The sequence below is a fragment of the Mycobacterium sp. 360MFTsu5.1 genome, from assembly GCF_000383495.1.
Lineage (GTDB): Bacteria > Actinomycetota > Actinomycetes > Mycobacteriales > Mycobacteriaceae > Mycobacterium > Mycobacterium mucogenicum_B.
The window spans coordinates 282973-338607 of the sequence record NZ_KB911467.1; the positions used below are offsets into that span (position 1 = coordinate 282973).

Annotated in this window: 62 protein-coding genes (2 of these 62 cut by a window edge); 25 read left to right on the top strand and 37 right to left on the bottom strand. The window is 67.7% G+C overall.

Annotated elements, in window-relative coordinates:
• A protein-coding gene (locus H289_RS0116290; protein WP_020101871.1) for an amino acid ABC transporter permease crosses the window boundary here: on the top strand, positions 1–444 show its 3' portion. It extends 438 nt beyond the left edge of the window; the window shows 444 of its 882 coding nt (coding positions 439–882); its start codon lies beyond the left edge, outside the window; it ends in the stop codon at positions 442–444.
• On the opposite strand, the gene H289_RS0116295 is transcribed toward H289_RS0116290, so the two are convergent.
• A complete protein-coding gene (locus tag H289_RS0116295; RefSeq protein ID WP_036420679.1) occupies positions 411–1031 on the bottom strand; it encodes a TetR/AcrR family transcriptional regulator in 621 nt (206 codons plus the stop codon). The genes H289_RS0116290 and H289_RS0116295 overlap by 34 nt on opposite strands.
• Positions 1032–1152: 121 nt before the next feature.
• Here H289_RS0116295 and H289_RS0116300 point away from each other — a divergent pair, with 121 nt between their 5' ends.
• Both H289_RS0116300 and H289_RS0116305 read left to right on the top strand, forming a co-directional pair.
• On the top strand, positions 1153–1908 hold the full coding sequence (locus H289_RS0116300; protein ID WP_020101873.1) for an SDR family oxidoreductase: 756 nt from the start codon (positions 1153–1155) through the stop codon (positions 1906–1908).
• Positions 1909–2010: 102 nt separating this feature from the next.
• Positions 2011–2946 (top strand): hypothetical protein, encoded by a 936-nt coding sequence (locus tag H289_RS0116305; protein ID WP_155944151.1) that lies wholly within the window; start codon positions 2011–2013, stop codon positions 2944–2946.
• Here the strand turns inward: H289_RS0116305 and recX are convergent.
• The 5 genes from recX to H289_RS0116330 form a co-directional block, all read right to left on the bottom strand.
• A complete protein-coding gene (gene recX, locus H289_RS0116310) occupies positions 2943–3476 on the bottom strand; it encodes a recombination regulator RecX (protein WP_029105327.1) in 534 nt (177 codons plus the stop codon). The two genes, H289_RS0116305 and recX, sit on opposite strands and share 4 nt — an antisense overlap.
• Positions 3445–4497, bottom strand: a complete 1053-nt coding sequence (recA, locus tag H289_RS0116315; protein ID WP_020101876.1) for a recombinase RecA — start codon at positions 4495–4497, stop codon at positions 3445–3447. The genes recX and recA overlap by 32 nt, the downstream gene beginning before the upstream one ends.
• 197 nt (positions 4498–4694) lie before the next feature.
• Positions 4695–5489, bottom strand: coding sequence for an SDR family NAD(P)-dependent oxidoreductase (locus H289_RS0116320; RefSeq protein ID WP_020101877.1), 795 nt, complete (start codon positions 5487–5489; stop codon positions 4695–4697).
• A gap of 125 nt (positions 5490–5614) precedes the next feature.
• Positions 5615–5809 carry a DUF3046 domain-containing protein gene (locus tag H289_RS0116325; protein ID WP_020101878.1) on the bottom strand — a complete coding sequence of 65 codons (195 nt, stop codon included), beginning with the start codon at positions 5807–5809 and terminating at the stop codon, positions 5615–5617.
• A gap of 12 nt (positions 5810–5821) precedes the next feature.
• Positions 5822–6994 carry a glycosyltransferase gene (locus H289_RS0116330; protein ID WP_020101879.1) on the bottom strand — a complete coding sequence of 391 codons (1173 nt, stop codon included), beginning with the start codon at positions 6992–6994 and terminating at the stop codon, positions 5822–5824.
• Positions 6995–7055: 61 nt separating this feature from the next.
• Here H289_RS0116330 and H289_RS0116335 point away from each other — a divergent pair, with 61 nt between their 5' ends.
• Both H289_RS0116335 and H289_RS0116340 read left to right on the top strand, forming a co-directional pair.
• Positions 7056–7493, top strand: a complete 438-nt coding sequence (locus H289_RS0116335) for a limonene-1,2-epoxide hydrolase family protein (protein ID WP_020101880.1) — start codon at positions 7056–7058, stop codon at positions 7491–7493.
• Positions 7494–7514: 21 nt separating this feature from the next.
• On the top strand, positions 7515–7955 hold the full coding sequence (locus H289_RS0116340; RefSeq protein ID WP_020101881.1) for a DUF5313 domain-containing protein: 441 nt from the start codon (positions 7515–7517) through the stop codon (positions 7953–7955).
• Between the two features lie 7 nt (positions 7956–7962).
• Here H289_RS0116340 and pspM read toward each other — a convergent pair whose 3' ends face one another.
• From pspM to pgsA, 4 genes are all read right to left on the bottom strand, one after another.
• On the bottom strand, positions 7963–8787 hold the full coding sequence (pspM, locus tag H289_RS0116345) for a phage shock envelope stress response protein PspM (RefSeq protein ID WP_020101882.1): 825 nt from the start codon (positions 8785–8787) through the stop codon (positions 7963–7965).
• Positions 8788–8811: 24 nt separating this feature from the next.
• Positions 8812–9621: a phage shock protein PspA gene (gene pspA, locus H289_RS0116350; protein ID WP_020101883.1), complete on the bottom strand. Its 810-nt coding sequence runs from the start codon at positions 9619–9621 to the stop codon at positions 8812–8814.
• 181 nt (positions 9622–9802) lie between these two features.
• Entirely contained in the window at positions 9803–10126 is a 324-nt protein-coding gene (gene clgR, locus H289_RS0116355) for a transcriptional regulator ClgR (protein WP_020101884.1), read from the bottom strand.
• Positions 10127–10244: 118 nt separating this feature from the next.
• Entirely contained in the window at positions 10245–10829 is a 585-nt protein-coding gene (gene pgsA, locus H289_RS0116360; protein WP_029105328.1) for a CDP-diacylglycerol--glycerol-3-phosphate 3-phosphatidyltransferase, read from the bottom strand.
• Between the two features lie 55 nt (positions 10830–10884).
• Between pgsA and H289_RS0116365 the strand changes: the two genes are divergently transcribed.
• Complete coding sequence (locus H289_RS0116365) at positions 10885–11406, top strand: amino-acid N-acetyltransferase (RefSeq protein ID WP_020101886.1); 522 nt, start codon at positions 10885–10887, stop codon at positions 11404–11406.
• Here H289_RS0116365 and H289_RS0116370 read toward each other — a convergent pair whose 3' ends face one another.
• A complete protein-coding gene (locus H289_RS0116370) occupies positions 11407–11925 on the bottom strand; it encodes a DUF4282 domain-containing protein (RefSeq protein ID WP_020101887.1) in 519 nt (172 codons plus the stop codon).
• A 109-nt stretch (positions 11926–12034) separates the two neighbouring features.
• Positions 12035–14668 carry a DNA translocase FtsK gene (locus H289_RS0116375; protein ID WP_081633435.1) on the bottom strand — a complete coding sequence of 878 codons (2634 nt, stop codon included), beginning with the start codon at positions 14666–14668 and terminating at the stop codon, positions 12035–12037.
• Positions 14669–14848: 180 nt separating this feature from the next.
• Here H289_RS0116375 and H289_RS0116380 point away from each other — a divergent pair, with 180 nt between their 5' ends.
• Both H289_RS0116380 and H289_RS0116385 read left to right on the top strand, forming a co-directional pair.
• A complete protein-coding gene (locus H289_RS0116380; protein WP_020101889.1) occupies positions 14849–15169 on the top strand; it encodes a putative quinol monooxygenase in 321 nt (106 codons plus the stop codon).
• Positions 15170–15171: 2 nt separating this feature from the next.
• Positions 15172–15990, top strand: coding sequence for a mycofactocin-coupled SDR family oxidoreductase (locus H289_RS0116385; protein WP_020101890.1), 819 nt, complete (start codon positions 15172–15174; stop codon positions 15988–15990).
• A 27-nt stretch (positions 15991–16017) separates the two neighbouring features.
• Here H289_RS0116385 and H289_RS0116390 read toward each other — a convergent pair whose 3' ends face one another.
• Complete coding sequence (locus H289_RS0116390) at positions 16018–16650, bottom strand: hypothetical protein (RefSeq protein ID WP_020101891.1); 633 nt, start codon at positions 16648–16650, stop codon at positions 16018–16020.
• A gap of 570 nt (positions 16651–17220) precedes the next feature.
• Here H289_RS0116390 and H289_RS31885 point away from each other — a divergent pair.
• Both H289_RS31885 and H289_RS0116400 read left to right on the top strand, forming a co-directional pair.
• The gene (locus H289_RS31885; protein ID WP_020101892.1) at positions 17221–17730 is read left to right on the top strand and encodes a hypothetical protein; all 510 of its coding nucleotides are present in this window, start codon (positions 17221–17223) and stop codon (positions 17728–17730) included.
• Positions 17717–19093, top strand: coding sequence for an ABC1 kinase family protein (locus tag H289_RS0116400; protein ID WP_020101893.1), 1377 nt, complete (start codon positions 17717–17719; stop codon positions 19091–19093). The genes H289_RS31885 and H289_RS0116400 overlap by 14 nt, the downstream gene beginning before the upstream one ends.
• Here H289_RS0116400 and H289_RS31890 read toward each other — a convergent pair.
• The 5 genes from H289_RS31890 to H289_RS0116425 form a co-directional block, all read right to left on the bottom strand.
• Positions 19079–19684, bottom strand: coding sequence for a TetR/AcrR family transcriptional regulator (locus H289_RS31890; RefSeq protein WP_020101894.1), 606 nt, complete (start codon positions 19682–19684; stop codon positions 19079–19081). The two genes, H289_RS0116400 and H289_RS31890, sit on opposite strands and share 15 nt — an antisense overlap.
• On the bottom strand, positions 19677–20282 hold the full coding sequence (locus H289_RS0116410; protein WP_020101895.1) for a TetR/AcrR family transcriptional regulator: 606 nt from the start codon (positions 20280–20282) through the stop codon (positions 19677–19679). The genes H289_RS31890 and H289_RS0116410 overlap by 8 nt, the downstream gene beginning before the upstream one ends.
• A 175-nt stretch (positions 20283–20457) precedes the next feature.
• Positions 20458–22137: a ribonuclease J gene (locus H289_RS0116415; RefSeq protein WP_020101896.1), complete on the bottom strand. Its 1680-nt coding sequence runs from the start codon at positions 22135–22137 to the stop codon at positions 20458–20460.
• Positions 22134–23036, bottom strand: coding sequence for a 4-hydroxy-tetrahydrodipicolinate synthase (dapA, locus tag H289_RS0116420; RefSeq protein ID WP_020101897.1), 903 nt, complete (start codon positions 23034–23036; stop codon positions 22134–22136). Before dapA ends, H289_RS0116415 begins: the two co-directional genes overlap by 4 nt.
• A gap of 80 nt (positions 23037–23116) precedes the next feature.
• On the bottom strand, positions 23117–23884 hold the full coding sequence (locus H289_RS0116425) for a FadR/GntR family transcriptional regulator (RefSeq protein WP_020101898.1): 768 nt from the start codon (positions 23882–23884) through the stop codon (positions 23117–23119).
• 101 nt (positions 23885–23985) lie between these two features.
• Between H289_RS0116425 and H289_RS0116430 the strand changes: the two genes are divergently transcribed.
• The 4 genes from H289_RS0116430 (at position 23986) to H289_RS0116445 (ending at position 27369) form a co-directional block, all read left to right on the top strand.
• Entirely contained in the window at positions 23986–24915 is a 930-nt protein-coding gene (locus H289_RS0116430; protein ID WP_231388043.1) for a proline iminopeptidase-family hydrolase, read from the top strand.
• 29 nt (positions 24916–24944) lie between these two features.
• On the top strand, positions 24945–26354 hold the full coding sequence (locus H289_RS0116435) for an APC family permease (RefSeq protein WP_020101900.1): 1410 nt from the start codon (positions 24945–24947) through the stop codon (positions 26352–26354).
• 22 nt (positions 26355–26376) lie between these two features.
• Positions 26377–26775, top strand: a complete 399-nt coding sequence (locus tag H289_RS0116440) for a VOC family protein (RefSeq protein WP_029105331.1) — start codon at positions 26377–26379, stop codon at positions 26773–26775.
• Positions 26776–26976: 201 nt separating this feature from the next.
• Positions 26977–27369: a histone-like nucleoid-structuring protein Lsr2 gene (locus H289_RS0116445; protein ID WP_020101902.1), complete on the top strand. Its 393-nt coding sequence runs from the start codon at positions 26977–26979 to the stop codon at positions 27367–27369.
• A gap of 6 nt (positions 27370–27375) precedes the next feature.
• Here the strand turns inward: H289_RS0116445 and H289_RS0116450 are convergent, their stop codons facing one another.
• A complete protein-coding gene (locus H289_RS0116450) occupies positions 27376–28572 on the bottom strand; it encodes a winged helix-turn-helix domain-containing protein (protein ID WP_029105332.1) in 1197 nt (398 codons plus the stop codon).
• A 140-nt stretch (positions 28573–28712) separates the two neighbouring features.
• Between H289_RS0116450 and H289_RS0116455 the strand changes: the two genes are divergently transcribed.
• Both H289_RS0116455 and H289_RS0116460 read left to right on the top strand, forming a co-directional pair.
• Entirely contained in the window at positions 28713–30746 is a 2034-nt protein-coding gene (locus H289_RS0116455) for a toprim domain-containing protein (RefSeq protein ID WP_020101904.1), read from the top strand.
• 12 nt (positions 30747–30758) lie between these two features.
• Positions 30759–32906 (top strand): DNA gyrase subunit A, encoded by a 2148-nt coding sequence (locus tag H289_RS0116460; RefSeq protein WP_020101905.1) that lies wholly within the window; start codon positions 30759–30761, stop codon positions 32904–32906.
• Positions 32907–32928: 22 nt separating this feature from the next.
• Here H289_RS0116460 and H289_RS0116465 read toward each other — a convergent pair whose 3' ends face one another.
• The 3 genes from H289_RS0116465 to H289_RS0116475 form a co-directional block, all read right to left on the bottom strand.
• Positions 32929–33732 (bottom strand): transglutaminase-like domain-containing protein, encoded by an 804-nt coding sequence (locus H289_RS0116465; RefSeq protein ID WP_020101906.1) that lies wholly within the window; start codon positions 33730–33732, stop codon positions 32929–32931.
• A gap of 37 nt (positions 33733–33769) precedes the next feature.
• On the bottom strand, positions 33770–34234 hold the full coding sequence (locus H289_RS0116470) for a dihydrofolate reductase (RefSeq protein ID WP_020101907.1): 465 nt from the start codon (positions 34232–34234) through the stop codon (positions 33770–33772).
• Between the two features lie 144 nt (positions 34235–34378).
• Complete coding sequence (locus H289_RS0116475) at positions 34379–35179, bottom strand: thymidylate synthase (protein WP_020101908.1); 801 nt, start codon at positions 35177–35179, stop codon at positions 34379–34381.
• Positions 35180–35252: 73 nt separating this feature from the next.
• On the opposite strand from H289_RS0116475, the gene H289_RS0116480 reads away from it, so the two are divergent.
• Together H289_RS0116480 and H289_RS0116485 are read left to right on the top strand one after the other, a co-directional pair.
• Positions 35253–35993 carry a dienelactone hydrolase family protein gene (locus H289_RS0116480; RefSeq protein ID WP_020101909.1) on the top strand — a complete coding sequence of 247 codons (741 nt, stop codon included), beginning with the start codon at positions 35253–35255 and terminating at the stop codon, positions 35991–35993.
• 44 nt (positions 35994–36037) lie between these two features.
• A complete protein-coding gene (locus tag H289_RS0116485) occupies positions 36038–36955 on the top strand; it encodes an HpcH/HpaI aldolase/citrate lyase family protein (RefSeq protein WP_020101910.1) in 918 nt (305 codons plus the stop codon).
• On the opposite strand, the gene H289_RS0116490 is transcribed toward H289_RS0116485, so the two are convergent.
• Positions 36949–37428 carry a hypothetical protein gene (locus H289_RS0116490; protein WP_020101911.1) on the bottom strand — a complete coding sequence of 160 codons (480 nt, stop codon included), beginning with the start codon at positions 37426–37428 and terminating at the stop codon, positions 36949–36951. The genes H289_RS0116485 and H289_RS0116490 overlap by 7 nt on opposite strands.
• Before the next feature lie 202 nt (positions 37429–37630).
• On the opposite strand from H289_RS0116490, the gene H289_RS0116495 reads away from it, so the two are divergent.
• Positions 37631–37822: a DNA-directed RNA polymerase subunit alpha C-terminal domain-containing protein gene (locus tag H289_RS0116495; RefSeq protein ID WP_020101912.1), complete on the top strand. Its 192-nt coding sequence runs from the start codon at positions 37631–37633 to the stop codon at positions 37820–37822.
• 18 nt (positions 37823–37840) lie between these two features.
• Here the strand turns inward: H289_RS0116495 and H289_RS0116500 are convergent, their stop codons facing one another.
• The 3 genes from H289_RS0116500 to dapB are packed head-to-tail and all read right to left on the bottom strand — an operon-like array spanning position 37841 to position 39502.
• A complete protein-coding gene (locus H289_RS0116500) occupies positions 37841–38290 on the bottom strand; it encodes a flavodoxin family protein (protein ID WP_036420682.1) in 450 nt (149 codons plus the stop codon).
• Positions 38287–38757 (bottom strand): tetratricopeptide repeat protein, encoded by a 471-nt coding sequence (locus H289_RS0116505; protein WP_020101914.1) that lies wholly within the window; start codon positions 38755–38757, stop codon positions 38287–38289. The genes H289_RS0116500 and H289_RS0116505 overlap by 4 nt, the downstream gene beginning before the upstream one ends.
• Before the next feature lie 10 nt (positions 38758–38767).
• The gene (dapB, locus tag H289_RS0116510) at positions 38768–39502 is read right to left on the bottom strand and encodes a 4-hydroxy-tetrahydrodipicolinate reductase (protein WP_020101915.1); all 735 of its coding nucleotides are present in this window, start codon (positions 39500–39502) and stop codon (positions 38768–38770) included.
• A 35-nt stretch (positions 39503–39537) separates the two neighbouring features.
• Between dapB and H289_RS0116515 the strand changes: the two genes are divergently transcribed.
• Positions 39538–40440 carry an NAD-dependent epimerase/dehydratase family protein gene (locus tag H289_RS0116515; protein WP_020101916.1) on the top strand — a complete coding sequence of 301 codons (903 nt, stop codon included), beginning with the start codon at positions 39538–39540 and terminating at the stop codon, positions 40438–40440.
• On the opposite strand, the gene H289_RS0116520 is transcribed toward H289_RS0116515, so the two are convergent.
• Positions 40437–41345, bottom strand: a complete 909-nt coding sequence (locus H289_RS0116520) for an SDR family oxidoreductase (RefSeq protein WP_020101917.1) — start codon at positions 41343–41345, stop codon at positions 40437–40439. The genes H289_RS0116515 and H289_RS0116520 overlap by 4 nt on opposite strands.
• A gap of 111 nt (positions 41346–41456) precedes the next feature.
• On the opposite strand from H289_RS0116520, the gene H289_RS0116525 reads away from it, so the two are divergent.
• On the top strand, positions 41457–42017 hold the full coding sequence (locus tag H289_RS0116525) for a TetR family transcriptional regulator (RefSeq protein WP_029105334.1): 561 nt from the start codon (positions 41457–41459) through the stop codon (positions 42015–42017).
• 14 nt (positions 42018–42031) lie between these two features.
• Here the strand turns inward: H289_RS0116525 and aldR are convergent, their stop codons facing one another.
• Positions 42032–42556 (bottom strand): HTH-type transcriptional regulator AldR, encoded by a 525-nt coding sequence (gene aldR / locus H289_RS0116530; RefSeq protein WP_020101919.1) that lies wholly within the window; start codon positions 42554–42556, stop codon positions 42032–42034.
• Positions 42557–42645: 89 nt separating this feature from the next.
• Between aldR and ald the strand changes: the two genes are divergently transcribed.
• Both ald and H289_RS0116540 read left to right on the top strand, forming a co-directional pair.
• Entirely contained in the window at positions 42646–43752 is a 1107-nt protein-coding gene (ald, locus tag H289_RS0116535; RefSeq protein WP_020101920.1) for an alanine dehydrogenase, read from the top strand.
• Positions 43753–43864: 112 nt separating this feature from the next.
• The gene (locus tag H289_RS0116540) at positions 43865–44401 is read left to right on the top strand and encodes a DUF4334 domain-containing protein (RefSeq protein WP_029105336.1); all 537 of its coding nucleotides are present in this window, start codon (positions 43865–43867) and stop codon (positions 44399–44401) included.
• Positions 44402–44449: 48 nt separating this feature from the next.
• On the opposite strand, the gene H289_RS0116545 is transcribed toward H289_RS0116540, so the two are convergent.
• From H289_RS0116545 to H289_RS0116560, 4 genes are all read right to left on the bottom strand, one after another.
• Complete coding sequence (locus tag H289_RS0116545; RefSeq protein ID WP_081633436.1) at positions 44450–45802, bottom strand: M16 family metallopeptidase; 1353 nt, start codon at positions 45800–45802, stop codon at positions 44450–44452.
• Positions 45780–48065: a polyribonucleotide nucleotidyltransferase gene (locus H289_RS0116550; RefSeq protein ID WP_020101923.1), complete on the bottom strand. Its 2286-nt coding sequence runs from the start codon at positions 48063–48065 to the stop codon at positions 45780–45782. Before H289_RS0116550 ends, H289_RS0116545 begins: the two co-directional genes overlap by 23 nt.
• A 331-nt stretch (positions 48066–48396) precedes the next feature.
• Positions 48397–48666, bottom strand: a complete 270-nt coding sequence (gene rpsO, locus H289_RS0116555) for a 30S ribosomal protein S15 (protein WP_020101924.1) — start codon at positions 48664–48666, stop codon at positions 48397–48399.
• A gap of 90 nt (positions 48667–48756) precedes the next feature.
• Positions 48757–49731, bottom strand: a complete 975-nt coding sequence (locus tag H289_RS0116560) for a bifunctional riboflavin kinase/FAD synthetase (protein ID WP_036420683.1) — start codon at positions 49729–49731, stop codon at positions 48757–48759.
• A gap of 80 nt (positions 49732–49811) precedes the next feature.
• Between H289_RS0116560 and mntR the strand changes: the two genes are divergently transcribed.
• On the top strand, positions 49812–50528 hold the full coding sequence (gene mntR / locus H289_RS0116565; protein WP_029105337.1) for a manganese-binding transcriptional regulator MntR: 717 nt from the start codon (positions 49812–49814) through the stop codon (positions 50526–50528).
• A gap of 4 nt (positions 50529–50532) precedes the next feature.
• On the opposite strand, the gene H289_RS0116570 is transcribed toward mntR, so the two are convergent.
• Positions 50533–51084, bottom strand: a complete 552-nt coding sequence (locus tag H289_RS0116570; protein ID WP_020101927.1) for a TetR/AcrR family transcriptional regulator — start codon at positions 51082–51084, stop codon at positions 50533–50535.
• Between the two features lie 92 nt (positions 51085–51176).
• Between H289_RS0116570 and H289_RS0116575 the strand changes: the two genes are divergently transcribed.
• The gene (locus tag H289_RS0116575; protein ID WP_020101928.1) at positions 51177–52121 is read left to right on the top strand and encodes an aldo/keto reductase; all 945 of its coding nucleotides are present in this window, start codon (positions 51177–51179) and stop codon (positions 52119–52121) included.
• A 6-nt stretch (positions 52122–52127) separates the two neighbouring features.
• Here the strand turns inward: H289_RS0116575 and H289_RS0116580 are convergent, their stop codons facing one another.
• The 4 genes in view from H289_RS0116580 to H289_RS0116595 are tightly spaced (at most 8 nt apart) and all read right to left on the bottom strand, a layout consistent with a single transcriptional unit that may run on beyond the window.
• On the bottom strand, positions 52128–52976 hold the full coding sequence (locus tag H289_RS0116580; protein ID WP_020101929.1) for an SDR family oxidoreductase: 849 nt from the start codon (positions 52974–52976) through the stop codon (positions 52128–52130).
• A complete protein-coding gene (locus tag H289_RS0116585) occupies positions 52973–54577 on the bottom strand; it encodes an acyl-CoA synthetase (RefSeq protein WP_020101930.1) in 1605 nt (534 codons plus the stop codon). The genes H289_RS0116580 and H289_RS0116585 overlap by 4 nt, the downstream gene beginning before the upstream one ends.
• 8 nt (positions 54578–54585) lie before the next feature.
• Positions 54586–55551, bottom strand: a complete 966-nt coding sequence (locus H289_RS0116590) for an alpha/beta hydrolase fold domain-containing protein (RefSeq protein WP_020101931.1) — start codon at positions 55549–55551, stop codon at positions 54586–54588.
• On the bottom strand, positions 55548–55635 hold the final stretch of the coding sequence (locus H289_RS0116595) for an acyl-CoA dehydrogenase family protein (protein ID WP_020101932.1). It continues 1181 nt past the right edge of the window; 88 of the gene's 1269 nt are visible here — the last part of the coding sequence; its start codon lies off the right edge, out of view; it ends in the stop codon at positions 55548–55550. The genes H289_RS0116590 and H289_RS0116595 overlap by 4 nt, the downstream gene beginning before the upstream one ends.

Below are 55635 nucleotides of genomic sequence, written 5' to 3' on the forward strand. Positions count from 1 at the left end.
GGCCTGACGCTGTACAACGGCGCGGTGATCGCGGAGATCGTGCGGGCCGGCGTGCACGCGCTGCCCCGCGGCCAACGCGAAGCCGCCGTCGCGCTGGGCCTGCGGCCCGGTCAGACGCTGCGGCTGATCCTGCTCCCCCAGGCCGTGACGTCGATGCTGCCGGTCCTGGTCTCGCAGATGGTGGTTGTGCTCAAGGACACCGCGATCGGCTACCAGATCACCTTTGTCGAGATGGTCCGGCAGGGCACGAACATCGGTTCGGCGTACAGCAATTACATCCCCGCGCTGCTGGTGATCGCGGCGCTGATGATCAGCCTCAACTTCGCGCTGTCATCACTCGCAACCCGGCTCGAAGCCCGGCTGCGGCAGTCTCGGCGCAGCCCCGACCCGCTGCCGGTGAATACCGGCGTTCAGGAGGACGCGCCGGGTACCCCGGCGGCCTGACGCGGTTCGGGCCAGGCACGCAGGGCCTGATCGGCGACTGCGTGCAATTCGTCGCGCTCGGCACCGCTGTTGGCCTGGACCGCCAGGCCTTGGCACACCGCCGAGATCCAGCGCGCCAGCAACTTCGGGTCCGCTCCGGGTAGTTCGCCCGCCAGCTGCGCGGCCGTGAACCGTTCGGCCAGCTCGGCGATCCCGTCTTCGCGGAGCTGCGCCAGTTCGGCGTGCAGTGCCGTCGCCTCATCGCCGGCGGCCAGCGCGCTCTGCACCAGCAGGCAGCCGCGCGGACCCGCTGCCCCGGATGACGCGTCGACGGCGCCGTGCACCATGGCGTACGCGGTATCCCATGCGGTCGGCAGGGCCAGCGCTCGTTCCGCGTACCCACCGGGCCCGGCCTGGTAGCGCCGCACCGCGGCCCGGAAGAGGTCGGCCTTGGAACCGTATTCGGCGTACAGGCTGCGCCGGTTGACACCGGTGGCGGCCGTGAGATCGCTGATGGACACTCCGTCATAGCCGTGCGCCCAGAACAACCGCATCGCGATGTCCAGAACGCACTCCGGATCGAACATGCGAGGTCTGCCGATCGCCATCAGTCCCTCCTGGTGTGATCCGGGCCACAGTGCGGAATGAAGTCCGGCCGTAGCGGCTTGTGCTGAGCGTACTTAGTAACCGATCGGTTCGAAAGAATCATCCCCACGACTTGGAGACGCCATGAGCACCACCTCGGAAGCACCACTTGCCGGCCGACGCGCACTGGTCACCGGCGGTTCGCGCGGCATCGGCGCGGCGACCGTGCGCCGGCTCGCCGCCGACGGCGCCGCCGTCGCGTTCACCTACCAGTCGTCGCCCGACGCCGCGCAGGACCTGGTCGACGAACTCGAGGCGACCGGCGCCAAAGTGGCCGCCATCAAGGCCGACAGCGCCGACGCGCTGGCCGTCGCCGCGGCGGTGGACGAAGCCGCCGAGCGGCTCGGTGGACTGGACATCCTGGTCAACAACGCCGGCGTCGCACAGGGCGCGCCGATCGAGTCGTTCCCGCTGGAAGACTTCGACCGGATGCTGGACATCAACGTGAAGGCAGTGTTCGCCGCGATCCAGCGTGCCGTGACCCACCTGGGCACCGGCGGCCGGATCATCACCATCGGCAGCGTGAACGCCGACCGCGTGCCGACCGTCGGCTTCTCGGTGTACGCCCTGACCAAGGCCGCCGTCGCCGGACTGACCCGCGGCCTGGTGCGCGAGCTCGGCCCGCGCGGCATCACCATCAACACCATCCAGCCGGGGCCGGTCGCCACCGACATGAATCCCGACACCGGCGACTTCGCCGATGAGCTCCGCCCCCTCATCGCGACCGGCCAGTACGGGCAGCCGCGCGACATCGCCAGCGCCGTCGCCTACCTGGCCCATCCCGAGTCGGGGTTCATCACGGGCGTCACCTGGAACATCGATGGCGGCTTCGTGATCTGACGCCGAATCACCTCAGCACTCCGCGGGGTTCGCCTTCCCGGTGAACCTCGCGGACGTGCATGTCGTGTCTCTGATGGAGGTTCACTCGATCCGGGAGGCGTCATGAGTGCCGCGGTACGTGCGTTCACAGCAGTTCCAGCTCCAACCCAAACCGTCGCGGCACTGTGCACCGCGTGCCTGGTTCTCACCGCGGCACCGTCACCAGGACGAGCCGCCGCCCACGCGGTGCCCGTCCTCACCGAGCCGAGCATCTCGCTGACGGCGCAGCCGTTGCCGCTGCCCCTCGATCTGCTCAACCAGCAGGTGGTGTTCAACGTCGGGCTGTTCGTCGACTGGGTCACGACCGGCGCCGCGCTGTTCCAGCGCCAGGCGCAGATACCCGGAAATTTCGTGGCGGCCATCGGTTCTGGCACACCACCTCCCACCGCCGCCGCGCAGGCCCTGAGCGCGTTCGCCGACATCGAGTTCGAAGCCGGACGCGATCTCGTAGGGTTCGCCCAGGACATCGCGGTGTTCCAGCTGCAATTCAGAGCCACCACCCTGTCGGCGTTCCCACCGTTCAATTCGGGACCCGGCCAGCAATTCGTCGTCGACACCACCGCGTTCGGCCTCAACGTCACGCAGCAGATGGCGAACTTCGCACGAGCGGTGATCACGTCAGTGGAGCAGTTCACCCACAACGTGTTGCATACCCCGGTGCCACTCACCACCGCCGCGAAGCCGGCCTCGGCGGTCGACGTCCCGGCTCCGCCGAAGACTCTGGTCTCGCCGAATACACGCACGACGCAGCAGGATTCGATCGCCTCGACGCTCAGCCCGAAGCCGCCCAAGCTCCCAGCTCCGCCAAAGAAGCCCCGGCAACTCCTCGACGCGGCAGCCGGCGACGTCGATCGCCCGCCGGTCGGCAAGTTCGCGCCGCCCAAGCTGTCCGCACCCAAGTTCACGGCGCCGAAATTCTCCGCACCCAAGCTGTCGGTACCGAAGCTGACCCTGCCCAAGGTCAATCATCCGCAACCCAAGGGGCCGGCCAAGGACTAGACCGCGCGGCGCTGCCGCTCCTGCGTGAGCTGGGTGTTGACCACATCGAAGGCCATGCCCTGGCTGTACCCGCGGCGCGCCAACATCGCCACCAGGCGCCGGGTCACCTTCATCTCGTCGTCGAGGTTCTCCCGCCGCAGTTTCGTGGCGACCAGTTCCTCGGCGCGCACCCGCCACTCACCCGCGTCGACACTGTCGAGCGTCTCGGCGATCACGTCGGCGTCGATGCCCTTGGTTCGCAACTCAGAAGCCAAGGCACGCTTGCCTTTTCCCGCATTGGTACGACGTTCGCGCACCCACTGCTCGGCGAAGGCCACGTCGTCGACGAGGCCGACCTCGGTGAGCCGATCCAGCACCCGGGCGCTGACGTCCTCGGGGAAACCGCGCTTGGTCAGCTGAGCTTCGAGTTCGGCCCGGCTGCGCGCCCGGGTGGTGAGCAGACGCAGGCACACGTCCCGCGCCTGCTCCTCACGCCGCGGCGCGTCGGCCGGCTCAGCCTCAGAAGTCGACCGGGGCGGGAAGGACGTCATCAGCCGCACCATCGGTCAGCACCGCACCGATACCGAGCTTCTCTTTGATCTTCTTCTCGATCTCGTTGGCGGCGTCCACGTTCTGCAGCAGGTAATTGCGGGCGTTCTCCTTGCCCTGCCCCAGTTGCTCACCGTCGTAGGTGAACCACGAACCCGACTTACGGATGAAGCCGTGCTCGACACCCATGTCGATGAGCGAGCCCTCACGCGAGATACCGCGGCCGTAGAGGATGTCGAATTCGGCCTGCTTGAACGGCGGCGCAACCTTGTTCTTGACGATCTTGACGCGGGTGCGGTTACCGACCGCGTCGGTGCCGTCCTTGAGCGTCTCGATGCGGCGCACGTCCATACGCACCGAGGCGTAGAACTTCAAAGCCTTGCCACCCGTGGTGGTTTCGGGCGAACCGAACATCACGCCGATCTTCTCGCGCAGCTGGTTGATGAAGATGGCGGTGGTGCCGGAGTTGTTCAGCGCACCGGTCATCTTGCGCAGCGCCTGGCTCATGAGGCGGGCCTGCAGACCGACGTGGCTGTCGCCCATCTCGCCCTCGATCTCGGCGCGCGGCACCAGGGCGGCGACCGAGTCGATGACCAGGATGTCGATGGCGCCGGAGCGCACCAGCATGTCGGCGATCTCCAGGGCCTGCTCACCGGTGTCCGGCTGGGACACCAGCAGCGCGTCGGTGTCGACACCGAGCTTCTTGGCGTACTCGGGGTCCAGCGCGTGCTCGGCGTCGATGAACGCCGCGATGCCGCCGGCCGCCTGGGCGTTGGCCACCGCGTGCAGGGCCACCGTCGTCTTACCCGAGGATTCCGGGCCGTAGATTTCGATGACGCGGCCACGCGGCAGACCGCCGATGCCGAGGGCGACGTCCAGGGCGATGGACCCGGTCGGGATGACCGAAATCGGTTGGCGGGTCTCTTCTCCCAGCCGCATCACCGAGCCCTTGCCGAAGCTCTTGTCGATCTGTGCCAGCGCGAGTTCGAGTGCCTTCTCGCGATCCGGGGCCTGTGCTGCCATGGGTGGTCTCCGTCCTCGTGGATGTCCGTTGATCGGGTTTCCGATCGGTTGGCCGTGACGCTAGATGAGGCCACCGACAAGTTTTTCGAACTGACACCACAGTAGCGAACAGATGTTCGACTTCAAGCAGACACGCCGATCGATGACCGGTCACGCCGTGATCGCCGCGGTCTTCGTGGTCATGCTGCGCGTCGAGGTCACAGCGACCGCTGGCGCCGCAGGCCCAGTGCTCTCATCAGGGACAGGGCGCGCAGACCGACGGCAGGCGCCACATCGGTGCCGCGCGCGATCACGCCCCGCCAGCGCGGTACGACGCGGAAAATCTGGTGGGAGTCCATGAGTTCCAGCGCGGCCCGCGCAATGTCCTCCGCAGCCAGGGGCTTGGGTCCGGAGAACAGCAGGGCCGCACCGGGATCGTGCGCGCGGGTGGTGACCATCTCGGTGTTCACCACATCGGGGCACAGCGCACGCGCCTTGATCGGCAGACCGGCGGCGCGCAGCTCGCCCTGAAGCGACGTGGTGTACGACAGCACGGCGGCCTTGCTCGCGGCGTACACGGCCAGGCCGGGCACCGGCGTCAGCGCCGAGATCGACGCGATGTTGAGGATGACGCCGCCGCGCGCACCCATGGCGTTGACGGCCGCCATGCAGCCCGCCATCATCCCGCGGACGTTGACGTCGAGGGTCTGGACGACGTGCTCGGCGGGCTGCTCCCAGGAGTTACCGGCGTGCAGCACGCCGGCGTTGTTGACCCATACCGCAACTCGGCCCTCCTGCGCGGCCAGTGCCGCAACGGCCTCATGGCCCGCGACGTCACGCACATCCTGGGCCACGCCCCACGCGCCGCGCCCGACGGTCTCGGCGGCGCGCTGCGCGGCGTCCCCGTCAACGTCGGTGATCAGTACGCGGTGTCCCGCCGCGGCAAGGGCTTTCGCGATGGCGAGGCCGATTCCCCGCCCAGCTCCGGTGACTACGGCAATGCTGGCGCTCATCGGCGTGATGTCGTCCTTCCATCGTGGGGGTTCACGAACGACGTTATCGGGACAGGCTCGGCGAACACCATGTCGCCGGCCGACAAACACCGAAGCGCGATCAGTGCGCAGAGACTAAACGGCGGTCACCACTGATCGCGCGGGACGTCGAAGTCCGCGCACAGGGCCCGCCAGACATCACGGGGTTCGACGCCGGCTTCGATCGCTTGAGCCGGGGTACGGCCGCCCAGAACGGCCAGGACGTGGTCCGACACCAACGCAGCGCCGCGCGCCGCACCGAACTGCTCTTCGATCAGCAGGGTGAATTCGGTCAGTCGCACCGCACCAACCTACTAAGCGGCGGCACCGAGCGCCGCTCGGCATACGGCCACCGGGTCGGCGACGTCCGCTCCGCTGGCACCCGCGCGACGCGCCGCCTCCCGGTAGGACGGTGTCGCCAGCACGCGGCCCACGGTCGCCGTCAGCGATTCCGCGGTCAACGGCCGGATCAGCTCGCCACTGCCTTGCCGCACAATCCGATTGGCGATCTCCCACTGGTCGCCACCACCGGGCACCACCACCAGTGGCACCCCGGCCAGCAGCGTCTTGGACACGATCCCGTGACCGCTGCCGCAGATCATGACGTCGGCCTGCTTCAGCAGTTCGTCCTGCCGCCCGAGCCCGACCGCCGCCCACGGCGGCACCGGCGCGTCGGGACCGCGCAGCCGCGACACGACGACGCGCGCGCCGTCGGGCAGCGTCTGCCCCGGGACCAGCGCCTCCAGTGCCAGCTCGTCGAGGCCCTGCATCCCCGTCGTCGCGGTCGACGGCGCCACCACCACGACCGGCCCCGAGCCGGGCGGTACGTCCAACACCGCCGCCGTCGGCTCGAAGTGCAACGGCCCCACGACGACGGCTTCGGCCGGCCAGTCCGGCCGCGGCACCTCCAGCCCGGGCAGGGTCGCGATCAGCCGCCGCGCCGGCCCGGGATCGGTTGCGGGCAATCCGATTCCGATGCGCGCCGTGGACCGCTGCCGCTCCCCCTGGCGCACCGAACGGGCCGTGAGGAACCGCAGCGTCGCGTCCCGCAGCCGGCCGCGCACACCGACGCCGGGTGCCAGGCCACTGCCCAAAGGCGGCAGTCCTTTCGACGGCAGGTACAGCGGGTGCGGGGTCAGCTCGACCCATGGCACGCCCAGCAATTCGGCGGCCATCCCGCCGCACACCGTGATGACGTCGGACACGATCAGGTCAGGCGCGAGTTCCCGCAGCGACGGTTCGTTGAGGACCGTCATCCGCGCGGCGCGCTGATGAATCTTGGCGCCCGAATCGAGGTCGTCGTCGCCATCCTCGGGATCCAGCCCGAGCAGTTCCCGCGCGTCGACGCCCGCCTCCCGGGCGGTGTCGAGCCATTGCCGGCCGGTGAACAGCACCGGATGGTCACCGGCCGCCAGGAACCGGAGGCACAGCGCGATGGCCGGAAAGGCATGGCCGGGGTCCGGCCCGGCAACGACGGCGACGCGCATCGGGTCACCCTGTCACACCGGCCCCTGTGCGCCGGCGTCAAGGGACATTACGGTGGGCTCTATGACACAGAGCACACCGGCATTGACCCAGACCAACGCCGAGATCGTCGAGTCCTTCCTGTACGCCCTGCAGGCCGAGGACATGGACACCGCCGACCGCCTGCTCGACGACAACCTCGTCTACGAGAACGTCGGGCTGCCCACCATTCACGGCCGCTCCCGCGCGATGAAGCTGTTCCGTCCCATGAAGAAGAGCCCCGTCAGTTTCGAGGTCAAGTTCCACCGCATCGTCGGCGAGGGCACCACGGTGCTCAACGAGCGCACCGACGCGCTGGTCATCGGGCCCGTGCGCCTGCAGTTCTGGGTCTGTGGGGTCTTCGAGGTGCACGACGGCAAGATCACGCTGTGGCGCGACTACTTCGACATGTTCGACATGGCCAAGGCCACGCTGCGCGGCCTCGTCGGCGCCGTCATCCCGGCCCTGCGTCCGACCATGTAGTCACCGGTAAAATCGGCCACCATGGCCAATGAGAATCGCCCGAAGCCCAACGCCTGGCAGTACATCAAGTACAGCTACGGCGGCCGGCTGCCCGACTCGATGCGGGCGTGGGTGACCGAGGATCTCATCGGCCAGGGCGCGACGCTGCGGATCGTCATCCGCATGTTCGTCCCGGCATTTCTGATCCTGATCCCGATCTGGTTCCTGCCCGAGATCCTCGGCATCACCGGCGGGCAGGACCTCGTCATCCGCCTCAGTGCGACGGTGCCGATCCTGATCCCGGTGATCTACTTCTCGCACGCCCTGAACAAGATCTGGCGCCGCCACATGCTGGTGAAGCACGGCATCGACCCGAAACTCCTCGAAGAGTCGTTGCGGCAGAAGAACGCCCACATCCACGCGGCCTACGAAGAGCGGTACGGCCGCCGGTCCGACGACGGCACCGGCAGCACCACGATCTAGCGGCTCGTCAGGCCTGGCGCAGCCGTCCGAGTTCGTCGAAGGCCTGCGCCCAGGCACTGAGCCGGTCCGTGGCAGCGACCAGTTCGCTGCGGTAGCGCTGCTCGGACATCGAGCGCGCCGAGCCCGCACCACTGTTCGCCGCTGACACCAATTGCGCTGCGGCCGTGGCGATGTCGGTGTACTGCCGCACGCCGGCCTCGAGCTGGGCCGTGTAGGCCTTGATGGTCGGGGCCAGATGCCCGCGAGACTGCGGCACCGAGCGGGCCGCGCGTTCCATCGACACCACTTCCCCGGCCGTACCGGCCAGCGCCGCAGCCGACACGTTTGCCGCGGCGGTCACCTCGGCGATCTCGCCGGCCGGCAGCAACTGGCCGCGCTGGATGAGGCCGAGCAGCGAGTACAGCCCGCGTTCGGCCGATGCCAGGGTCTCCATCGGACGCCGCGCCGCCGATCCCCGGGGCGGCAGCAGCCGCGACGTCCGTGCGGGCGGCAGGGGCTCGCCGCGGAGCCACCGGTATCGCAGGAAGCACAGGGTGGCCAGGAAGGCGGAGCCGCCGGCGATGGGGCCGGTGATGATCAGCACCCAGAACGGCGTGCTCCACGCCGCCAGGAGTGCCGTCAGCCCGATCCAGAAGGCGCTGGCACCGGCGAACAGCCAGCCCAGCCGCAGCGCCCAGCGCCGCTTGCGCAGCAGCCGGGCCCGCGGGTCGGCGGCCGCGCCGAGGCGCTGGGCCACCAGGTCGGACAATTCGGCAGCGGTGTCGATGCTGCGTTGCAGGACCGCCTGCCAGCCCCGGGTCTCCCCGGGACGGCCGGCCGATTGGGCGTTCACCGCTGCCCCCTCACATCTCGAAAGTTACTGCGACAGCGGGTTTTCCGGAGCCGGGTTGGCTGCCGGGGCCGCGGGAGTCGCCGGTGCGGCAGCGCCGCCGGACGGCAGGGAGTTGCCCTGCATCGAAGCGCGGATCTGCTCCAGGCGCGAGTGCCCGGCCATCTGCACGCTGGCCTGCTGAACCTCCATCATGCGGCCCTGAACCGAGTTCTGCGCCAGCTCGGCGGAGCCCATGGCGTTGGCGTAGCGACGCTCGATCTTGTCGCGCACCTCGTCGAGGCTCGGGGTGTTGCCCGGCGCGGCGATCTCGGTCATCGAGCGCAGCGAGGCGCTGACCTGCTCCTGCATCTTGGCCTGCTCGAGCTGCGACAGCAGCTTGGTGCGCTCGGCGATCTTCTGCTGCAGCACCATGGCGTTCTGCTCGACGGCCTTCTTGGCCTGGGTGGCGGCCTGCAGCGACTGGTCGTGCAGCGCCTTGAGGTCCTCGACGCTCTGCTCGGCGGTCACCAGTTGGGCCGCGAAGGCCTCGGCGGCGTTGTTGTACTCGGTGGCCTTGGCGACGTCACCGGCACCAGTGGCCTGGTCGGCCAGGGTCAGAGCCTGGCGGACGTTGGCCTGCAGCTTCTCGATGTCGGCGAGCTGCCGGTTCAGGCGCATCTCGAGCTGACGCTGGTTGCCGATGACCGAGGCCGCCTGCTGCGTCAGGCCCTGGTGCTGACGCTGGGCCTCTTCGATCGCCTGCTGAATCTGCACCTTCGGGTCGGCGTATTCGTCAACCTTGGAGCTGAACAGCGCCATGAGGTACTTCCAGGCTTTGACAAAGGGATTGGCCATGAGATCGGTCCGCCTTCGTGTCGTTCGTTGATTCGGGATCGGTTGTCAGGTTGCCGGCCACGTCGGTGGCAGCGCGTCTAGAGCCAACCTAGTGGGTATGGACAGCTGGACGCAGCCCGCATGCAGTATTGCGGCGCGGCGAATGCCATACGCGTCGTGCTGCGGTTCAGGCCCCGATGGCTCAGGCAACCGCCATGGCGAGCGGCTGCGGGATGACGACCTTGGTGGCGACGTCGATGTTGGCGACCGTGCGGTCGGCCTCGGCGCGCTCGGTGTGCAGCATCTGCTCGGCGGCGTCGGCCAGCACCTGCGACAACGGCACGTCCAGGGCGCCGCAGATGGCACCGAGCAGCTCACTCGACGGCTCCTTGCGGCCCCGCTCGACCTCGGACAGGTAACCCAGGCTCACCCGAGCACCGTCGGACACCTCGCGCAGTGTGCGTCCCTGCCCGGTACGGGCCTGACGCAGCACGTCGCCGATGACCTCACGAAGTAATGTCGTCATCGCGTTTCCCCTTCGCCCTGAAGTAACACAGCCGCGCAGCCCGGCCGGACCACCCGTTCTACACGGTCTTGTAGGCACCAACGTGGCGACGCACCGCTTTGGTTCCCGAGGCGGAGATTCAGGGTCGGCGAAACGCCGAGACGGCGTAGTCGATGCCCGTCAGCACCGTCAGCACCACCGCGGCCCACATGAACACCCAGGCGGTGGTCAGCCATGGCGAGGGCCAGGCATGCAGGGGCAGGACGAACAGGCCGATCGCGACGGCCTGCACCAACGTCTTGAGCTTGCCGCCACGGCTGGCGGGAATGACGCCGCGCCGGATCACCGCGAAGCGCAGCAGCGTCACCGCGAGCTCGCGGGCCAGGATCACGACGGTGATCCACCACGGCAGGTCGCCGAGCATCGACAGTCCGATCAGCGCGGCCCCGATCAGGGCCTTGTCGGCGATCGGATCGGCCAGCTTGCCGAATTCGGTGACCATGTCGAAGCTGCGGGCGATCTCGCCGTCGAACCGGTCGGTGATGACGGCGGCCGCGAACACGACGAAAGCGGCGATCCGCCAACGGGTTTCGTGACCGTCACCGGCGAAGAGCGCCGCCAGGAACACGGGCACCAGCACGATACGCAGGCCGGTCAGCAGGTTGGCGATGTTCGCCACGCCGGCGCGGGAGGCGCGCGGATCGGTATCTGACTGGCCTGTCACCGACACAGGATATCCGGTCACCTACCGGGCGATACGCAGCCGATACCCTCCACATGTGAGCGACGCACCGAAACCCGCCACCACAGGGCTGGTGGTTCGCCGCGCCCGGACGTCCGACGTACCGGGAATCAAGGCCCTCGTCGACATCTACGCGGGAAAGATCCTGCTGGAGAAGAACCTGGTGACCCTCTACGAGGCGGTCCAGGAGTTCTGGGTCGCCGACCTGCACGGCGAGATCGTCGGCTGTGGCGCATTACACGTGCTGTGGGCCGATCTCGGCGAGGTGCGTACCGTCGCGGCCCACCCCAAGGTGCGCGGCATGGGCGTCGGGCACGCAGTGGTGGCCAAGCTGCTCGACGTGGCCCGGGAACTGCAGCTGCAGCGTGTCTTCGTGCTGACCTTCGAGACCGATTTCTTCAGCCGGCACGGCTTCAAGGAGATCGAGGGCACACCCGTCACCGCCGAGGTGTACGAGGAGATGTGCCGCTCGTACGACACCGGTGTGGCGGAGTTCCTCGACCTCTCCTACGTCAAGCCGAACACCCTGGGCAACACCCGGATGCTGGTCACGTTGTAGCTAATCGGCGCTGTCGGCCGCGGCGTTGCGGCGTGCGACGATGCGGTCCCGCATGTCCATGATCGCGGCCCGCCGGCGGGACCGCCCGCCCCGGCCGAACGACGGCAGCGTCGGGATGACCTCGATCTTGTCCGACACGCCGATCATCAGCTCGGCGATCTCCAGCACCAGTTCGTTGAGTTCGTCGACCTGCTGACCCATCGCCATGAACGAGCTCAGCGACTCGAGGACCACGCGCGCCACCAACACGATCGCGATACAGGTGACCGGGCCGGCGAGCACCAGCCAGAAGACACCGAGCAACGCGGACAACTCGAACGCCACCACAGCGCCCGTCAGGTACAGCACCACCGCACCGGCGATGACCAGTCCGTACAGCAGCGGAACCACGTGCTGCGCCGCCGACTTGCGGAACCCGAAGTCGGTGAACGCCGTCAGCGCGGGCCAGCTACGGCCACCGGATTCGAAGTCGGCGTCGAGCTCCGATTCCGTTGCTGCGCTGCGCGAAATGTCAACCACGGCAAAGCCTCCTTAGGAGTCCAGCCTCCCACAGTCGGCGCCGTCAGCGACCGATCGTCGGTGTTATCCGCACCGCCGATCAGCCCGGGTGTGATCTCGGCAACACCGGTCAGAAGCCCGGGTCGTCGCCCATCGAGCCGGTGGCGTCGGAACCGCCCTGGATCAGCATCAGCGTGCCGGCGAGTTCGTCGGGCTTGACCAGGACCTCGCGGGCCTTGGACCCCTCCGACGGGCCGACGATGCCGCGCGTCTCCATGAGGTCCATCAGACGGCCGGCCTTGGCGAACCCGACCCGCAGCTTGCGCTGCAGCATCGAGGTCGACCCGAACTGGCTCGATACGACGAGCTCCACGGCCTGCAGGAAGACGTCCATGTCGTCGCCGATGTCGCTGTCGATGTCGCGCTTCTCGACGGTCTTGACCGTGACGCCGTCGATGAACTCGGGCTGGGCCTGCTGCTTGGTGAAGGCGACGACGGCCTGGATTTCGTCGTCACTGACGAACGCGCCCTGCACACGGATGGGCTTGGGCGCCTCCGACGGCTGGAACAGGCCGTCACCCTTGCCGGTGAGCTTCTCGGCGCCGATCTGGTCGAGGATGACGCGCGAGTTGGTCGCGTTGGTGACGCCGAATGCCATGCGGGACGGCACATTTGCCTTGATCAGGCCGGTCACCACCGACACCACGGGCTGCTGGGTCGCCAGCACCAGGTGGATGCCCGCGGCGCGCGCCTTCTGGGTGATGCGGACGATGGCGTCCTCGACGTCGCGCGGCGCCTGCATCATCAGGTCGGCCAGCTCGTCGACGACACACAGGATGTACGGGTAGGTCTTGTAAACCCGCTCGCTGCCCAGCGGCGCGGTGATCTCGCCCGAGCGCACCTTCTTGTTGAAGTCGTCGATGTGCCGCACACCGCTGGCGCTCATGTCCTGGTAGCGCTGCTCCATCTCCTCGACCAGCCAGGCCAGCGCGGCCGCGGCCTTCTTCGGGTCGATGATCACGGGCGTGATGAGGTGCGGAATGCCTTGGTACGGCGGGAATTCCACCATCTTCGGGTCGACCAGGATCATCCGGACCTCGTCCGGGGTGGCCCGCTGCAGCAGCGACACCAGCATCGAGTTGATGAAGCTCGACTTACCCGAACCGGTGGAGCCGGCCACCAGGAGGTGCGGCATCTTGGCCAGGTTGTAGCTGATGAAGTGGCCTTCGACGTCCTTGCCGATACCGAACACCATCGGGTGGTGGTCCTTGCGCGTGCTCGGCGCGTTCAGCACGTCCTTGAGCCGCACCATCTCGCGGTCGCTGTTCGGCACCTCGACACCGACCAACGACTTGCCCGGGATCGGCGCCAGCAGGCGGATGTGCTCGTTGGCCACCGCGTAGGCGAGGTTGCGTTGCAGCTGCGTGAACCGCTCGACGCGGACGCCGGGCCCGAGCTCGATCTCGTACCGGGTGACGGTCGGGCCGCGCTGGAAACCGACGACGGTGGCGTCGACCTTGAACTGCTCCATGACCTCGCCGATCGCATTCATGATGCGGTCGTTGTCGCGGCCGACCCGCTTCGGCGGGTCGCCGTCGGACAGCAGGTCCAGCGGCGGCAGGGTGTAGTCGCCCTCGATGACTCGGTCGATCGACAAACCGTCGTCCTGCGCCTTCTCGAGCGCCTTGGCCTTGGCGGGCACCGGGTCCGCGACGTTCTGCGCCTTGCGGCGGCGCGGCGCCTTGGCCGCCGGCTCGGGCGCGGTCGGTGCCTCGTCGGCCGCGGGCTCGACCGGGTAGTTGTCCATCGGCGTGCGGCCCAGCGGCCGCGTCATCGCCGCGGTGGTCTGGTCCGAACCGGGCCACGCTTCGGGCTCGTCGCGCGAATAGGTCGGGTCGTCGTAGTAGCCGTCGGCGAAGTCATCGGCGAAGTCGTCGACGAAACCGGCCGGTGGGTCGTAGTCCTCGTCATGCTCGCCGTGCAGGCGGCCGGAGACCATGTAGCGCAAGGTGTCCGGCAATTCGCGGATCGTCGTGCCGGTGACGAGCAGCAGGCCGAACAGCACGCCCATGATGAGCAGCGGCGTGGCGATCCAGACGGTGAGTCCGTCGGAGAGCGGCCCGCCGATGACGAAACCGACGAAGCCGGCGGCGCCGCGGCGCTCGCCCGGCTCGGTGGGCGCGCCGGCCCAGATGTGCCAGAGGCCCAGCACGGGCAGACCGATCATGGCGGCGCCGAGGATCAGCCGGGGCCGGGCGTCGGGGTTCGGATGGGTGCGCATCAGGGTGACGGCCAGCGCGAGCAGCAGCACGGGCAGCACCACGACCGCGGAGCCGATGACGGTGCGGACGCCGTAGTCGATCCATGCACCGACCGGCCGGGCCGCGTCGAACCACGAGCTCGCCGCGATCAGGAAGGCGACGCCGAGGAGCGCCAGCGCGATGCCGTCACGGCGGTGTCCGGGCTCGAGTTCGCGCGCACGGCCGACGCTGCGGGCGGTGGTTCCGGCGCCCTTGGCGAGCATCAGCCAGCCGGCGCGGGCGCCACGACCGACCGCGGCACCGGCGGTGGCGACGGGCGACGGATGCGGTGCGGGTTTGCGGGCCGGCTTGCGGGCGGGCGATTTCGGGGCCGGCGGACGCGCCGGCCGGCCCGACTTTGCACTGCCTGACTTCGATGAACGCGCCCCCGAACCGGCTGCGCCACGATTCGCCGACCCGGCCTTGGCCCGGTTAGCTGAGCTCGTTGCGGTCTTACTCGCCATGGCTGCCAGCCTAGTCGCAATTACCCCATCTGCACCATCTGCCACACAAGTAACGCTTGGGTCACGACCCCGGCCACATATCCGCTGGTCACGCAGCAGTGGGAGCCACGTCACACGCGCCGCACGGCCCGGTCTAACGTGAACACCTGTCTAGGTCAGCTAGCTATCGAGGAGTCGTTCATGCCCGTCGTTGTCGTCGCCACCATGAAAGCCAAGCCCGAGTCCGTCGACGTGGTCCGCGCCGCGTGCGTCGAGGCCGTCGACGCCGTCCACGCGGAACCGGGCTGTGAGCTCTACTCGCTGCACGAGGCCGACGGCGGCACGTTCGTGTTCGTCGAGCAGTGGGCCGACGCGGACGCCCTCAAGGCCCACAGCACCGCCCCGGCCATCGGCAAGCTGTTCGGCGCCATCGGCGAGCACCTCGACGGTGCGCCCGACATCAAGATGCTCGCTCCCGTGGTCGCCGGCGATCCGGCCAAGGGCCAGCTGCGGGGGAACTGACCGTGGGTGAGCTGAGCGGCAAGGTCGCCTTCATCACCGGCGCGGCGCGTGGCCAGGGCCGCGCGCATGCGGTGAAGCTGTCGTCGATGGGCGCCGACATCATCGCCGTCGACCTGTGCGACCAGATCGCGTCGGTCCCCTACCCCATGGCCACGCCCGACGATCTGGCCGCGACGGTCAAGCTGGTCGAGGACAACGGCGCGCGAATCGTCGCCAGTCAGGCCGACGTCCGCGACCGCGGCGCCCTCAAGACCGCGCTGAAGGCCGGCGTCGAAGAGCTCGGTGGCCGGCTGGACATCGTCATCGCCAACGCCGGGATCGCGCCGATGGCCGGTGAAGACGCCTGGCAGGACGTCATCGACGTCAATCTCACGGGCGTCTACAACACCCTGGATGTGGCGGTGCGCCCGATGGTCAAGGCCGGCAACGGCGGGTCGATCGTGCTGATCAGCTCGGTCGCCGGACTGGTCGGGCTGTCGTCGCCGATGGCCGGGTCGGTGGGCTACGCCGCCGCCAAGCACGGCATGGTCGGCCTGATGCGGGTGTACGCGAACCTGCTGGCCTCGCAGAACATCCGGGTCAACTCGATCCATCCGGCCGGGGTCAACACCCCGATGATCGACAACGAGTTCACCCGGAAGTGGTTGAGCCAGTTGACCGAAGAAACCAAAGCGGGCCCCGACATGACGAATGCACTGCCCGTGCAGGTGCTCGAGGCCGAGGACATCGCCAACACCGTGGCGTGGCTGGTGTCGGACGCCGGGCGGTACATCACCGGCGTGACGCTGCCGGTGGACGCCGGCTTCGTCAACAAGCGCTGACGCGAACCGCTTCGGCCCCAACCCAATTCACGGCGCGACGCCGGGTAAGGCCGGTGCCCGTTCTTCGGGTGCGCGGCGGGTTGCCGCCGGCTGCTGCACGTCTACGTGTGTGCGCCGAAGGAGGTGGCGGCCACGTCGGCGCAACCGGCGAAGCCCGCCCCACCGCGGCATCGGGTATCCGAGCACATGAACGAAGTCGGATTCACCGTGCAGCAGCACGTTGATTTCGCTCGGGCCTGACAGCGGATAACAGCTTTCAGAACCAGCGAATTGAACGGTATCGATCTCGTTGCCGAGGAAGACGGTGACGCGGACGACTTTCGGAGTACCGAAAAGTAGTTGGCGGGTGTGATTGTGACGATCACCCAACGCCAGGACACCAGTGGCAATGTCGAGATGCCCGTCGAACGCCGGCACGCCCAGTCCGCGGGTATCCGTACCCGAATACACCCGCACGCGCACCATCCTGCCGGCGAGATCGCATTCGTGGACGTTCATGGTGTGCACCCACAGCGCCCGCGCAAGACCCCCGTCGCCGTGCACATCAGGGTGCACGTAGACGCCCGAAACACCGCCCGCGCCAACGTCTTCGATCACCACGACGCTGCCGTCGGGCGCGATCTCGCTATCGCACAGCACCTTGTTCGTTGTGACCCCCACAGCGAAACCCCTTCCGCTGCCGCACCTGGCAGCCGTCCCCTCGGTTCCAATGCCGCTTTTGCGTGCGCGAGCTCATCGAATTGCCGAGGAGCGTCTCAGCACTGAGACCTCGCCGGCCCATCCGGTGGCTGCCGGCATCCCCCGTCCCGACAGCGCCGCGGATTCAACATTTCAGCAACAATTGCCGTCGGCTAGCGGTATTCCCCACGGTTTCTCACAGTGAACACACAGCTACGAACGTCCAGCGGGGTGAACACCCCACAGTCCACCCCGCAATTCCACCCCTTCCAGCGCAAATACGGCACACACTCCCCCAAGTTGACCGGATTCTGCTTTCCGAGCCGAGGATTACATATAGCGGACTGACGTGTCAACATTTCATTTTCCGACAGCTCTAGCGAAGTTGACAGCGGTGAGCTAACGTACTCGCTCCGGGTACGTTGGCGAACATCTGTTACATCGCCAACGGACCCGGAACGCTCCCCCAAGCGGCTAATACCCGGCCATCTGGTTCCCGCACGTGCGCAGCACGTCACGTCAGGACCTGGCAACACCATTTGGGGGAACGACATGTTCAGCAGGAAGCACCCGCAGAAGCCCGCGGGAAACATCACCTTGTTCGCCGAGCGGCTCAACAATCTCTTCACCGCCATCTATCCACCGACACGGGGCCCATACCGGAACTGCGAAGTGACGCAAGCGCTGGCTCGCCGCGGCTACGACTTGTCGGACCCCTACCTGTCGCAGCTGCGCCGTGGCATACGCACCCGCCCGTCACGCCTGACGGTGCACATGTTGGCCGAATTCTTCGGTGTCCGAACCGAATACCTCGACGGCGAAGACTCCGGTTACACCCGTGCCCTCGACAGCGAATTGGGCTGGCTCCGTCTCGCCCGCAACACGTCGGTGCGCGAGGTCACCACTGCCCTTCTGACCCTGCGACCGAGCGACCGCGAGGCCCTGCTCGACTCTGCGAGTTCCCTTGCCAACCTGGACGAGCCGGTTGTAAACCAGGCACGAGGGATTCGGCTCGGCGCCATGTCCATCGATGTCAAGGCAGGCCACGTTGACGCCTGGTGATCAACCCACCGACCGCGCCGCGCGCGGCGCACGCGTCGGGCAGGTCGCCGCCCGCGCCGCAGCGCGGGCGGCAACGAGCGCTGTTCGTCAGCCTTTTCTGTCCGACGAGCAGAAAGCGCAGGCCCGCGACGAACAGATGCTGCGTTTGGCCGACGACCTCGCCGCCACATTGGGCACCATGAAGGGCGCGGCGATGAAGCTCGGCCAGCTGCTTTCGCTGCTCAATTTCGGCCTCAGCTCCGCGCAGACCCGAGATGAATTCTCCCGTCGGCTGTCCCCGTTGTTCAGCCGAGCCCCCGCCGTCGACAACGCCGTCATGTTTCGGTTGATGGACTCCGAGTGGGGTGCACTGCGCGGCCAGGTGCGCACGATCGAACCCGAGCCCGTGGCGACGGCGTCGCTGGGGCAGGTCTACCGGGCCCGGCTCACCGACGGACGCGATGTGGCAGTCAAGGTCCAATACCCGTGGGCGCGTAGCGCGGTCCGCGCAGACCTGAAGAACCTGGCCCTGCTGGTCCGGCTCCGCGCCAGGGCCTATCCGGTCAGGGGACTGAATGCGGTGGTGGCCGAGGTCAGCCGGCAGATCACGGCCGAACTCGACTACCGCCGGGAGCTGGCCAACCACCGCGCGGTCTTCGCAGCTCATCGCGCACATCCGGTGTTCGTGATCCCCGAGCCGATCGACGAGTTGTGCACCGACCGCGTCATGGTGACCGAGTACCTGGACGGCACGCAGCTTCATCACCTCACCGACGTCGACCAGACGGTGCGCGACCACATCGGCGAGGCGGTCTTCCGCTTCTACTGCGCCAACATCTACACCAGCGGTGAGTTCTGCGCAGACCCACACCCGGGCAACATCCTGCATCTGCCGGACAACCGAATCGGTTTCGTCGATTTCGGTCTGTACGTACGGATGAGCCGAGCCGAAGTCGATCTGGAAAGGTCCGTACTGAAGGCGGTCATGCGTGGCGACGCCACGACCGCACATCGCCTGGCCAGCGTGGCCGGATTCATCGTCGATGCCGAGGCGCTGCCCCCGGAGATGGCGTTGGAATACATGCGGGCCGTCGCCGGGTGGTATCTCACTCCGGGCCTGAGCCAGGTGACCGACAAGGTCGCGTACAAGGCGCTGTCGCAGGCGATGCTGCCCCGATCCGATTACCGGTCAGGCATATTCAAGCAGCGCATGCACAGCGCACATGCGTTCTCCCGCCGGACGGAGATGAGCGTGTGTGCGCTGTTGGGCACGCTGCAAGCGCGGGGCCGCTGGCACGACATCGCTTCGGAATGGGCCCTGGACGCTGCGCCCGCGACCGAGATGGGACAGCAGATCGCCCGCTGGCGCTCACGAATCCGGTAGTACCCGGCGCATCCCGCCCAGCAGGAACGCCGCACATGACTGCGCGATGGGCTCCGGGTCGACGTCGGCGCCGTCACCGACGAGCATCGGGAACGTCGCCATCAACACACACGACACCACCGCCTGCCCGGCGATGCGTACGTCGACGCTGTCGCGAATCCAGCCCTGCCGGCGCCCTGCCTCCAGGAATGCAGCCACCTGCGCGCCGAGTCGGTCGTAGGCGGCGAGCACCGATTCGTAGGCCTGCTCGTCCACGCCGGGCGCGGCAATCGCCACGAACGACACCAACGCACGGTTTTTCGCGATGTAGGTCACGGCACGGCGCGCCCGGTCGGTGAATTCGGCGACGTACTCGGTGCGGCTTGTCCATTCGGCCGCCTCACGTTCGCCGGCGATCGCGGCCGAAATCTCTTGGACGGTCCGAGACTGGATGGACTCCAGGAGGTCACGCTTGCTGCGGAAGTAGTTGTAGAAGGTGCCGTGGCCGACCCCGCAGCGGGCAGTGATGTCGGCGACGTCGACGTCGCGGTATCCACGCTCGATGAACAAGTCGGTGGCCGCCGCATACAACTCGGCAGCTCTCTCAGGCATCGCTGGTCTCCCCTTCGGCGGTGTCCTCGGCCAGCAATCCCTGATCGGCGATCGCCGAGATCGACGCCAGGAAGGTGGCGCGCGACTCGGCCGTCCTATCCCCCCGCATGGACATCAGTAACCCCGGGCCGGACAACCCCATCACCAGGCGGCCCAGCAACGCCCATGTGTCACGGTGATCCACCGAGGCGTGGTCGGGGTTTGCCGTCTCGAACAGCCGCGCGAACGCGACATCCAGCGTCGACAGGAGCCCGCTGACCCGGAAGCGCAGTTCGGGGTCGATGGCGCTGCTTTCCACCGTGAGCAGCCGGACGATCGCAGGATCCTCATCGACAAGGTCGAACAGGCGGGTGCCGAATACCGTGATGAGCTCCATCGCCTGGTGGTAGTCGGTCAGGTCCAGGCTCGCCAGTGACCCGATCCGAAGTGCCCGGGCAGCTTTCGTGACCGCGTAATCGAAAACGTCGTCGAGCAGATCCCGTTTGCTCGGGTAGTACCGGTACAAGGTGCCCTGCCCGACGTTGGCGTGACGGGCGATATCCGCCATCGTCGTCTGGTCGTAGCCGCGATCGGTCAGCACGGCATAGGCAGATCGCACGATCTCCTTGCGCCTGGCAGCTCGCAAATCGGCGTTGGCCGGCCGGCCGCGCGCACGGCGCTCGGAGGCTTGACCCCCCCGTGGCAAAGACACCGGGCCGAGTTTAGTGGTACGGAGCGACCCAGATGTGGGTTTCCCTCGCACCGATGCTTTACACCGGATTATTGTCGCGGAGCTAAATTTCGAGGACCGTGGGCACGATCATCGGCTGGCGCCGATAGGTCTCGCCGACCCATTTGCCGACGGCCCGGCGCACCGCCTGGGCGATGCGCGCGGGATCGGTAACCTGCTCGGAGACAAGGGTTTCCAGTGCCGCCTGCGCCTTCTCGGCAGCCGGCTCGAGGGCCTTCGGATCCTCCGAGAAGCCACGCGAGTGCAGGTGCACCGGGGCCACCGGCTTGCCGGTCTCGCGGCTGATCACCACGGTGACCGCGATGAAACCCGAAGTCAGCGTGAGCCTTTCGCCCAGGGTGGCGTCGCCGACGTCACCCAGCACCAGACCGTCGACGAACACCTTGCCCACCGGCACGGCGCCGGCGATGCGGGCCTGCCCGTTGATCAGATCGACGCTGACGCCGTTCTCGGCGAGGACGACGTTCTCCTCCGGCACCCCGGTGCGGATCGCGAGCTTGGCGTTGGCGCGCAGGTGCCGCCAGGTGCCGTGCACCGGCATGACGTTGCGCGGCCGCACCCCGCGGTACAGGAACAGCAACTCACCGGCAAAGGCGTGGCCGGAAACATGCACGCGCACTTGCTGATTGGTCACGACGCGGGCGCCGATCTTGGCCAGCGCGTCGATCACGCCGTAGACGGCTTCCTCGTTGCCGGGGATCAGCGAGCTGGACAGGATGATCAGATCGCCGGCCGTCAGCGTGATGCTGCGGTGCTCGCCGCGGGACATCCGGGACAGCGCCGCCATGGGCTCGCCCTGGGTGCCGGTGGTGATCAGCACGACGCGGTCGGCCGGCAGCAGCTCGGCCGCACCGATGTCGATGACGTCATCGTCGTCGACGTTGAGGAAGCCGAGTTCCTTGGCGATCCCCATGTTGCGGACCATCGAGCGGCCGACGAAGGACACCTTGCGCCCCAGCGCCACGGCGGCGTCGATGATCTGCTGCACGCGGTCGACGTTCGACGCGAAGCACGCCACGATGACGCGGCCGTCGGCGCCGCGGATCAGGCGGTGCAGGTTGGGGCCGACCTCGCTCTCGGAGGGACTGACCCCGGGAATCTCGGCGTTGGTCGAGTCGCACAGGAACAGGTCGACGCCCTGTTCGCCGAGCCGGGACATGCCGGGCAGGTCGGTGGGCCGGCCGTCCGGCGGCAGCTGATCCAGCTTGATGTCACCGGTGTGCAGCACCGTGCCGGCACCGGTGTGCACGGCGATCGCGAGGGCGTCGGGAATCGAGTGGTTGACCGCGAAGTACTCGCACTCGAACACCCCGTGGGTGCTGCGCTGCCCCTCGGCGACGATCTGCATGTTGGGCTTGATCCGGTGCTCACGGCACTTGGCGGCCACCAGGGCCAGCGTGAACCGCGAGCCCACCACGGGGATGTCGGGCCGCATCTTGAGCAGATACGGGATGGCGCCGATGTGGTCCTCGTGCGCGTGCGTGAGCACCAGCGCCTCGATGTCGGCCAGCCGGTCCTCGATGTGCCGGATGTCCGGCAGGATCAGGTCGACGGCGGGCTCGTCGTGCGTCGGGAACAGCACGCCGCAGTCGATGATCAGCAGCCGGCCCAGGTGCTCGAAAACGGTCATGTTGCGGCCGATTTCGCTGATGCCGCCCAGTGCCGTCACACGCAGACCGCCCGGCTCCAATGGGCCGGGCGGTGCGAAGTCGGGTCTGGTCACGCAAGCACCGATGCCGTGCGCAGGTCCGCGGCGAGTGCCGTCAGCTGATCCGGCGTGGCGGGCACCTGCGGCAACCGCGGGTTACCGACCTCGATACCGAGCAACCGCAGGCCTTCCTTGCTCATGGTGACGCCGCCGAGCCGGTTTTGCGCCTCGCCGAGCGAGTGCAGCCCCACATGAATCTTGCGTGCGGTGGCGATGTCGCCGGAGTTGAAGGCCGACAACATATCCCGGAGTTGGCCGGCCGCCACATGGCCCCAGACACTGATGAACCCGGTGGCGCCCATCGCGAGCCACGGCAGGTTGAGCGTGTCGTCGCCGGAGTAGTAGGCCAGCCCGGTCTCGGCCATCATCTGCGCGCCGCCGTTGAGATCGCCCTTGGCGTCCTTGACCGCGACGATGTTCGGGTGCGCCGACAGCGTCCGGATGGTGTCCCATTCGATCGGGATCGATGACCGCGGCGGGATGTCGTACAGGATGACCGGCAGGTCGGTGGCGTCGGCGACGGCGGTGAAGTGCGCGACGAGACCGGCCTGCGGCGGCCTCGAGTAGTACGGCGTCACCACGAGCAGACCGTGCGCGCCGGCAGCGGCGCTGGCCTTGGCCAGGTGGACGCTGTGCGCGGTGTCGTAACTGCCGGCGCCGGCGATGATGCGGGCCCGGTCGCCGACCTCTTCGAGAACCGCCTCGAGCAGGGCGATCTTCTCGTCGTCGGTGGTGGTCGGCGATTCGCCGGTGGTGCCGGAAACGACGAGGCCGTCGCACCCCTTGTCGACCAGGTACTTGGCTACCTTCTTCGCACCAGCCAGATCAAGCGAGCCGTCCGGGCCGAACGGCGTCACCATGGCAGTCAGCACGGTGCCCAAGCGTGCGCTGACGTCGATTCCGGTGGTGGTCACGGGCGACAAGATTACCCGCTGGTTCGCCCTGGTTTTGCACCGCCGCCCGCTGCGCCCGCGCGCGGCTCCGGGCGGCGGGTTCAGTCGATGAGCATCCCGGCACGCCGCATCGCCGCCGTGATGTTCTCGAAATCGATGGCGACGTGAGCGCGCGCCAGTTCCTCGGCGTCATCGCCGCGGCCTTCGGCAATGGCGTCGACGAGCGTCGTGTGCTCACCCAGCGCGCGCAGTTCCATCTGCCGCATCGTCACCGGCTCGCCCCACACGTGCGCCGGAGCGCCGATGCTGACCGATGCTTCCAGGTCGAGCAGTACCTGTTTGAGGACGGCGTTGTGAGCGGCATCCATGATCGCGAGGTGCAGGGCGCTGTCGGCTTGCTGGGCGGCCAATCCGCTGTCGGCCCGGCGGTAGTCGTCGAGGCACTGCCGCAGCACTTTGATGTCGCCCGCGGTGCGGGATTCCGCCGCGGCCCGGCTGACCGCACCGTGAACGCGGCAGATCGCGTCACACCGGTCGCGAATCTCGTCGACCCGCATCCGCAGGGTGCGGACCACCGCTTCCGTCGACGAGTCCGGCCACTGCTGCAACACGTACGAGCCACCGCCACGTCCTCGCCGCGTCTCCACCAGACCGCGGTCCACCAGTCGGGCGAGTGCCGCGCGCACCGTCATCCGGCCGACTCGCAGCGACGCCGCCAGTTCGCGTTCGGCGGGCAGCCGGGCATCGGGCAGGTATTCGCCGATGGCGATGGCGGTCACCAGCCGGTCGGTGATCTCGTCGACCCGAGTGGACGATTCGAGTTCGCGGTTGAGTAGGCCGGGGGCATCCACACCGTGGAGATGTGTCATCGCCGGCTCCCTTCCTGTCGCCACACAGAGTATCGACACGGATTGTTAAATCTCGATTAATGGTCTTGTGATGAGACCATTAATGACACATGCTGGCCGACATGCCGACCACCAGCCACCATGTGCCGTTCCGCGACTACGAGACCTGGGTCCAGGTGACCACGCCGTCGTCGCCGGAGCCGGGAGCACTTCCGCTGTTCGTGCTGCACGGCGGGCCGGGCATGGCACACAACTACGTACGCAACATCGCCGAGCTGGCCGCCGAAACGGGCCGCACGGTGATCCACTACGACCAGCTCGGCTGCGGCAACAGCACGCACCTACCCGACGCGCCCGCCGCGTTCTGGACGCCGGCGCTCTTCGTCGAGGAATTCCACACTGTCCGCGCTGCGCTGGGCATCGACGAGTACCACCTGCTGGGCCAGTCCTGGGGCGGCATGCTGGGCGCGGAGATCGCAGTGCGCCGACCGCCGGGGCTCGCATCGCTCGTCATCTGCAACTCCCCGGCGTCGATGGAACTCTGGATGGCCGGCTGCGCACAGCTGCGCATGCAATTGCCACCGGACATCCAAGCCGCACTGACCCGGCATGAGGACGCGGGGACGGTCGACGATCCTGAGTACCTGGCCGCGACCGACGAGTTCTACGCGCGCCACCTGTGCCGCGTCGTACCCATGCCACAGGATCTCGCCGACACCATCGCGCAGATGGAGGCGGAACCCACCGTCTATCACACGATGAACGGGCCCAACGAGTTTCACGTCATGGGCACGTTGGGCGCATGGAGCATCATCGACCGGCTGCCCGCGATCAACGCGCCGACACTGGTCGTCGCCGGCGAGTTCGACGAGGCCACCCCCGACTCCTGGCAGCCGTTCCTCGACCACATCCCCGATGCAGTCGGGCACGTCTTCCCCGGCACCAGTCACTGCTCGCACCTCGAGAAGCCCACGGAATTCCGCGCTTTCGTCGCCGCGTTCCTCGCCAACCACGACGCCAACCACGATCTGGCCACCGACGCCCTGGTCTGACCCCATCCGCTCGACCCGATAGGACTGCCATGGCAACCACCACCCGCCTCGCCACCGGCGAAGGCCAGCGCGCCCTCGAATCATTCGGCTACAAACAGGAACTCAATCGTTCCGTCTCGACCCTCGACCTCGTCGTCTACGGGCTGGTGTTCATGGTGCCGATCGCGCCCTGGACCATCTTCGGCGTCGTGTACAACAGCGCCGGCGGCATGGTGCCCCTGGTTTACCTCATCGGCCTGATCGCGATGGTGTTCACAGCGACGGCGTATGCGCAGATGGCCAAGTCGTTCCCGCTCGCCGGATCGGTGTTCTCGTATGTCGGCCGCGGAATCCATCCCGGCGCGGGCTTTTTCGCGGGATGGGCGATCCTCCTGGATTACCTGCTGATCCCGACGCTGCTGTACGTACTGGCCGCCGAATCGATGATCGGCCTCTTCCCCGGGACGCCGCGATGGCTGTGGGCGCTGGTGTTCGTCCTGGTCAACACCGTCATCAATCTGCTCGGCGTCGACTCGCTGAAGATGGCCAACCGGCTCTTCCTGGTGCTCGAGCTGGTCTTCCTCGCGATCTTCGTCGTCATCGCGGTGCGAGCCATCAATGGTGACTCGCTGCCGAATGTGCACTGGAGCACGACGCCGATCTGGAATCCGGACACCGTCAGCGCTCCGCTGATCGCCGCCGCACTGTCGATCGCCGTCCTGAGTTTCCTTGGCTTCGACGGCATTTCGACACTCGCCGAGGAATCCACCGGCACGCGCAATCCGGCCGGCAAAGCCATGGTCGGCGCGTTGTTCATCGTGGCGTTCCTGTTCATCGGCCAGACGTGGTTGGCCAGCCTGTTGGCCGGCGGCCGGGCATCATTCAGCGACGACGAGGCGGGCAACGCATTCTTCAAACTGGTCGAGGCAGCGTCTAGCACGGGGTGGATGAACGCATTCTTCGTCGTCAACGTGCTCGCCGTGGGATTCGCCAACGCGATGGCCGCGCAGGCCGCGACCAGCCGGCTGCTGTTCTCGATGAGCCGGGACCGACAGCTACCCGCTTTCCTGTCCAATGTCAGCTCACGCAAGGTGCCGTACGCCGCGATCCTGTTGGTCAGCGCGATCAGCGTGGTCCTCGTGCTGTTCTTCGTCGGCCAGATCGCGCTCATCTCGTCACTGGTGAACTTCGGCGCGCTGTTCGCCTTCTGCCTGCTGCACGTATCGGTGGTCTGGTACTACCTGGGCCGCAAGAAGTCGCGGAACTATCTGCTGCACCTCGTGGTGCCGACGCTGGGCTTCCTGATCATCGGCTATGTGCTGTTCAACGCGGATTCGCTGGCCAAGATCGGCGGCATCGTGTGGCTGGGCATCGGCGCGGTGGTGTTCCTCGTCAACAAGCTGCGCGGCCGCGGCGTGCCGACGCTCGGTGACGAACCACAACAGGAGGTGGCCGGTTAGCACCCGGCATTAGAGTCGGATGATGCTCGGCCATCTCGGCATCAACGTGCCCGATCTCGGGGCGGCGAAGAATTACTACGACGAATTCATGCCATTGGTAGGTTTCGAGCCTTTCATTGCCGCCGACGACGAGTTCGCCTTTCGCCCGGCCGGCGGCAAACCTGGCACCTACCTGTTTTTCTATCCGACCGCAGCGCCCGGTGATCACTCGCGACATCGCACCGGGCTGCAACACCTCGCTTTTATGGTCAAGACGCGATCCGCGGTCGAGCGCGTCCACGAGTTCGTGCAGCGAACCGGCGGCGAGGTGCTGCATGCACCGCAGTCGTTCCCGCAATATCCGCCGCCCTACTTCGCCATGTTCTGGCTGGACCCGTTCGGCATCATGCTGGAAGCGGTGTGCCATCACGACGCGCAGTGATCAGGTTCGCATGGGGACGCGGGGCGAATCATCTTGGGGCCGTGGCAATTACCGCCCATTTGAATTTTCGATATTCAGTCGGATTGCCGCTAAAAGGCTGTGAACCGGCACACTACTACCGGCAATGGAGACTCCGGAGTGCCCTTCTTATTTTTTATCGTTACACTTCCGGCCGAACACCCCCGATAAAGGAGATCATTCGTGGCCGAACGCATTGTCGTCCAACTTGTTGACGATATTAACGGCACTGAAATCACCGACGACACGGGTGAGCGGATTAACTTCTCGGTACGTGGGGTTGATTACCAGATCGATCTTTCCGCTGCGAACGTGGCGAAGTTCGAGAAGGCGCTGGCACCGTATCTGGACGCCGCGACCCGCGTCGGCGGCCGTCGCACCCGGACCCAGAAAGTTGCCGAGCCGAGCACTCGGGCCCCCAAGAGCGGCACGGCGCGCCGCCGCGGCAAGAAGGCCGCGTCCTCGAAGGAGCAGCTCGCCGCCATCCGCGAGTGGGCACAGGAGAACGGCTACGACGTCGCGGCCCGCGGCCGCATCAAGGCAGACATCGTCGAGGCGTACCACGCCGCGAACTAGCCGACGCTAGACCCGCCGTCGCAACTCGGTCACCAGATCCCCGCGATCCCCGACCGTCACGTCGTCGACGCCGAGCCACGTCGCCATCGATCTGAGTTCCGGCACCAGGGCCGCGGCCACCCGCGCGCGGTCCTGGCCGTCCTCGGCGAACGCGCCCACGACATTCAAGGCGTCGGCGGTGCGTTTCAGGTCGACGCGCCCCACCAACTGGCCGTCGAGCAGGAAAGGCCAGACGTAGTAACCGAATTGGCGCTTCGGGGCCGGGGTGTAGATCTCGATCCGGTAGTGGAAGCCGAACAGCCGCTCGACTCGGGGCCGGAAGAAGATCAGCGGGTCGAACGGGCACAGCAGTGCGGTGCCCCGGTCCGTGCGGGGCACTTTCTGCCCGGCGCGCAGGTAGGCCGGAACCCCGTCGATCGTGACGGGTTCCAGCTCTCCGGAGGCCACCAGCGCCGCCAGAGCGGGTTTCGCCTGGCGGGCGCCCAGCCGGAAGTAGTCGCGGATGTCGGCCTCGGTCCCCACGCCCAGCGCCCCGGCCGCCTTGAGCACCAACTGCCGGACCGCCTCGTCGTCGGAGACCTCCCGGGCCAGCACCTCCGCCGGCAGCACCCGCTCGACCAGGTCGTAGTGCCGCGCGAAGCCGGCCCGGGTGGCGGTGGTGAGCACGCCCGACGACCACAGCGCCTCGGCGACCCACTTGGTGTCACTGCGCCCCCACCAGGGCCCTTTGGCGCCGCGAGGTTCGGCCTCGAGGTGGGCCTCGATCTGTCCGGCGGTCGACGGCCCGAGTTCGGCGACAGCGGCGACGATCTTCTCGGCCAGCTCGCCGTTGCGCTTGACGATCTCGGTGCCCCAGCGGCCGTGGGTGTATTCACGCATGCGCCAGCGCAGCAGCGGCCAGTCGTCGACCGGCAACAACGCCGCTTCGTGCGCCCAGTACTCGATGAATTGCCGCGGCGACCGGGCACTGTGGCTCCACGCCAGCGCGTCGAGCGCGTCCCGATCGTAGGGGCCGAGCCGGCTGAACACCGGCGCGTAGTGCGCCCGTACACAGACCGATACCGAATCCAATTGCAGCACTTGTATTCTGGACATCAAACGCTTCAGGTGCGCCCGGGTTACCGCCCCGGACGGCTTGGGTTCGTGAAGGCCCTGGGCGGCGACGGCGATGCGACGGGCCTGGACCATGGTGAGTGCTGCCACAGTCACATCGTGGCGCAGGCCACCGACAAACTCGCGCATGGTTCTGCAACGTTGTCGGCCGAACCGCCTACCATTCCTGCGGCACACCCTGTATTGGGGCTTCGGCCGTTCCCGGCCGGCCCTGACGGAAAGGACCAGCAGTGAGCTACAACGCTGCGGACATCACCGAACTCGACGATGTTCAGCACACCCGCCTGCGCCCGGCGGTCAACCTGGGCCTGGATGTGCTCAACACCGCTCTGCGCGAGCTGGTGGACAACGCGGTCGAGGAGGTCGCCGACCCCAGCCACGGCGGCTCCACCGTCACCATCACCCTGCATGCCGACGGCTCGGTGAGCGTCGCCGACGACGGCCGCGGCCTGCCCATCGACTCCGACCCCGTGACCGGCAAGAACGGCATCGTCAAGACCCTCGGGACCGCGCGCGCCGGCGGCAAGTTCTCCGCCCACAGCGATGCCACCAGCACCGGCGCCGGCCTGAACGGCATCGGCGCCGCGGCCGCGGTGTTCATCTCGGCCCGCACCGACGTCACCGTGCGCCGCGCCGGCAAGACCTACCTGCAGAGCTTCGGCCACGGCTACCCCGGCACATTCGAGGGCAAGGAATTCGACCCGAACGCCGAGTTCACCCGCGCCGACACCCAGAAGCTGCGCGGCACCGGCAACCGCAAACCCGACGCGCACGGCACCACCGTCCGGATCCTGTTCGACCAGGCCGTCGTGCCGGACGCCACCGTCGACATCGGTGAGGTCCTGCTGCGCGCCCACGCCGCGGCCCGGATGTGCCCCGGCGTACACCTGACCGTCGTCGACGAGGGCTGGCCCGGCGAGGACGTCCCACCCGCATTGCTGCAGCCGTTCAACGGCCCGTGGGGCACCGAGGCGCTCCTGGAGCTCATGTGCACGTCGGCGGGCACTCCCGTGCCCACGGTGCGCGCGGTGGTCGAAGGCCGCGGTGAATACACCACCGGCCGCGGCCCCACCCCGTTCCGGTGGTCGCTGACGGCCGGTCCGGCCGAGCCGACCACGGTGGCCGCGTTCTGCAACACCGTGCGCACCCCCGGCGGCGGGTCGCACCTGACCGCCGCCATCAAGGGGCTGTCGGAGGCCCTGGCCGACCGCGCGTCCCGCATTCGCGACCTGGGCCTGGCCAAGGGCGAGGACGGACCCGAGCCACAGGACTTCGCCGCGGTCACGGCGCTGGCCGTCGACACCCGTGCGCCCGACGTGGGCTGGGACTCGCAGGCCAAGACCGCCGTCTCGTCGCGCTCGCTGAACGTCGCGATGGCCCCCGATGTGACGCGCAGTGTCAACGTCTGGGCGGCGAACCCCGCCAACGCCGACACGGTGACGCTGTGGACGCAGCTGGCGCTGGAGTCGGCCCGGGCGCGCCGCAGCGCCGAGGGCGCCAAGGCGCGGTCCCGCGCAGCGTCGAAAGCCAAGGGGCTGGGCACGAACCTGTCGCTGCCGCCGAAGCTGCTGCCCAGCCGGGAGACCGGCCGCGGGTCGGGCGCCGAACTGTTCCTGTGCGAGGGCGACTCGGCGCTGGGCACCATCAAGGCGGCCCGCGACGCGACGTTCCAGGCGGCCTTCCCGCTGAAAGGCAAGCCGCCCAACGTCTATGGCTTCACCGTCAACAAGGCGCGGGTCAAGGACGAGTTCGATTCCATCGAGCGCATCCTGGGTTGCGGCGTGCGCGACAACTGCGACCCGGAGCAGTGCCGCTACGACCGGATCCTGTTCGCCTCCGACGCCGACCCCGACGGCGGCAACATCAACTCGAGCCTGATCTCGATGTTCCTGGACTTCTACCGCCCGCTCGTCGCGGCCGGCATGGTCTACGTGACGCTGCCGCCGCTGTTCGTGGTGAAGGACGGTCAGGAGCGCATCTACTGTCAGGACGAGTCCGAGCGCGACACCGCCGTCGCCGAGTTGAAGGCGCGCTCGAAGCGCCGGGTGGAAGTCCAGCGCAACAAGGGTCTCGGTGAGATGGATGCCGACGACTTCTGGAACACCGTGCTGGATCCGCAGCGGCGCACCGTGATTCGGGTGCACCTCGACGACGCCGAGAAGAAGTTGCACCACACCCTGTTCGGCGGGCCGCCCGAGGGCCGGCGCACGTGGATGGCCGAGGTGGCCGCCGTCGTCGACACCCTTGCGCTGGACCTGGACTAGAAGGACGCGATCGTGACCTCCCCACTGGACCTTCCCGAACAGAATCCGGACCTGGTGCTCGACCAGAGCGCCGACGACTACTGGAACCACTACCAGCTGACGTTCGCGCTCTACAGCGTCAGCGACCGCGCCATCCCGTCGGCGTTCGACGGCCTCAAGCCGGGCCAGCGCCGGCTGCTGTACCAGATGCACGACTCGAAACTGCTGCCCGGCAACAAGCCGCAGAAGTCCTCGAAGGTCTGTTCGGCCGTCACCGGCAACCTGCACCCGCACGGCGGCGCGTCGATGTACGGCGCCGCGGCGCTGATGGCCGCCGAGTTCCAGCGCGTGAAAGTCATTGACGGACAGGGTGCTTTCCCGCGCATCCAAGGTGACATTCCCGCCGCCGACCGGTACACCGAGATGCGGCTGTCGGCCCCCGGCGCGGCGCTGACCGCCGAACTCGACGACCACGCGGTGCCCATGGTGCCCACGTTCGACGGCGAGTGGATCGAGCCCACGATGCTGCCGGCCCAGTGGCCGGTGCTCCTCTGCAACGGTGCAGTCGGCATCGCCGAAGGCTGGGCCACCAAGGTGCCCGCGCACAATCCGCGCGAGATCATGGCGGCCTGTCGCGCGCTGCTGAAGACCCCGAACATGACCGACGACCGGCTCGCCAAGCTCATTCCCGGCCCGGACTGGGGCTGCGGGGCGACGGTGGTCGGCACCGCCGGGTTGCGCGAGTACCTCACCACCGGCCGCGGTGCGCTCACGGTGCGCGGCACCCTGTCGATCGACGGCAAGAACGTCGTCATCACCGAACTGCCGCCCGGTGTCGCGAGTAACACTGTGCAGGACCGGATTCGGGCGCTCGTCGAGTCCGGCGAGCTGGCCGGTGTGGCCGACATGTCCGACCTCACCGACCGCCGGAACGGGCTGCGCATCGTCGTCACCGCCAAACGCGGGCACGCCGCCGAGACCATCCGCGACCAGCTGCTCGCGCTGACTCCGCTGGAGTCGACGTTCGCCGCCAGCCTGGTGGCGCTCGACGAGGACCGCGTGCCGCGCTGGTGGACGGTGCGCGAGCTGATCGGCGCGTTCCTGCACCTGCGCGACTCGGTGGTGCTGCACCGCAGCCAGTACCGGCTCGAGAAGGTCACCGCCCGTAGGCATCTGGTGGCCGGCTTGATGAAGATCCACCTGGACATCGACGCCGCCGTCGCGGTCATCCGCGGCTCCGACACCGTCGACGACGCCCGCCGGGGGCTGCAGGAACGGTTCAGCATCGACGAGGAGCAGGCCAACTACGTTCTGGCCCTGCAGCTTCGGCGGCTAACGAAGCTCGACGTCATCGAGCTGCAGGCCGAGGCGGACAAGCTCGACGCGGAGTTCGCGGAGCTCACCGAGCTGGTGTCGAACCCGGACGCCCGCCGCGTGGTGATCGACAACGAACTGAAGGAGACGGCGAAGCTGTTCGCCGGGCCCGAATTCGACCGCCGGACGGTCCTGGACTTCGAGGGCACCCCGACGGCGTCGAGCTCCGACGACGACGGCCCGCGGGAGAAGAAGGTCAACGCCAACTGGCGCCTTGACGATCGCGGCGTGTTCTCCGACACCCACGGCGACCTGCTCTCCGCCGGGCTGGGCTGGGCGGTGTGGACCGACGGGCGCATCAAGTTCACGAACGGCAACGGCCTGCCGTCCAAGACCCGCGACATCCCGGTCGCCCCGGACATCACCGGGCTGCTGCGCTCGGGTGTGCTGACGCCGGGCTACCACCTGGCGCTGGTGACGCGGCGCGGCAAGATTCTGCGCATCGACCCGGCGGCGGTGAATCCGCAGGGCGCGGCTGGCAACGGCGTGGCCGGTGTGAAGCTGGTGGCAGGCGACCCGGAAGACGCTGTGATCGCGGCCTTACCAATTTCGTGCGGCAACGGCGAAGCGATCCTGTCGACCTCTGAAAAGGGTTGGAAGGTAACCGAAGTCGCCGACATCCCGGTCAAGGGCCGCGGCGGCGCCGGTGTCGGTTTCCATCCGTTCGTGGCGGGCGAGGACGCGCTGCTGTCGGCGGCGGTCTCCCCCACCGGGTTCGTGCGCAACGGCAAGGCGGTGCGCGCCGAGAAGCGCGCGAAGTCGTCGGTGAAGGGCACCGGTTCGGACGTGTCGCCCGCGGAGGCGTGACCCGCGGGGTTCACGTGAACGGTCAGGTGATCGATACCAATTCGTGGACCGAGTCAATCGGCAGATCGGCATCAGTCGCGGCGGTGACCGCGACGCGGTTCAGGTTGATGGCACCGTTGTGATTGTCCAAGAAGGCGATATCAGCGGCATCGCGCCCGGTGGCGATGCGCACCATGGATTGTCGTGGCGCCAGCCCGGTTGCGTCGACGACACGCCATTGTCCGTCGACGAGCGCCTCGGCGACGGTGTGGAAGTCCATGGGAACACACCCGGGCGCATAAACAGCCACCAGGCGAGCCGGGACTTTCACGGCGCGCAGTAGCGCTACGACCAAGTGGGCGTAGTCCCGGCAGACCCCCCTGCCGGCCAGCAGGGTGTCGACGGCGCCGTCGATGGGATCACTGGAGCCGGGAACGTAGTTGAGCCGGTACCCGACCCAGTAGGAGATTTTCTCCAACAGGGTTGCGGCGTCTGAATACTGGCCGAATTCGGCTGCGGCGAAGCCGTAGAGCCTGTCCGCTTCTGCGTACCGACTGGGCCGCAGGTACATCGTCTTGTCGTATTCCGTGACCGAAGCCGCGTCGCTGCGCCCGTCGATCGTCGCCGAGTAGTGGACGCTCAGGTTGCCCGGGGCTGAATCGAAGGTATGAATACGGGTTCCATGCGCCCCGGATACCTCGTGGGGAATTACTGCGTTGCCGTTCAACATGAAGGACAGCGACTCGACGACCGTGGCGCCGGGGTGCGGGGCTACCGCGATCTGAAACTCGAGCGTGGTCGGTTCGGTCACGTCGACGTTGAGTTCGGCGCTCACGAGTCGCTTCATGCGACAGATGATGCCAGCACGAGCGACGGCCGGCAGGCTACTGCTGACGCCGGTAGGTGGAGAAGCGGTAGCGCAGGCCGGTCTTGCTGGTCTGCCACTGCCCTGACGTCACCGTCCACGAGTCGTCCAACGTCGGCGCGAATGCGTCACCGTCCGGCACGTCGACGTCGATCTCGGTGACCTCGCACAGCGTCGCCGACGGCAGCGCCAGCGCGTACAGCTGCGCCCCGCCCATCACCCAGCCGTCGACCTGGGCGGGCAACGCCGTCACGACCTCGGCACCCTCGGCGACATAGCCCGCGTCCCGGCTGACCACGACGTTGCGGCGGCCGGGCAGCGGCCGGAACCGCGGCGGCAGCGACTCCCAGGTGAGTCGGCCCATCACCACGGTGGAGCCGAGCGTCAGGTCTTTGAAATGCGCCATGTCCTCGGGCAGCTGCCACGGAATGTCGTTGTCGCGGCCGATGACGCCGCCGTTGGCCTGGGCCCAGATCAGCTTCACCGCGCCGTTCCTCCGCGTGTCGTAGTCGGCGTGTCGGCTCTCCTGTGGCACTTGCGAATTGAACCGGTCAGCTTTCCTTGACGGGTCAGGGAAAGTTGACCGGTCCAGATCGAACATGTCACCAGAGCTCCGGGCCCCACGGCGTCAGACCGCAACGGGCGCCTTGATGGCCGGGTGCGGGTCGTAGTTGACGATCGCGATGTCCTCGTACTGGTAGTCGAAGATCGAATCACGCGGCGCGAGAACAAGTTCCGGGTACGGCCGGGGCTCGCGGGACAGCTGCAACTGCACCTGCTCGACGTGGTTGTCGTAAATGTGGCAGTCGCCACCGGTCCAGACGAAGTCACCGACCTCGAGGCCCGCCTGCGCGGCCATCATGTGGGTCAGCAGTGCGTAGGAGGCGATGTTGAACGGCACGCCCAGGAACAGGTCAGCGCTGCGCTGGTACAGCTGGCAGCTCAGCTTGCCGTCGGCGACGTAGAACTGGAACAGCGCGTGGCACGGCGGCAGCGCCATCTGGGCGATCTCGCCGACGTTCCACGCCGAGACGATGTTGCGCCGGCTGTCCGGGTTGGTCTTCAGCATCTCGAGCGCCGCGCTGATCTGGTCGACATGCTCGCCGGACGGCGTCGGCCACGACCGCCACTGGACGCCGTACACCGGCCCGAGTTCGCCTGTCTCCGAGGCCCATTCGTCCCAGATGGTGACGCCGCGCTCCTGCAGCCACCGCACGTTCGAGTCGCCGCGCAGGAACCACAGCAGTTCGTAGATCACCGACTTGGTGTGCACCTTCTTGGTGGTCAGCAACGGGAAACCCGCGGCCAGGTCGTAGCGCAGCTGATGGCCGAAAAGGCTCCGGGTGCCGGTCCCCGTGCGATCCGATTTGGGCGTGCCCTGTTCCAGCACGAGGCGCAGCAGGTCTTCATAGGGAGTCGGCACAGCCACACTGCCAGCTTACGTTCTGGGCCGAGGAGTAGAACGTAATGGGCGAGCGAAGCGACGGGAAGAGGACCAAGCCATGCCAATTGCAAAGGACAACATCACCACCGCCGACGGCAGCTGTGCCGTCACCGTCGCCACTCCCGAAGGCACCGGCCCCTGGCCCGCGGTCGTCATGTACCCCGACGCGGGCGGCCCCCGGCAGACCTTCGACGACATGGCCGCACAACTCGCCGGGCTGGGCTACGTGGTGCTGGTACCGGACATCTACTACCGCGAGGCCGGCTGGGCACCGTTCGACATGGCCACCGCGTTCTCCGACGAGAGCGAACGCGCGCGGCTGTTCGGGATGATGCGCAACGTCACGCAGGACGTCATGGTCGCCGACGCCGGCGCCTTCTTCGACTATCTGGCGGCCCGGCCCGATGTGGCGGGCGAGAGCTTCGGCACCACCGGCTACTGCATGGGCGGCCGCACGTCGTTCGTCGTCGCCGGCAAGCTGCCCGACCGCGTCGCCGCGGCGATGTCGTTCCACGGCGGTGGCCTGGTCACCGATACCGACGACAGCCCGCACCTGCGCGCCGACCGGATCAGCGCCGTCGTCTACGTCGGCGCCGCCGAGAATGACGGGTCCTTCACCGCCGAGCAGGGCGAGACTCTGGACCGCGCACTCACCGACGCCGGCGTCGAGCACACCGTCGAGTTCTACCCGGCCGCGCACGGCTTCGCGGTACCCGACAACGCCGGCGCCTACGACGAAGCCGCGGCGAAGCGGCACTGGGATGCGATGCAGCGGGTGTTCGGCGCGGCGCTGAAGTAACCCCCGGGGCGGGGGCTGCTCCCGCTGTGCGGGACGATTGACGGGTGTATGACCAGACCAGCACCTATGAACCTGATGCCAACGAGCACGGAGCCCGACTGGACCCGGTACTCGCGCGCAGCTGGCTGCTGGTCAACGGATCGCAGTTCGACCGCTTCTCGCCGGCGACCCGCTCCAGCGCCGACATCGTCATCATCGACATCGAGGACGCGGTAGCGCCCAAGGACAAGGACTCCGCCCGCGACAACGCGGCGCGTTGGCTCGGCGACGGCAACACCGACTGGGTGCGCGTCAACGGCTTCGGTACCCCGTGGTGGGCCGACGATCTGGAGATGCTGTCGAAGACCTCTGTCGGCGGCATCATGCTGGCGATGGTCGAGTCCGTCGACCATGTCACCGAAACCGCCAAGCGGCTGCCCAACGTGCCGATCGTCGCGCTGGTGGAGACCGCCCGCGGACTCGAGCGCATCACCGAGATCGCGTCGGCCAAGGGCACGTTCCGGCTGGCGTTCGGTATCGGCGACTTCCGCCGCGACACCGGCTTCGGCGACAACCCGGCGACGCTGGCCTACGCCCGCTCGCGGTTCACCATCGCCGCCAAGGCCGCGCACCTGCCGGGCGCCATCGACGGCCCCACCATCGGTTCCAGCTCACGCAAGCTCAGCGAAGCCACCGCGGTGTCGCTCGAGTTCGGCATGACCGGCAAGATCTGTCTGACCCCGGAGCAGTGCGGGACGGTCAACGAGGGCCTGTCCCCGTCACTCGACGAGATCGCTTGGGCGCAGGAGTTTTTCGCGGAGTTCGAGCGCGACGGCGGCGAAATCCGCAACGGTTCGGACCTGCCGCGTATCGCGCGCGCCAACAAGATTCTCGATCTGGCGAAGGCGTACGGCATTCACCCGTCGATGTTCGGCGACGACCCCGACCACGTGTCGGCGCCGTCGGACACCTACCACTACTGAGCGGCGTCCCCGGTCTTCTTGTTCCGGCGCAGCACTGACGAGAACGCCCGGACGATGCCGCGCAGCGCGTACCAGCCGGACAGCGCTGTGAAGACGATCAGCGCGACGAACATCGGCAGCCAGCCGGTGCGCGAGTGCTTGAGGTTCCACCAGATGATGCAGAACAGCACCGCCATGATGAAGACCAGGATGTCGCGCAGCCGGCCCTCGCGGTTGAACGCGTAGCCGATCGCCGACGACTTGAGCTGGCGGCTGCGGTCGACGGCTGCGATCACCTCGTCGATCCGCATGTCGATGGTGCGTTGCAGCTCGGCGCGACGCTCGGTCTGCTCGGCCGGGATGCGGTCCAGCAGGTCCATGTCGGCCTTGATCGCGGCGCGCACGTCCGGTGGCTTCAGGTTGCCCGCGACAGCCCCGAGCAGCGCGCCTCCGGCCAACGGCGCGGCGCCCAGCGCCAGGTCCGCGATTCCCATGTCGGCTCCTCACTGATCGACGCAAACGTCAATCACCATACGGCGTTTTCACATTTGATCCTGAATCCAGGGCGCATTTGTTCGAGTGCGGTGCGCCGTCACGTCAGGGTCAATGGTTCTGGGCACAGAAACCGAGTTGACCGTGCATCCTCGACCTACACGTTCCGCCGCCAATGCCTGAGTTTCGAGACGGGGTAGCCGAATGAGCGAAGGTCAGGACTTGCCACCGATCCCTGCCGAATTCGAGCAGTTCACGCCCCGCACCGCCCGCGTGCTGGTCCGCGAGGGCTATCGCTGCCTCGCCGACGTGCAGGCGGCCAGCGACGACGAACTCCTGAAGCTGCGCAACTTCGGTTACCTCAGCCTCGCCGAAGTGCGGGCGGCGGGCCAATGACGTAGACCTCGGTCTGACTCAGCCCATCAACGTCGCCGCGACCGTCGCGCCCAGGTTCCAGCAGGCCTCCACGTCGGCCTTGCTGGGCTTGCCCGAAACAACCACGTAGTCAGCCGCTTTCACCCACCCCAGACCTGTGGTGATGGAGGTGACGGCCCGCTCGGCGCCTTCAGTGCCCTCGTTGCCGTGCAGCCACAGACCGAACGGCCGGCCACGTGTCGCGTCGAGGCACGGGTAGTAGATCTGGTCGAACGCGTGCTTCAAGGCGCCCGACATATAGCCCAGGTTCGCCGGCGAGCCCAGCAGGTAGCCGTCGGCCTCCAGGACGTCGGCGGCCGACAGCGTGAGCGCCGGACGGCGCACGACGTCGACGCCCTCGATCTCGGGATCTGTGGCCCCGGCGAGCACCGCCTCGAACATCTCCTGACAGTGCGGAGACGGAGTGTGGTGCACGACAAGGAGTTTCATCGCGATGCTTGTTCCAGCCGGACGGCCTTGCGGATGGTCTCGCGGGCCCGGGTCCGGTCCCCCGCGTAGTCGTAGGCCCGCGCCAGCCGGTACCAGCCGCGCCAATCGTCGGGGCTGGCCTCCACCTCGTCACGCACCGACTCGAACAACGCGTCGGCGGCGTCGCGTTCGATGCGGCCCGACGGGCGCTTGGGCAGGTCACTGACGTCGAGCTCGACGCCCTCCTCGTGGGCCAGCCGGGCCAGCCGCTGGTGCGCGAAACCGGCGCGCAGCGTGGCGACCATGGCCCACAGACCGATCAGCGGCAACACGAAGATGCCGATGCCGAGCCCGATCGCCGCGGCCTCCCCCGACTGCATGAGGATGACGCCGGAGCGCCCGAGCATCACGAAGTACACCACCAGCGCGACGCACAGGAATGCGACGACCAGTTGAATGCGGAGTACCTGCGAGCTCGGTTTCGTCATCACCGGCCCGTCACAGCCCCATCAGTTTCTCGATGCCGATGGTCAGCCCGGGGTACTTGGCCGCCTCGCGGACACCGAGCAGCACGCCGGGCACGAAGGACGTGCGGTCGATGCTGTCGTGCCGGATGGTCAGCGTCTCGCCCTGCGTGCCGAACAGCACTTCCTGGTGCGCCACCAGACCGCGCAGCCGCACCGAGTGCACGGGGATGCCATCGACGTCGGCGCCGCGCGCGCCCTCCAGACCGGTGCTGGTGGCATCGGGGTTGGGCGGCAAGCCTTTTCGCGCCTCGGCGATCAGCTGAGCGGTGCGGGTAGCGGTGCCCGACGGGGCGTCGGCCTTCTGCGGGTGGTGCAGCTCGACGACCTCGGCCGACTCGAAGAACGGGGCGGCCAGCTTGGCGAAGTGCATGGACAGCACCGCACCGATCGCGAAGTTCGGGGCGATGAGCACCGCGACGCCGGGCTTCGCGGCCACCCACTCGCGAACCTGGTCGAGGCGTTCCGCGGTGAAGCCCGTGGTCCCGACGACGGCGTGAATGCCGTTGTCGATGAGGAACTTCAGGTTGTTCATCACCACGTCGGGGTGCGTGAAGTCGACGACGACCTCGGTACCGCTGTCGGTGAACAGGCTGAGCTCGTCACCGGCGTCGACGCCGACGGTGAACGTCAGATCGTCAGCGGCTTCCACACCGTCGACGATGGTCGCACCGACTTTGCCCTTGGCACCCAGAACTCCGACTCGCATGAGGTCAACCCTAGCGGCCCCCTACTATCAGCCCCATGCGCGGCGCCAAGATCCTCATCACCGGAGTCACCGGCCAGGTGGCCACCCCGATCGCCACCGCCCTGGCGGCCGACAACGAGGTGTGGGGCGTCGCCCGGTTCAACAACCCGCAGGCCCGGCAGCACCTGGAGCAGGCCGGCGTCCAGTGCGCGGCGCTCAACCTGGCGGTCGGCGACTTCGACGCCCTGCCAACCGATTTCGACTATGTCGTCAACCTCGCGGTGGCCAAGACCGGCCGGTGGGACAAGGACCTCGCGGCCAACGCCGAGTCGGTGGGTCTGCTGATGGCGCACTGTCGCGAGGCCAAGGCGTTCCTGCACACGTCGTCGGCCGCGGTGTACGACCCACCCGGCGACGAGCCGCGCGCCGAGTCGGCGGCGCTGGGCGACAACCACAAGCACCTCTTCCCCACCTACTCGATCTCCAAGATCGCCGGCGAGACGGTCGTGCGCACCATGTCCCGCGCGCTGGGTCTGCCGGCCACCATCGCCCGGTTCAACGTGCCCTACGGCGACAACGGCGGCTGGCCGTACTACCAGATGGAGATGATCCTGGCCGGGATCCCGATCCAGGTGCCGCCGGGCGGGCCGGCGCAGTACAACCCGATTCACGAAGACGACATCCTGGCCACCCTGCCCAAGCTGCTGGACGTAGCATCGGTGCCCGCCACGACCGTGAACTGGTGCGGCGATCAGACCGTCAGCCTGCAGGACTGGTGCACCTACATCGGCGAACTGGTCGGCCGCGAGCCGGTGTTCACCGAGGACCCGAACGCGCTACGCGGCGGCCCGACCGACACCACCCGCATGCACGAGCTGATCGGCGGCACGTCGGTCGACTGGCGCGACGGCATCCGCCGGCTGGTGACCAAGTTCCACCCGGAGCTGATCGGCGCTTAGCCTCCCGCAGGCGCGAAGTAGTGACCGGCCTTGAGGTCTTCGAGCAGGGTCGGCTGTACGGGCTCCCAGCCGAGCAGGGCCCGCGTGCGAGCACTCGAGGTCGGGTTGTCCAGCGCGGCAAAGCCCGCGAGAAAACCGAACTGCGCCGCGGCTTCGTCCGCGGGAATCGGTTGCACCGGCACGCCCAACCCGTCGCCGATCGCCTGCGCGATGTCACGGAAGGCGATGCCCTGTTCAGCCGCTCCGTGCAACACCGAACCGGCGGGCGCCGACTCCACCGCGAGCCGGTAGAGCCGCGCGGCGTCGACGGTGTGCACTGCCGGCCATCGATTCGAGCCGTCACCCTGATACCCGGATCGTCCTGCCGCACGGGCGAATTCGATGAGACTGGGGATGAAGCCGTGGTGATCGGTGTCGCCGTGCACCGTCGGGGCGAGCCGGACGACTGATGACCGCACGCCCCGGTCGGCCAGCGCGAGCGTGGCCCGTTCCGATGCGCCCCGCGGCGCGTCCCTGTTCACGTCGGTGTCCTCGGTGCCGAGCCGGCCCGGCTCACCGAAGGCCAGCATGAGGGTGCCCGAGGTGTTCACGAACGGCTTGTCAGAGCCCGCCAGGGCCTCGCCCATGGCCTCGACGGCGCGCAGGTCCAACTGGAGCGAGTCGGCGTAATTGGCGAAGTCGTGTTTGAAGGCCAGATGGATGACGCCGTCCGAGTCGGCGGCCGCGGCAGCGAGCCCGTCCGGGTCATCCAGACTGCCGCGGTGCACCTGCGCCCCCGCGGCGGCGACGGCGGCGGCTGAGGCGTCGGATCTGGCGAGTCCGGTGACCTGATGACCGGCTTCCAGCAGGTCGCGGACGACGACCGATCCGATGTGTCCGCTGGCGCCGGTGACGAATATGCGCATGGTTTCAACTCCTCAACTGATGTCAGTCCATGACATCACCGAACGTACACCTGATGTCAGCTACTGTCATCAGTCGTGGTGACAGTCACTGACATCGCCTACAATCCGCCCGTGGGCCGATGGGAACCGAACGCGCAGGGCCGCCTGGAACAGGCCGCTCTGGAGCTGTACCTGGAGCAGGGCTTCGACGAGACGACGGTCGCCGAGATCGCCGCGCGCGCCGGCCTCACGGAGCGCACGTTCTTCCGGCACTTCACCGACAAGCGCGAGGTGCTGTTCCGGGGCCGCGAACTCGCCGACGCGCTCGAGGCAGCCATCGACGACGCCCCCGCGTCCGCCGCGCCACTCGACGCCGTCAGCGCGGCGCTGGAATCAGTGTCGGATTTCTTCGCCGAGCGCCGCCCGCACGCGCGCCGGCGCCAGACGGTGATCAATGCCAACCCCAGCCTGCAGGAGCGCGAACTCATCAAGCTCGCGTCACTGGCGACGAGCATCGCCGACGCGCTGCGCCGACGCGGCGTCGCCGATCCCGCGGCCGGCCTGGTCGCGGAGACCGGTATCGCGGTATTCAAGGTGGCATTCGACCAGTGGCTCACCGATCCGGCCGACCGCAGCCTCGCCGAGCACATTCGCGAGGCGCTCGCCGAACTCAAGTCCGCGACGCAATCCTGAACCGCGGCAACCGGTTACAGCGGGGATGCGCCGCGCAGGTGCTCGAAGATCAGGGACGTCTGGGTGCCGGCCACATCGGCGTCGGCGTTGAGGTGCTCGACCACGAACGCACGCAGATGTGGGGTGTCGCGCGCGGCGACGTGCAGGATGAAGTCGTCGGCGCCGGCCAGGAAGTAGACGTCCATCACCTGCGGCAGCCGCCGCATGTGGGCGATGAAGTCGCGAATGCGCGCCCGGGCCCCTGACTGCAGGCTCACCGAGATCATCGCCTGCAGGCCCAGGCCGATGGCTGCCGGATCGATGTCGGCATGGAAACCACGGATCACCCCGAGCTGCTGTAACCGGCGGACCCGGCCGTGACAGGTCGATGCGGCGATGCCGACCAGCTCCGCCAACGCGCTGTTGGGCATGCGTGCGTCGGCATGTAGCGCGGTCACGATCTGCCGGTCGACGTCGTCGAGTTCGACGGGCTGAACATCCTTCGGCTGAACCCCCTCCTGGACCGTCGAATTCGAAGATCGTTCACTAGCAGGCGCCATATCGAGAATTATAGTCACAGATATTGCAGGTCTGTCGACGTTTATTCACACTTAGGGCACCACCTGATCCGCCCTGAGGAGAACCCCAGATGCACGTCGGTATCCCGACCGAAATCAAGAACAACGAGTACCGGGTGGCCATCACCCCGGCCGGCGTCGCCGAACTGATCAAGCACGGCCATGAGGTGCTGATCCAGGCCGGGGCCGGCGAAGGATCCGCGATCACGGACAACGACTTCAAAGCCGCCGGCGCACAGATCGTCACCACCGCGGACCAGGTGTGGGCCGAGGCCGACCTGCTCCTGAAGGTCAAGGAGCCCATCGCGGCCGAATACCACCGCATGCGCAAGGGCCAGACCCTGTTCACCTACCTGCATCTGGCCGCCTCGCGTGACTGCACCGACGCGCTGCTGGCGTCGGGCACCACCTCGATCGCCTACGAAACCGTTCAGACTGCCGACGGCCGCCTGCCCCTGCTCGCCCCGATGAGCGAAGTGGCAGGCCGGCTGTCGGCCCAGGTGGGCGCCTACCACCTGATGCGCAGCCACGGCGGCCGCGGCGTCCTGATGGGCGGCGTGCCCGGCGTCGCCCCCGCCAACGTCGTCGTCATCGGCGGTGGCACCGCGGGCTTCCACGCGGCACAGATCGCCAGCGGCATGGGCGCGCAGGTCACCGTCTTCGACGTCAACCTGGACACCCTGCGCCGGATCGACGCCGAGTTCAACGGCCGGATCCACACCCGGTACTCCTCGAGCCTGGACCTGGAAGACGCTGTCAAGCAGGCCGACCTGGTGATCGGCGCGGTGCTGGTCCCCGGCGCCAAGGCACCCAAGCTCGTCACCAATTCGACTGTGGCCCAAATGAAGTCGGGTTCCGTGCTGGTCGACATCGCGATCGATCAGGGCGGCTGCTTCGAGGACTCGAAGCCCACCACGCACGACGACCCGACCTTCACCGTGCACGACTCGGTCTTCTACTGCGTGGCCAACATGCCCGGCGCCGTGCCGCGCACCTCGACCTACGCACTGACCAACGCGACCCTGCCGTACGTGCTCAAGCTCGCCGACCAGGGCTGGCAGGCGGCCTGCCACAATGACGCCGCACTGGCCAAGGGCCTGTCGACGCACGACGGCGAACTGCTGTGCAGCCAGGTCGCCGCGGACCTCGACATTCCGCTCGGTCGCGTCGCCCTGTAACCCCCGAACCCGATACCCATCGCCCGGTCAGCGCAGCGTCGCGCTGGCCGGGCGATGACTTTTCCGAGCCCGGCACTGCCCTTCTTGACAGGTGTCAAGTATCGTCGTGGCCATGCTCTTGCAGGAACTGCTCCCCGCCCCGCCGACCACAGCGGCCGAAGCCCTCGCGATCTTCGATGCCGCGCCGGCCGTCGAACCCGACTTCATGATCGGCACGTGGCACGGGGCGGAAGTGCCCACCGGACATCCGATGGACGGGCTGCTGGAAGCCAGCGGCTGGTGGGGCAAGAAGTTCGTCGACGCCGAGACCGTCCATCCGCTGCTGTTTCCCGATGCCTCGGGCGCAACGCTGTGGCCCCTCAACCCGGTGCTGGCATTCTCCGGCGCCGGACTGGCGAACAAGGTGCCCCTGCACCGGCTTCCCGTCGCGAGGGTCATCACCGCGCTCCGCCCGCTACTGCAGGCCCGTTCGGCCAAGGCCCGACTGCGCACCACGCGCTATCGCGGAGTCGACACCGCGACAATGGTTTACGACCAACTGCCTATCAACGACGTCTTCCGCAAGCTGACCGACGACGCCGTCCTGGGCGCCATGGATCTCCGCGGCGAGACGCAGCCGTACTTCTTCGTCCTGCGCCGGGAAGGGTGATTTGTGCACGAAAATCCGCGTTCCGCGCGGATTTTCGTGCACAAATCGCTAGTCGATGGCGCGCAGCTGCTTCGGCAGTGAGCGCTTGGACCGGTGCGGGCCCAGTACCGCGGCGCCGAAGGGCCGCGTCAGCAGTTCGCGCGCAACGGCATTGACCTCTTCGAGCGTCACGGCGTCGATCGACGCGAGCGTGTCCGAGATCGACTTGTGGTTGCCGTAGTTGAGCTCGGCGCGGCCGATGCGGTGCATCCGGGAACCGGAATCCTCGAGCCCGAGCACCAGACCGCCGCGCATCGAGCCCTTGGCGATGCGCAATTCGTCGGCGGTGATGCCTTCGCGCGCAACGTCTTCCAGCACGTCGGTGGTGACGCGGACGACCTCGTCGAAGCGGTCCGGCAGGCATGCCGAGTACACCGACAGGGCACCGGCATCGGAGAACGTGTCGATCGTGGAGTACACCGAGTAGGCCAGGCCGCGGTTCTCGCGGATCTGCTGGAACAGCCGCGAACTCAGGCCACCGCCGAGCGCGGTGTTGAGCACCGACAGCGCCCAGCGGTGTTCCCAGTTACGGCCGGGCGTACGCACACCCAGGTACATGTGGGCCTGCTCGGAGTCACGCTTGACGAACTGCAGTGTCGGGGTGCCGGGCACGCGGCCGGCACCCTTACGCGGCGGCACGGGCTTGCGGCCACGAACCAGATGCGGCCGAAAGTGCTTGCGCACCATGGACACAACTTCGTCGTGGTCGACGTTCCCGGCGACCGCGACCACCATCCGGTCCGGGGTGTACCGGCGAACGTGGAACGAGTGCAGCTGGTTGCGGGTCATCGACGCGATGGATTCGACGCTGCCGATCACCGGACGACCCACCGGGTGCGTACCGAACATGGAGCCGAGGAAGACATCCGCGAGGGTGTCCTCGGGATCGTCGTCGCGCATGGCGATCTCTTCGAGCACCACGTCACGTTCCAGCTCGACATCGCTTGCGGCACAACGGCCGTTGAGTACGACGTCCGAGACCAGGTCGATGGCCAGCCCGAGATCGCTGTCCAGCACGTGGGCGTAGTAGCAAGTGTGCTCGCGCGCGGTGAAGGCGTTCAGCTCACCGCCGACGGCGTCCATCGACTGGGCGATCTCGACAGCGCTGCGCGTCGGGGTCGACTTGAACAGCAGGTGTTCCAGGAAGTGCGCGGCGCCGGCGACACTGGGGCCCTCGTCGCGTGAACCGACGTTGACCCACACGCCGACCGACGCCGAATGCACGTGCGGCAGGTGTTCGGTGACGACCCGCAGCCCGCCGGGGAGATTGGTCTTGCGCACAGCGGCCGGGGCCTGCAGCGATGTCGCTGCAGGACCCCGGCCGTTGCGCAGTGTGGGATTAGGAGTTTGCAGGCGCGGCATCTGCCGGTGCAGTCTCCGATTCGGCGGGAGCGGAGTCGGCTGGCGTCGCGGAGGCGCCTGCGTCATCTCCCTCGTCCACCAGGATCAGCGAAATCTTCTGACCCTTGCCACGGTTGTCGGCGGAGATGTCCGCGATCTCCACGCGCAGCTTGTCGCCGACGTTCACGACGTCCTCGACCTTCGCGACGCGTTTGCCCTTGCCGAGCTTGGAGATGTGCACCAGACCGTCACGGCCCGGCAGCAGCGAGACGAACGCACCGAAGTCCGTCGTCTTCACCACGGTGCCGAGGAACCGCTCACCGATCTTGGGCAGCTGCGGGTTGGCGATGGCGTTGATCTTGTCGATCGCCGCCTGCGCCGCCTCACCGTTCGAGGCGCCGACGAACACGGTGCCGTCGTCCTCGATGGAGATGTTCGCACCGGTCTCCTCGGTGATCTGGTTGATCACCTTGCCCTTGGGCCCGATCACCTCACCGATCTTGTCGACCGGCACCTTGATGGTGGTGATGCGCGGCGCGTACGGGCTCATCTCGTCCGGCTCGTCGATGGCCTCGGCCATCACGTCCAGGATGGTCAGACGCGCGTCCTTGGCCTGGGCCAGGGCACCGGCCAGCACCTTGGACGGAATGCCGTCCAGCTTGGTGTCCAGCTGCAGGGCGGTGACGAAGTCCTTCGTGCCGGCGACCTTGAAGTCCATGTCGCCGAAGGCATCCTCGGCGCCCAGGATGTCGGTCAGGGCGACGTAGCGGGTCTCGCCGTCGACCTCGTCGGACACCAGGCCCATGGCGATACCGGCGACCGGGGCCTTCAGCGGCACACCGGCGTTCAGCAGCGCCAGGGTGGAGGCACAGACCGAACCCATCGAGGTGGAACCGTTGGAGCCCAACGCTTCCGAGACCTGACGGATGGCGTACGGGAACTCCTCGACGCTCGGCAGCACCGGCATCAGGGCCCGCTCGGCGAGCGCGCCGTGGCCGATTTCGCGACGCTTGGGCGAGCCCACGCGGCCGGTCTCACCGGTCGAGTACGGCGGGAAGTTGTAGTGGTGCATGTAGCGCTTGGTGGTCTCGGGACCGAGCGAGTCGATCTGCTGAGCCATCTTGATCATGTCCAGCGTGGTGACACCCATGATCTGGGTCTCGCCGCGCTCGAACAGCGCGCTGCCGTGCGCCCGCGGGATCACGGCGACCTCGGCGCTCAGGGCGCGGATGTCGGTGATGCCACGGCCGTCGATGCGGAAGTGGTCGGTCAGGATGCGCTGGCGAACCAGCTTCTTGGTCAGCGAGCGGAACGCCGCGCCGATCTCCTTCTCGCGGCCGGCGTAGGTCTCGGCGAGGCGGGAAAGCACCTCGACCTTGATCTCGTCGGTGCGCTCTTCGCGCTCCTGCTTGCCGGCGATGGTCAGCGCCTGCGACAGCGCGTCGGTCGCCACGGCGGCGACGGCCTGGAAGGCGTCGTCGGCGTAATCGGGGAACAGCGGGAATTCGCCGGTCTCCTTGGCAGCAGCCTCGGCCAGCTCGGCCTGGGCGGTGCACAGCGCGGCGATGAACGGCTTGGCGGCCTCCAGGCCCTCGGCCACGACGGCCTCGGTGGGGGCACCGGCGCCACCGGCGATCAGGTCGATCACGTTGTCGGTGGCCTCGGCCTCGACCATCATGATCGCGACGTCGCCCTCGACCTTGCGGCCGGCGACGACCATGTCGAAGACAGCCTTCTCGAGCTGCTCGATGGTCGGGAACGCAACCCACTGACCCTCGATCAGCGCGACGCGGACGCCACCGACCGGGCCGGAGAACGGCAGGCCGGAGATCTGGGTGGACGCCGACGCGGCGTTGATGGCCACGACGTCGTACAGGTCCTTGGGGTCCAGGCTCAGCACGGTGACGACGACCTGGATCTCGTTGCGCAGACCCGAGACGAACGACGGGCGCAGCGGCCGGTCGATCAGGCGGCAGGTCAGGATCGCGTCGGTGGAGGGGCGGCCCTCACGACGGAAGAACGAGCCGGGGATACGGCCGGCGGCGTACATCCGCTCCTCGACGTCGATCGTCAAGGGGAAGAAGTCGAAGTGGTCCTTGGGGCTCTTGCTCGCCGTAGTGGCCGACAGGAGCATGGTCTCGTCGTCCAGGTAGGCGACGACGGAACCGGCGGCCTGACGTGCGAGGCGGCCGGTCTCGAAGCGGATGGTGCGGGTGCCGAAGCTCCCGTTGTCGATGACGGCGGTCGACTCGAAAATGCCGTCTTCAATTTCAACTGCAGACATGTATGTCGCAATTACCTCTCTCGGGCCCGCCCTATGCGGGATTCCGTATTTTCTGGTTCCTCTTTGTTACAGCTGTCGCATCGTCACACGCGCGCATCCAGAAAACCCGAAAACCATCCCGCTAACTGCTGACGGCCGTCGATCGAAGCGGCCGGGAGTCAAACCCGACAGCCACTACCGAAGACCGCCCCACGAGGTTCAGGCGGACGCTGTGTGACGTTCCGACGTCTTGAGCACTAGGCCCAAAACAGTTTCATGTTACTACCCGTACCAACAGCCATCGCCAGGCCTGCCGGAGCAGACCTGGCGACGGTCGTGAATCAGTGGTGCGTCAGCGACGCAGACCCAGACGCTCGATCAGCGAGCGGTACCGCGCGACGTCGACCTGAGCGACGTACTTGAGCAGCCGGCGGCGACGGCCGACCAGCAGCAGCAGGCCGCGCCGGCTGTGGTGGTCGTGCTTGTGCTGCTTGAGGTGCTCGGTCAGGTCCGAGATGCGCTTGGTCAGCAGGGCGACCTGAGCCTCCGGCGAGCCGGTGTCGGTCTCATGCAGGCCGTACTGACCCAGGATCTCTTTTTTCTGCTCGGCAGTGAGTGCCACGAAACAACTCCATCAATTCGGTCCGCGAAGAACAACGAGGGCGCGGCCGCCGCGAACTGCAGCACGCGCGTCGGGCAGTTTATCAGGAAGCTACGGCGCAGCGAGAATCGTGCGAGCCCGCTTGGTATCGCGGTCCATGGCCACGACCAGGTCGTCCACCGACTCGAACTTCTCCTGGCCGCGGATCCGCGAAACGAAATCGACCGCCACGTGCTGCCCGTAGAGGTCGGCCTCGGTGTCGAGCACGAAGGCCTCGACGGTGCGGGTGCGTCCGGAGAACGTCGGATTGGTGCCGACGGACACCGCGGCCTGATAGCGCTCCCCCGGCGTCACGGTGCCGACCGACGGGCCGTGCCCGAGGACGGTGAACCATGCGGCGTAGACACCGTCTGCGGGGATCGCCGAGTGCATCGGCGGGGCGACGTTCGCGGTCGGGAAACCCAGCCCGCGGCCACGACCGTCACCCCGGACGACGACGCCCTCGACGCGGTGCGGCCGGCCCAGGGCCTCGGTCGCGGCGGCCATGTCACCGGCGTCCACACAGGACCGGATGTAGGTGGACGAGAAGGTGACGGTCTCGGCCTGGTGGTGCTCGGCCACGAGCGAGATGCCCTCGACGGCGAAGCCGAAGCGTTCGCCGGCCTTGCGCAGCAGCGGCACGTTACCGCCGGCTTTCTTGCCGAAGGTGAAGTTCTCGCCGACCACGACCTCGAGGACGTGCAGGCGCTCGACGAGCAGCTCGTGCACGTAGCGCTCGGGCGTGAGCTTCATGAAGTCGGTGGTGAACGGCATCACCAGGAACACGTCGACGCCGAGCTCCTCGACGAGCTCGGCCCGGCGGGTCAGCGTCGTCAGCTGCGCGGGATGGCTGCCCGGGAGGACCACTTCCATCGGATGCGGATCGAACGTCATCAGCACCGTGGGTACGCCGCGGGACCGGCCGGCCTTCACCGCGTGGCTGATCAGTTCTGCATGTCCACGATGTACGCCATCGAACACCCCGATGGTGAGCACACATCGGCCCCAATCCGTGGGGATCTCGTCCTGCCCACGCCAGCGTTGCACGACCGCAAGCCTACGGCGCGCCGCCGCGGCAGGCACCGCGAGATCCCCGGATGAGGTGACGATTGCCTAAACTTTGTGGTGTGAGTCCTGCAGAAGACGGTGGCAACCCGCCGGATCTATCCCCGGTTGCCCAGGACTACCTCAAAGTGATCTGGACCGCGCAGGAGTGGTCGCGCGAGAAAGTCAGCACGAAAATGCTGGCAGAGCGTATCGGGGTGTCGGCCTCGACGGCGTCCGAGTCGATTCGCAAGCTCGCCGACCAGGGCCTGGTGCACCACGAGAAGTACGGCGCGGTGACGCTGACCGACACCGGCCGCAGCGCGGCGCTGGCCATGGTCCGCCGGCACCGCCTGATGGAGACGTTCCTGGTGCGCGAGCTCGGCTACGGCTGGGACGAGGTGCACGACGAAGCCGAGGTGCTCGAGCACGCGGTGTCGGACCGGATGCTGGACCGCATCGACGCCAAGCTCGGCTTCCCCACCCGCGACCCGCACGGCGATCCGATCCCCGCGGCCGACGGCCAGGTGCCCACTCCCCCTGCCCGGCAGCTGTCCGCCTGTTCGGATGGCGACGCCGGCACGGTGGCCCGGATTTCCGATCACGACCCCGAGATGCTGCGGTACTTCGACAGCGTCGGGATCACGCTCGACTCACATCTGCGCGTGGTGGCCCGGCGCGACTTCGCCGGGATGATCTCCGTGGCGGTCACTGGCCCCGAAGCGCTCGGCGCCGTGTCCTCGGAGACGACCGTCGACCTGGGAAGCCCTGCGGCCGAAGCGATCTGGGTCGTCGCCTGACAGGTCAGCGGATGGTCACCAACCCGGCGAGCAGCAGATCGAACATCCGCCCGCACTGCTCGGGCGACGAGCTGGCGAGCATGATGCCGAGCAACCCGGTGACGACGTCATCCGCCGCGACGTCGGAGCGCAGGGTGCCGTCGCCGGCGCCGGCGGCCAGCAATGTGCCGACCGCTCCGACCACCCGGGCACGGGTATCGCCCGCCGTCACCGCACCAGAATCGAATATCGCTCTCAGGGATTCGGCCATGCCCCGCTTGGCGGCGACGAACATCGCGTAGCGGTCCATCCAGAGCCGTAGCGCCTCGACTGGCGGATGGCTCCGCAACAGTTCCTGAGCCGTGGCGGCCACCTCGGCAAGTTCAGCGCGGTAGACCGCCTCGACCAGCGCTTCACGGCTGGGGAAATGTCGGTAGAGAGTGCCGATTCCAACACCGGCGTCGCGCGCTATCGCCTCGAGCGACGCCGGACCGTCGGCGGCGCCGAACGCGAGCGCTGCTGCTTCCAGAATGCGTTCCCGGTTACGGCGGGCGTCGGCACGAATACCGTCGGCCATAGCGGAGGCTCCTCCGTTTTTGTTATCTTGAACTAAGCGGAGGTTCCTCCGAATTACTCGAGTATCGCAGAAACCACAGCTGAGGAGCGACGATGCCCGATACAACACGCCCCGGCGGATTCGGTTCGATCGGCGGCCGGCCGGTAGCCCGCATCGGCTACGGGGCCATGCAGCTGCAAGATGCCGGCTCCCCGGCCGACGCGGTTGCGCTGCTGCGCCGCGCTGTCGAACTCGGCATCAATCACATCGACACCGCGTCCTTCTACGGCGGCGGAGCGGTGAACACCCTGATCCGGCAGGCACTGCGGCCGTACCGCGATGAGCTGGTCATCGTCAGCAAGGTGGGAGCCGTCCACGTCCTGGACGGGCCTGCGCCGCTGGCGGCCGCGCAGAAACCGGCGGAGCTGCGTGCTGCGGTCGAGGCGGACCTGAATCAGCTTGGGCTGGAACAAATTCCGGTGGTGAACTTGCGTCGGCTGGACTTGGGACCAGGCCTGCAAGCCGAAGGCGATCAGATCGTCGATGTCGACGATCAGTTGGCCGAGATGATCGCATTGCGTGACGAAGGCAAAATCGGCGCTATCGGGCTCAGCGCCGCGCCGGTCGAGCTGGTGCGGCACGCGCTGCCGGCCGGCATCACCTGCGTCCAAAACGCCTACAGCTTGTTGGCCCGCGCACAGGAGGACACCTTGCGCCTGTGCGCCGAAGAGGGCATCGCCTGGGTGCCGTTCTTCCCGCTCGGCTCGGCGTTCCCCGGATTCCCCAGCGTCACCGACGATCCCGCGGTGCGCGCCGTCTCGGCCCGGATCAACGCCACTCCGGCGCAGGTCGGACTTGCCTGGCTGTTGTCACACGCGCCCAACACCCTGCTGATCGCCGGCACCCGGTCGGTCGCCCACCTTGAGGACAACGTCGCGGCCGGCTCGATCCGGCTGGATGCCGAAGCCCTCGCCGCCTTGGACGGCATCGGCTCCCGGCCCGGGGACAGCGCCGCCCACCAGCACGGCGCCGCATTGTTTCTGACCGAAAACGACTGACGCCGTTCAATTCACGAGCCTGCGGTGGTACGCCTCCCGCAGAGCAGAGTCGGTATGGGTGAACGAGGTGTCGAAGTGCGCGACGTGGGATATCCAGTGCCGAGCCCCGTCCGGAAGCGCACCCATAAGCTTGATCATCGCGCCAAGGGCTTGCGGTACAGCCACTTTCGCTTTGCCCCGCGCGACAGCTTCGACGATGGCCGCCGCGACATCGTCGGGCTCCACCTCACTGATGGGCTGAATCCACCGCGGGGCGCTGTGGCCCGCCGAGAGCTCGGTGTGTACGACGCCCGGGAGCACCGCGGTGACGGCGATGCCGTCATCGGCGAGTTCGAGGTGCAGGGTCTCGGTGAATCCGACGACGGCGTGCTTGGTGGCGCAGTAGGTGGCGAGACCGGGAAAAGCGCTGACGCCGGCCAGCGAGGCGACGTTCACGATGTGTCCGCCGCGCCCGCGCATCCGGATGGCGGCCTGCTTCGACCCGTTGAGCACGCCACCGAGATTGATGGCGACCATGCGGTCGGTCATCTCGTCGGTCTCGTCGGCGAACAGTCCGGTGGGCATGATGCCGGCATTGTTGATCAGGACGTCGACGGGTCCCAGCTGCGTTTCCACCTCATCGAGGAAGGCTGCAAACGACTCTCGGCGAGTGACGTCCAGGTGCAGTCCGCAGACTTGTTCGCCCGTGGCGGCGAACTCGGCGGCTGTCTTCTCGGCCAGCTCGACGTCGATGTCGCCGATGGCGACGCGTGCACCGGCCCGCAGGAAGGCCAGGCCCGTCGCTCGTCCGATGCCGCGGGCGCCGCCGGTGATCGCCACCACCCGGCCGCGAATGTCGTTGTATTTCTTGGTCATTGCTCCACCGCCTTCTGCAGTTGCGCCTTGAGCACCTTGCCGGTCTCGTTGCGTGGCAGCACGTCGACGAATACGACGTCGCGCGGCACTTTGTGCCGGGCCAACTCGGCCCGGACGTAACTCTTGATCTCGTCGGCCTCGAGGTCGGCACCCGGGCGGCGGACCACGAACGCGCACAACCGCTTTCCGAACTCCACATCATCGACTCCGACCACCGAGGTCTCGACCACCGCGGGGTGGCCGGCAAGTAGATTCTCGACCTCCAACGGGAAGACGTTCTCGCCGCCGGAGACGATCATGTCGTCGTCCCGGCCGTCGACGAACCACAGTCCGTTCTCGTCGAAGTGGCCGGTGTCCCCCGACGACAGCAGTCCGTCGACGGACTCCTTGTTTCCGCCGTCGGTGTAACCGGCGAAGCTGAGACCGCTGGAGACGAAAAGTGTTCCGCTGCGTCCGGGTTCGGTGATCCGGCGTCGCTGTTCGTCGTATGCGGCGAGCGTGCAGCCGACGGGCGGGCGGCCCACCGTGCCCGGCGCGCTGCGCAATTCACTCGGGGTGGCCACCGCGGCGACCGCAACCTCGGTCGAGCCGTACAGGTTGTAGAGCACGTCGCCGAACGCGTCCATGGTGCGTCGGCACAGATCGGGTGAGAGCGCCGAGCCGGCGGCGAACACCACGGTCAGCGAGGAGGTGTCGTACCGGGCCAGCACCTCGGGTCCGAGGTCGAGCATGCGCGTCAGCATCGTGGGGACGACGATCAGGGCACTGACCCGATGTCGTTCGATCGCCGCGAGTGTGGCTTCGGGGTCGAATCGGCGCGCCAGCACAACCTGGTTCCCGAGCGCGAAGCCGAGCGAGCACGTGGCCAGCCCGGTGGCGTGAAACATCGGTGCGGCAACGTAATAGACACTGCGCGACGGCCACGGTATGCGGTCGAGCAGCTGCGCAGATTGCAGCGGGCTGACCTTGTTGCGCGGCGCCCCCTTCGGTGTGCCGGTGGTGCCACTGGTCAGCAGGACCATGCCGCCGACCGAAGCCGGCGCGGGCAACGGCGCCGTCGACCGGCCGGCTGCGAGCACGACCAGTCCACGTTGGCCGGACCAGCCGACGATGCGGTCGACCTCGAACGGCAGCACGTCGATCAGGTCGGTGAACTCGTCATCGGCGATGACCGCGGTGACGTTCTCGCGCTTGCAGACGTCCGCGAGTTGCGGCGCCGCGAAGCCGGTGTTGAGCAAAACGACTCGGGCACCGACCTTTCCGGCAGCGAAGAGCGCCAGGGGTAGCGCGCGGTGGTTTCGTACGAGCAGACCGATCACCGAGCCGGCAACGATCCCCCGGTCCGCGAGTCCCCACGCGAGGGCATTGGACAGCGTTTCCAGCTCGGCGAAGCTCAACGTGCCGACCTCGTCCGTCAGTGCGGGGGCATCGCCGTAGCGCGCCGCGACGTGCCCGACCAACCCGCCGAACGATCCGTAGCGGCGGAGGCCGCGGGAGGCGGACACCGCGTCCAGTGGCCGGCAGACATCCACCAATCCCCGGCGCTGCAACACGATTGCCGCCGCAGCAGCGTCGCGTACCTGGCTGATCAGGTGTGTCATCTCGCCCCTCACTCCTGCGCCATGGGCTGATATGGCTGAGCCACGGCGGCGCGCAGGAACTCGCCGCCGGCCCGCATGCTGTCCAAACTGCCGTCGTGGCTCCGTGGAACCATCCAGTAGGCATGCGCCAGCCCTGTCCACACCCGTTGTTCGCAATGACCGCCGGACGCCGTCACTCGGGCCGCGAAAGATTCGGCGTCGGCGCGCATGACTTCCCTTGTGCCGTAATGTAATTGAATCGGCGGTAGCCCCACGAGATCGGCGTTGAGCAGGCACAGCCGCGGATCGGCGATGTCCGCGTCACCGACATACAACGCCAACGCGCGAGCTGCGGCCCGCGGGTCGAAGGGCTGCCGACGTACCCGGGGATCGACGATCGGCGCCCGGTAGGACGGATCGATCAACGGACCCCACAACGCGAGTGCGGCAGGCGCCGGTAGGCCTTCCCGCTTGGCCCGCAAGGCCACCGCCACCGCGAGGTGGCCGCCGGCCGAATCACCGGCGATCACCACTTTGCGCACGTCGTAGCCCTGGCTCAGCAGCCGTCGATAGGCAGCCATTGCGGCATCCTCGGCGGCAGGAAAGGTGTGCTCGGGCGCCAAGGGGTACTCGACGACCAATGCCGGCAGCCCTGAGTGCTGCGACAGGTACGACGCGAATCCACGGTGTGTGCGTGGTGAGCAGACCAGGTATCCGCTGCCGTGCAGCACCAGAAGGACGCCCGCATCGTCGCGGGCGGCCGGTGCACGGACCCACTCACCGCGCAGCGGTGCGTCGACGGGTTCGACCGTCGTGCCCCCGACGACCGGTGCGAGGCGGACAATCGCCTTGTTGGCGACCGGACGCATCAGCGTGATCAGCCGCGGGTTGGCCACCAGTAGCCGGATGGCGGCGCCGGCGACTACCCGCGCCGCCGAATTCCCGGTCAGCCGATCGACCATCGCCATGACAGTGAGTGGGTCCGCCGTGCTCATCCGGCGAGCAGCCCCTTCGCGATGTGGGTCACCTGCACCTCATTGCTGCCGGCATAGATCATCAGCGACTTGGCGTCCCGGGCC

Bases quoted from the DNA above. Each gene is read 5' to 3' on its own strand.
- H289_RS0116570 (WP_020101927.1), bottom strand. From the start codon at position 51,084: ATGGCCGACGGTATTCGTGCCGACGCCCGCCGTAACCGGGAACGCATT.
- H289_RS0116440 (WP_029105331.1), top strand. From the start codon at position 26,377: ATGCTCGGCCATCTCGGCATCAACGTGCCCGATCTCGGGGCGGCGAAG.
- H289_RS0116540 (WP_029105336.1), top strand. From the start codon at position 43,865: ATGCTCTTGCAGGAACTGCTCCCCGCCCCGCCGACCACAGCGGCCGAA.
- H289_RS0116320 (WP_020101877.1), bottom strand. From the start codon at position 5,489: ATGAGCGCCAGCATTGCCGTAGTCACCGGAGCTGGGCGGGGAATCGGC.
- recX (WP_029105327.1), bottom strand. From the start codon at position 3,476: ATGACGTCCTTCCCGCCCCGGTCGACTTCTGAGGCTGAGCCGGCCGAC.
- H289_RS0116490 (WP_020101911.1), bottom strand. From the start codon at position 37,428: ATGGGAATCGCGGACCTGGCGCTGGGCGCCGCGCCGTTGGCCGGAGGC.
- pspA (WP_020101883.1), bottom strand. From the start codon at position 9,621: ATGGCCAATCCCTTTGTCAAAGCCTGGAAGTACCTCATGGCGCTGTTC.
- aldR (WP_020101919.1), bottom strand. From the start codon at position 42,556: ATGGCGCCTGCTAGTGAACGATCTTCGAATTCGACGGTCCAGGAGGGG.
- H289_RS0116500 (WP_036420682.1), bottom strand. From the start codon at position 38,290: ATGAAACTCCTTGTCGTGCACCACACTCCGTCTCCGCACTGTCAGGAG.
- H289_RS0116335 (WP_020101880.1), top strand. From the start codon at position 7,056: ATGACACAGAGCACACCGGCATTGACCCAGACCAACGCCGAGATCGTC.
- H289_RS0116425 (WP_020101898.1), bottom strand. From the start codon at position 23,884: ATGACACATCTCCACGGTGTGGATGCCCCCGGCCTACTCAACCGCGAA.
- H289_RS0116550 (WP_020101923.1), bottom strand. From the start codon at position 48,065: ATGTCTGCAGTTGAAATTGAAGACGGCATTTTCGAGTCGACCGCCGTC.
- H289_RS0116520 (WP_020101917.1), bottom strand. From the start codon at position 41,345: ATGCGCATATTCGTCACCGGCGCCAGCGGACACATCGGATCGGTCGTC.
- H289_RS31885 (WP_020101892.1), top strand. From the start codon at position 17,221: ATGTTCAGCAGGAAGCACCCGCAGAAGCCCGCGGGAAACATCACCTTG.
- H289_RS0116340 (WP_020101881.1), top strand. From the start codon at position 7,515: ATGGCCAATGAGAATCGCCCGAAGCCCAACGCCTGGCAGTACATCAAG.
- H289_RS0116300 (WP_020101873.1), top strand. From the start codon at position 1,153: ATGAGCACCACCTCGGAAGCACCACTTGCCGGCCGACGCGCACTGGTC.
- H289_RS0116375 (WP_081633435.1), bottom strand. From the start codon at position 14,668: ATGGCGAGTAAGACCGCAACGAGCTCAGCTAACCGGGCCAAGGCCGGG.
- H289_RS0116580 (WP_020101929.1), bottom strand. From the start codon at position 52,976: ATGACCAAGAAATACAACGACATTCGCGGCCGGGTGGTGGCGATCACC.
- H289_RS0116545 (WP_081633436.1), bottom strand. From the start codon at position 45,802: ATGCCGCGCCTGCAAACTCCTAATCCCACACTGCGCAACGGCCGGGGT.
- H289_RS0116585 (WP_020101930.1), bottom strand. From the start codon at position 54,577: ATGACACACCTGATCAGCCAGGTACGCGACGCTGCTGCGGCGGCAATC.
- H289_RS0116505 (WP_020101914.1), bottom strand. From the start codon at position 38,757: ATGACGAAACCGAGCTCGCAGGTACTCCGCATTCAACTGGTCGTCGCA.
- H289_RS0116495 (WP_020101912.1), top strand. From the start codon at position 37,631: ATGAGCGAAGGTCAGGACTTGCCACCGATCCCTGCCGAATTCGAGCAG.
- H289_RS0116480 (WP_020101909.1), top strand. From the start codon at position 35,253: ATGCCAATTGCAAAGGACAACATCACCACCGCCGACGGCAGCTGTGCC.
- H289_RS0116330 (WP_020101879.1), bottom strand. From the start codon at position 6,994: ATGCGCGTCGCCGTCGTTGCCGGGCCGGACCCCGGCCATGCCTTTCCG.
- H289_RS31890 (WP_020101894.1), bottom strand. From the start codon at position 19,684: ATGCCTGAGAGAGCTGCCGAGTTGTATGCGGCGGCCACCGACTTGTTC.
- H289_RS0116465 (WP_020101906.1), bottom strand. From the start codon at position 33,732: ATGAAGCGACTCGTGAGCGCCGAACTCAACGTCGACGTGACCGAACCG.
- H289_RS0116515 (WP_020101916.1), top strand. From the start codon at position 39,538: ATGCGCGGCGCCAAGATCCTCATCACCGGAGTCACCGGCCAGGTGGCC.
- H289_RS0116590 (WP_020101931.1), bottom strand. From the start codon at position 55,551: ATGAGCACGGCGGACCCACTCACTGTCATGGCGATGGTCGATCGGCTG.
- dapB (WP_020101915.1), bottom strand. From the start codon at position 39,502: ATGCGAGTCGGAGTTCTGGGTGCCAAGGGCAAAGTCGGTGCGACCATC.
- ald (WP_020101920.1), top strand. From the start codon at position 42,646: ATGCACGTCGGTATCCCGACCGAAATCAAGAACAACGAGTACCGGGTG.
- H289_RS0116430 (WP_231388043.1), top strand. From the start codon at position 23,986: ATGCCGACCACCAGCCACCATGTGCCGTTCCGCGACTACGAGACCTGG.
- clgR (WP_020101884.1), bottom strand. From the start codon at position 10,126: ATGACGACATTACTTCGTGAGGTCATCGGCGACGTGCTGCGTCAGGCC.
- H289_RS0116305 (WP_155944151.1), top strand. From the start codon at position 2,011: ATGAGTGCCGCGGTACGTGCGTTCACAGCAGTTCCAGCTCCAACCCAA.
- recA (WP_020101876.1), bottom strand. From the start codon at position 4,497: ATGGCAGCACAGGCCCCGGATCGCGAGAAGGCACTCGAACTCGCGCTG.
- H289_RS0116380 (WP_020101889.1), top strand. From the start codon at position 14,849: ATGCCCGTCGTTGTCGTCGCCACCATGAAAGCCAAGCCCGAGTCCGTC.
- H289_RS0116435 (WP_020101900.1), top strand. From the start codon at position 24,945: ATGGCAACCACCACCCGCCTCGCCACCGGCGAAGGCCAGCGCGCCCTC.
- H289_RS0116575 (WP_020101928.1), top strand. From the start codon at position 51,177: ATGCCCGATACAACACGCCCCGGCGGATTCGGTTCGATCGGCGGCCGG.
- H289_RS0116295 (WP_036420679.1), bottom strand. From the start codon at position 1,031: ATGGCGATCGGCAGACCTCGCATGTTCGATCCGGAGTGCGTTCTGGAC.